The 56652-nt window shown below is 74.7% G+C and carries 55 protein-coding genes and 1 riboswitch (1 of these 56 only partly in view); of the genes, 8 read left to right on the top strand and 47 right to left on the bottom strand.

All coding sequences use genetic code 11. The features are described from left to right. A partial coding sequence (locus AC1WTP_RS06310) for an LLM class flavin-dependent oxidoreductase (protein WP_481648281.1) occupies positions 1-321 on the bottom strand: 321 nt, incomplete at its 3' end. A 181-nt stretch (positions 322-502) separates the two neighbouring features. Here AC1WTP_RS06310 and AC1WTP_RS06315 point away from each other — a divergent pair. Continuing rightward, positions 503-904: a DUF3224 domain-containing protein gene (locus AC1WTP_RS06315; RefSeq protein WP_481648282.1), complete on the top strand. Its 402-nt coding sequence runs from the start codon at positions 503-505 to the stop codon at positions 902-904. Between the two features lie 123 nt (positions 905-1027). Here AC1WTP_RS06315 and AC1WTP_RS06320 read toward each other — a convergent pair whose 3' ends face one another. The 3 genes from AC1WTP_RS06320 to AC1WTP_RS06330 form a co-directional block, all read right to left on the bottom strand. Further along, complete coding sequence (locus AC1WTP_RS06320) at positions 1028-1303, bottom strand: MoaD/ThiS family protein (protein ID WP_447137921.1); 276 nt, start codon at positions 1301-1303, stop codon at positions 1028-1030. Position 1304: 1 nt separating this feature from the next. Continuing rightward, positions 1305-2390, bottom strand: coding sequence for a WD40/YVTN/BNR-like repeat-containing protein (locus tag AC1WTP_RS06325; RefSeq protein WP_481648283.1), 1086 nt, complete (start codon positions 2388-2390; stop codon positions 1305-1307). A 103-nt stretch (positions 2391-2493) separates the two neighbouring features. Beyond that, on the bottom strand, positions 2494-3108 hold the full coding sequence (locus AC1WTP_RS06330) for a DNA-3-methyladenine glycosylase (RefSeq protein WP_481648462.1): 615 nt from the start codon (positions 3106-3108) through the stop codon (positions 2494-2496). Between the two features lie 115 nt (positions 3109-3223). Between AC1WTP_RS06330 and AC1WTP_RS06335 the strand changes: the two genes are divergently transcribed. The 3 genes from AC1WTP_RS06335 to AC1WTP_RS06345 all read left to right on the top strand — a co-directional run bounded on the left by AC1WTP_RS06335 (position 3224) and on the right by AC1WTP_RS06345 (position 6760). Next, a complete protein-coding gene (locus AC1WTP_RS06335; protein ID WP_481648284.1) occupies positions 3224-5764 on the top strand; it encodes an AMP-binding protein in 2541 nt (846 codons plus the stop codon). A gap of 17 nt (positions 5765-5781) precedes the next feature. Further along, positions 5782-6201 (top strand): DNA-binding protein, encoded by a 420-nt coding sequence (locus AC1WTP_RS06340; RefSeq protein WP_481648285.1) that lies wholly within the window; start codon positions 5782-5784, stop codon positions 6199-6201. Between the two features lie 205 nt (positions 6202-6406). Then, positions 6407-6760 carry an MmcQ/YjbR family DNA-binding protein gene (locus AC1WTP_RS06345; protein ID WP_481648286.1) on the top strand — a complete coding sequence of 118 codons (354 nt, stop codon included), beginning with the start codon at positions 6407-6409 and terminating at the stop codon, positions 6758-6760. Between the two features lie 37 nt (positions 6761-6797). Here AC1WTP_RS06345 and argH read toward each other — a convergent pair whose 3' ends face one another. Genes argH through argC form a run of 8 tightly spaced genes read right to left on the bottom strand, consistent with a single transcriptional unit; the run spans position 6798 to position 15366 of the window. After that, on the bottom strand, positions 6798-8261 hold the full coding sequence (gene argH / locus AC1WTP_RS06350; protein ID WP_481648463.1) for an argininosuccinate lyase: 1464 nt from the start codon (positions 8259-8261) through the stop codon (positions 6798-6800). A gap of 8 nt (positions 8262-8269) precedes the next feature. Further along, the gene (locus tag AC1WTP_RS06355; RefSeq protein ID WP_481648287.1) at positions 8270-9481 is read right to left on the bottom strand and encodes an argininosuccinate synthase; all 1212 of its coding nucleotides are present in this window, start codon (positions 9479-9481) and stop codon (positions 8270-8272) included. After that, the gene (locus AC1WTP_RS06360) at positions 9478-9993 is read right to left on the bottom strand and encodes an arginine repressor (RefSeq protein ID WP_481648288.1); all 516 of its coding nucleotides are present in this window, start codon (positions 9991-9993) and stop codon (positions 9478-9480) included. Before AC1WTP_RS06360 ends, AC1WTP_RS06355 begins: the two co-directional genes overlap by 4 nt. After that, entirely contained in the window at positions 9990-10967 is a 978-nt protein-coding gene (gene argF / locus AC1WTP_RS06365) for an ornithine carbamoyltransferase (RefSeq protein ID WP_481648289.1), read from the bottom strand. The genes AC1WTP_RS06360 and argF overlap by 4 nt, the downstream gene beginning before the upstream one ends. Beyond that, on the bottom strand, positions 10964-12256 hold the full coding sequence (locus tag AC1WTP_RS06370) for an acetylornithine transaminase (protein WP_481648290.1): 1293 nt from the start codon (positions 12254-12256) through the stop codon (positions 10964-10966). The genes argF and AC1WTP_RS06370 overlap by 4 nt, the downstream gene beginning before the upstream one ends. Beyond that, positions 12253-13140 carry an acetylglutamate kinase gene (argB, locus tag AC1WTP_RS06375; protein WP_481648291.1) on the bottom strand — a complete coding sequence of 296 codons (888 nt, stop codon included), beginning with the start codon at positions 13138-13140 and terminating at the stop codon, positions 12253-12255. The genes AC1WTP_RS06370 and argB overlap by 4 nt, the downstream gene beginning before the upstream one ends. Next, entirely contained in the window at positions 13137-14309 is a 1173-nt protein-coding gene (argJ, locus tag AC1WTP_RS06380; RefSeq protein ID WP_481648292.1) for a bifunctional glutamate N-acetyltransferase/amino-acid acetyltransferase ArgJ, read from the bottom strand. Before argJ ends, argB begins: the two co-directional genes overlap by 4 nt. A gap of 55 nt (positions 14310-14364) precedes the next feature. Continuing rightward, positions 14365-15366 (bottom strand): N-acetyl-gamma-glutamyl-phosphate reductase, encoded by a 1002-nt coding sequence (gene argC, locus AC1WTP_RS06385; RefSeq protein ID WP_481648293.1) that lies wholly within the window; start codon positions 15364-15366, stop codon positions 14365-14367. Positions 15367-15535: 169 nt separating this feature from the next. Here argC and AC1WTP_RS06390 point away from each other — a divergent pair, with 169 nt between their 5' ends. Further along, positions 15536-15778, top strand: coding sequence for a hypothetical protein (locus tag AC1WTP_RS06390; protein ID WP_481648294.1), 243 nt, complete (start codon positions 15536-15538; stop codon positions 15776-15778). A gap of 127 nt (positions 15779-15905) precedes the next feature. Further along, positions 15906-17636 (top strand): DivIVA domain-containing protein, encoded by a 1731-nt coding sequence (locus tag AC1WTP_RS06395; RefSeq protein WP_481648295.1) that lies wholly within the window; start codon positions 15906-15908, stop codon positions 17634-17636. A 24-nt stretch (positions 17637-17660) separates the two neighbouring features. Here AC1WTP_RS06395 and AC1WTP_RS06400 read toward each other — a convergent pair whose 3' ends face one another. The 20 genes from AC1WTP_RS06400 to rpe form a co-directional block, all read right to left on the bottom strand. Beyond that, positions 17661-18686: an NAD-dependent epimerase/dehydratase family protein gene (locus AC1WTP_RS06400; protein WP_481648296.1), complete on the bottom strand. Its 1026-nt coding sequence runs from the start codon at positions 18684-18686 to the stop codon at positions 17661-17663. 8 nt (positions 18687-18694) lie between these two features. Next, the gene (locus AC1WTP_RS06405; protein WP_481648297.1) at positions 18695-19486 is read right to left on the bottom strand and encodes a glycosyltransferase family 2 protein; all 792 of its coding nucleotides are present in this window, start codon (positions 19484-19486) and stop codon (positions 18695-18697) included. Further along, positions 19483-20688 carry a nucleotide sugar dehydrogenase gene (locus tag AC1WTP_RS06410; RefSeq protein ID WP_481648298.1) on the bottom strand — a complete coding sequence of 402 codons (1206 nt, stop codon included), beginning with the start codon at positions 20686-20688 and terminating at the stop codon, positions 19483-19485. The genes AC1WTP_RS06405 and AC1WTP_RS06410 overlap by 4 nt, the downstream gene beginning before the upstream one ends. A 229-nt stretch (positions 20689-20917) precedes the next feature. Beyond that, positions 20918-23464 (bottom strand): phenylalanine--tRNA ligase subunit beta, encoded by a 2547-nt coding sequence (pheT, locus tag AC1WTP_RS06415; RefSeq protein WP_481648299.1) that lies wholly within the window; start codon positions 23462-23464, stop codon positions 20918-20920. Positions 23465-23504: 40 nt separating this feature from the next. Beyond that, positions 23505-24593, bottom strand: coding sequence for a phenylalanine--tRNA ligase subunit alpha (pheS, locus tag AC1WTP_RS06420; protein ID WP_481648300.1), 1089 nt, complete (start codon positions 24591-24593; stop codon positions 23505-23507). Positions 24594-24809: 216 nt separating this feature from the next. Continuing rightward, on the bottom strand, positions 24810-25628 hold the full coding sequence (locus AC1WTP_RS06425; RefSeq protein ID WP_481648301.1) for a TrmH family RNA methyltransferase: 819 nt from the start codon (positions 25626-25628) through the stop codon (positions 24810-24812). A 50-nt stretch (positions 25629-25678) separates the two neighbouring features. Further along, on the bottom strand, positions 25679-26071 hold the full coding sequence (gene rplT / locus AC1WTP_RS06430) for a 50S ribosomal protein L20 (RefSeq protein ID WP_481648302.1): 393 nt from the start codon (positions 26069-26071) through the stop codon (positions 25679-25681). Positions 26072-26102: 31 nt separating this feature from the next. After that, a complete protein-coding gene (gene rpmI, locus AC1WTP_RS06435) occupies positions 26103-26297 on the bottom strand; it encodes a 50S ribosomal protein L35 (protein ID WP_441158206.1) in 195 nt (64 codons plus the stop codon). A 20-nt stretch (positions 26298-26317) separates the two neighbouring features. Next, positions 26318-26929 (bottom strand): translation initiation factor IF-3, encoded by a 612-nt coding sequence (gene infC / locus AC1WTP_RS06440; protein ID WP_481648303.1) that lies wholly within the window; start codon positions 26927-26929, stop codon positions 26318-26320. A 349-nt stretch (positions 26930-27278) separates the two neighbouring features. Beyond that, positions 27279-27752, bottom strand: a complete 474-nt coding sequence (locus tag AC1WTP_RS06445) for a PH domain-containing protein (RefSeq protein WP_481648304.1) — start codon at positions 27750-27752, stop codon at positions 27279-27281. Then, complete coding sequence (locus tag AC1WTP_RS06450) at positions 27749-28861, bottom strand: DMT family transporter (protein WP_481648305.1); 1113 nt, start codon at positions 28859-28861, stop codon at positions 27749-27751. Before AC1WTP_RS06450 ends, AC1WTP_RS06445 begins: the two co-directional genes overlap by 4 nt. After that, complete coding sequence (hisG, locus tag AC1WTP_RS06455) at positions 28858-29703, bottom strand: ATP phosphoribosyltransferase (protein ID WP_481648306.1); 846 nt, start codon at positions 29701-29703, stop codon at positions 28858-28860. The genes AC1WTP_RS06450 and hisG overlap by 4 nt, the downstream gene beginning before the upstream one ends. A 46-nt stretch (positions 29704-29749) precedes the next feature. Then, entirely contained in the window at positions 29750-30013 is a 264-nt protein-coding gene (locus tag AC1WTP_RS06460) for a phosphoribosyl-ATP diphosphatase (protein WP_120331238.1), read from the bottom strand. 344 nt (positions 30014-30357) lie between these two features. Continuing rightward, a complete protein-coding gene (ribH, locus tag AC1WTP_RS06465) occupies positions 30358-30858 on the bottom strand; it encodes a 6,7-dimethyl-8-ribityllumazine synthase (RefSeq protein WP_481648307.1) in 501 nt (166 codons plus the stop codon). Positions 30859-30860: 2 nt separating this feature from the next. After that, on the bottom strand, positions 30861-32129 hold the full coding sequence (locus AC1WTP_RS06470; protein WP_481648308.1) for a bifunctional 3,4-dihydroxy-2-butanone-4-phosphate synthase/GTP cyclohydrolase II: 1269 nt from the start codon (positions 32127-32129) through the stop codon (positions 30861-30863). Further along, positions 32126-32824 carry a nicotinamide riboside transporter PnuC gene (gene pnuC / locus AC1WTP_RS06475; protein WP_481648309.1) on the bottom strand — a complete coding sequence of 233 codons (699 nt, stop codon included), beginning with the start codon at positions 32822-32824 and terminating at the stop codon, positions 32126-32128. The genes AC1WTP_RS06470 and pnuC overlap by 4 nt, the downstream gene beginning before the upstream one ends. Continuing rightward, positions 32824-33522, bottom strand: a complete 699-nt coding sequence (locus AC1WTP_RS06480) for a riboflavin synthase (RefSeq protein ID WP_481648310.1) — start codon at positions 33520-33522, stop codon at positions 32824-32826. The genes pnuC and AC1WTP_RS06480 overlap by 1 nt, the downstream gene beginning before the upstream one ends. A gap of 1 nt (position 33523) precedes the next feature. Beyond that, positions 33524-34585, bottom strand: a complete 1062-nt coding sequence (ribD, locus tag AC1WTP_RS06485) for a bifunctional diaminohydroxyphosphoribosylaminopyrimidine deaminase/5-amino-6-(5-phosphoribosylamino)uracil reductase RibD (protein ID WP_481648311.1) — start codon at positions 34583-34585, stop codon at positions 33524-33526. Between the two features lie 165 nt (positions 34586-34750). Beyond that, positions 34751-34921: riboswitch (FMN riboswitch) on the bottom strand. A gap of 56 nt (positions 34922-34977) precedes the next feature. Beyond that, the gene (locus tag AC1WTP_RS06490) at positions 34978-35955 is read right to left on the bottom strand and encodes a GGDEF domain-containing response regulator (RefSeq protein WP_481648312.1); all 978 of its coding nucleotides are present in this window, start codon (positions 35953-35955) and stop codon (positions 34978-34980) included. A 1-nt stretch (position 35956) separates the two neighbouring features. Beyond that, positions 35957-36637 (bottom strand): ribulose-phosphate 3-epimerase, encoded by a 681-nt coding sequence (gene rpe / locus AC1WTP_RS06495; RefSeq protein ID WP_481648313.1) that lies wholly within the window; start codon positions 36635-36637, stop codon positions 35957-35959. Between the two features lie 253 nt (positions 36638-36890). Here rpe and AC1WTP_RS06500 point away from each other — a divergent pair, with 253 nt between their 5' ends. Continuing rightward, positions 36891-37778 (top strand): septum formation family protein, encoded by an 888-nt coding sequence (locus AC1WTP_RS06500; RefSeq protein ID WP_481648314.1) that lies wholly within the window; start codon positions 36891-36893, stop codon positions 37776-37778. A gap of 87 nt (positions 37779-37865) precedes the next feature. Beyond that, positions 37866-38756: a septum formation family protein gene (locus AC1WTP_RS06505; protein ID WP_481648315.1), complete on the top strand. Its 891-nt coding sequence runs from the start codon at positions 37866-37868 to the stop codon at positions 38754-38756. Positions 38757-38806: 50 nt separating this feature from the next. Here the strand turns inward: AC1WTP_RS06505 and AC1WTP_RS06510 are convergent, their stop codons facing one another. The 15 genes from AC1WTP_RS06510 to carB form a co-directional block, all read right to left on the bottom strand. Beyond that, positions 38807-40360 carry an RsmB/NOP family class I SAM-dependent RNA methyltransferase gene (locus AC1WTP_RS06510; RefSeq protein WP_481648316.1) on the bottom strand — a complete coding sequence of 518 codons (1554 nt, stop codon included), beginning with the start codon at positions 40358-40360 and terminating at the stop codon, positions 38807-38809. Beyond that, on the bottom strand, positions 40357-41283 hold the full coding sequence (gene fmt / locus AC1WTP_RS06515; protein WP_481648317.1) for a methionyl-tRNA formyltransferase: 927 nt from the start codon (positions 41281-41283) through the stop codon (positions 40357-40359). Before fmt ends, AC1WTP_RS06510 begins: the two co-directional genes overlap by 4 nt. 7 nt (positions 41284-41290) lie before the next feature. Continuing rightward, positions 41291-41854, bottom strand: a complete 564-nt coding sequence (def, locus tag AC1WTP_RS06520; protein ID WP_481648318.1) for a peptide deformylase — start codon at positions 41852-41854, stop codon at positions 41291-41293. Between the two features lie 45 nt (positions 41855-41899). Next, positions 41900-43171, bottom strand: coding sequence for a cytochrome P450 (locus tag AC1WTP_RS06525; protein WP_481648319.1), 1272 nt, complete (start codon positions 43169-43171; stop codon positions 41900-41902). 82 nt (positions 43172-43253) lie between these two features. Then, the gene (locus tag AC1WTP_RS06530) at positions 43254-44237 is read right to left on the bottom strand and encodes an AAA family ATPase (RefSeq protein WP_481648320.1); all 984 of its coding nucleotides are present in this window, start codon (positions 44235-44237) and stop codon (positions 43254-43256) included. A 262-nt stretch (positions 44238-44499) separates the two neighbouring features. Continuing rightward, positions 44500-46470, bottom strand: a complete 1971-nt coding sequence (locus tag AC1WTP_RS06535; RefSeq protein WP_481648321.1) for a primosomal protein N' — start codon at positions 46468-46470, stop codon at positions 44500-44502. A 59-nt stretch (positions 46471-46529) separates the two neighbouring features. After that, complete coding sequence (metK, locus tag AC1WTP_RS06540; protein WP_447137962.1) at positions 46530-47723, bottom strand: methionine adenosyltransferase; 1194 nt, start codon at positions 47721-47723, stop codon at positions 46530-46532. Positions 47724-47813: 90 nt separating this feature from the next. Beyond that, positions 47814-49022: a bifunctional phosphopantothenoylcysteine decarboxylase/phosphopantothenate--cysteine ligase CoaBC gene (gene coaBC, locus AC1WTP_RS06545; protein WP_481648322.1), complete on the bottom strand. Its 1209-nt coding sequence runs from the start codon at positions 49020-49022 to the stop codon at positions 47814-47816. A gap of 14 nt (positions 49023-49036) precedes the next feature. After that, positions 49037-49300: a DNA-directed RNA polymerase subunit omega gene (rpoZ, locus tag AC1WTP_RS06550; RefSeq protein ID WP_007075826.1), complete on the bottom strand. Its 264-nt coding sequence runs from the start codon at positions 49298-49300 to the stop codon at positions 49037-49039. Positions 49301-49338: 38 nt separating this feature from the next. Next, on the bottom strand, positions 49339-49881 hold the full coding sequence (locus tag AC1WTP_RS06555; RefSeq protein WP_481648323.1) for a nucleoside/nucleotide kinase family protein: 543 nt from the start codon (positions 49879-49881) through the stop codon (positions 49339-49341). Between the two features lie 25 nt (positions 49882-49906). Beyond that, positions 49907-50224, bottom strand: a complete 318-nt coding sequence (mihF, locus tag AC1WTP_RS06560; protein WP_088994797.1) for an integration host factor, actinobacterial type — start codon at positions 50222-50224, stop codon at positions 49907-49909. A 177-nt stretch (positions 50225-50401) separates the two neighbouring features. Then, a complete protein-coding gene (pyrF, locus tag AC1WTP_RS06565; protein ID WP_481648324.1) occupies positions 50402-51238 on the bottom strand; it encodes an orotidine-5'-phosphate decarboxylase in 837 nt (278 codons plus the stop codon). 77 nt (positions 51239-51315) lie between these two features. Next, the gene (locus tag AC1WTP_RS06570) at positions 51316-52590 is read right to left on the bottom strand and encodes an adenosylmethionine--8-amino-7-oxononanoate transaminase (RefSeq protein ID WP_481648325.1); all 1275 of its coding nucleotides are present in this window, start codon (positions 52588-52590) and stop codon (positions 51316-51318) included. Positions 52591-52821: 231 nt separating this feature from the next. Then, positions 52822-53865: a quinone-dependent dihydroorotate dehydrogenase gene (locus AC1WTP_RS06575; protein WP_481648326.1), complete on the bottom strand. Its 1044-nt coding sequence runs from the start codon at positions 53863-53865 to the stop codon at positions 52822-52824. After that, positions 53862-56652: the 3' portion of a carbamoyl-phosphate synthase large subunit gene (gene carB / locus AC1WTP_RS06580; protein WP_481648327.1), read on the bottom strand. The gene runs 584 nt beyond the window's last position; 2791 of the gene's 3375 nt are visible here — the last part of the coding sequence; the start codon falls outside the window, past its right edge — the gene reads right to left on this strand; the stop codon is at positions 53862-53864. Before carB ends, AC1WTP_RS06575 begins: the two co-directional genes overlap by 4 nt.

Consider the following 56652-nt stretch of genomic DNA (forward strand, 5'->3'; position numbering starts at 1 on the left):
GTCCACCCGGCCGTCGGCCAGGTGCTGCAGCATCGCGTAGTCCTCGGCGATCTTCACCGGATCGTTCGTGGTGATCAGGGTGGTGGAGGTGGAGAGCAGCAGCCGCTGCGTCCGGGCCGCGATGTAGCCCAGCATGGTGGTGGGCGACGACGGCACGAACGGCGGGTTGTGGTGCTCGCCGGTGGCGAAGACGTCGAGGCCGACCTCCTCGGCCTTGAGCGCGATGGTCACCATCGCCTTGATCCGCTCATGCTCGGTCGGTTCGCGACCGTTGGTCGGGTCGACCGTGACGTCGCCGACGGTGAAGACTCCGAACTGCATGACCAGCTCCTCGCGTTGTCCACCGGGGCCCGCGTGGCGCCCGGACGCACCGCACAACATATTTGACAGATCAAAATTCCCGGCCGCAGCGTCGGCCGGTGACGGCGGTCACGCGAATACCGCCCGAGCCGGCGCCGCGTACCTGACGGGAGATGTCAGCCTTGCCGGGCAGGATGACCGCATGACCGAACGCGCCGAGGGCGGCTTCAGCCTGGACAGTTGGGACGAGGAACCGTACGACGAGGCCGGGGGCGGCACGCTCGCCGGGGCCCGGATCACCAAGTCCTTCACCGGCGACCTGGTCGGCACGAGCGTCACCCGGATCCTGATGTGCCGCACCCCGGTGGAGTCGTCCGCCGCGTACGTGGGGTTCGAGCGGTTCACCGGCACGCTGGCCGGGCGCCGGGGCAGCTTCGTGCTGCACCACACGGCCGGCAGCGACACCGAGACCGGATCGCGGCTGTCCTGGACGGTGGTGCCCGACTCGGCCACCGACGAACTGCGCGGGCTGCGCGGTGGCGGGCAGATCCTGGTCGGGCCGGACGGCGGCCACGCCTACCGGCTGGACTACCGGCTGGACTGACGCCGCCCGCCCGGCCTTGGCCCGGCCGGGAGCGGCGGTCGCCGCCAGCCGGGGCCGGAGCAGTGGTGGCCGTCAGCCAGCCCGGGCCGGCCCGGACCGCCCCGACGATCCGGCCGACGGTGGTCAGCCGCCGGCGACCGAGGGCAGCACCTGCACCTCGGCGGCCTCCGGCACCGGCGCGTCCAGCCCGCCGAGGTGCCGGCAGTCCTCCCCGTCGACGTAGACGTTGACGTAGCGGCGCAGCTCGCCCCGCTCGTCGCGGATCCGCCGGGCCAGCCGGGGCCAGGAGCCGGCCAGCTCGTCGAGGACGGCGCGCAGGGTGCCCGAGGTGGCGACGGTCAGCCGGCTCGCGCCCCCGGCCTCGCCGCGCAGCGGGCCGGGCACCAGCACGGTGACCACGTCACACCTCCGCGGCTCGGACGCAGAGCACGTCGGGCAGGTGCGCGGCCACCCGGGACCAGGACTCGCCCTCGTCACGGCTGGCGTAGACCTCGCCGGAGCGGGTGCCGAGGTAGACGCCGCCGGGGGTAGCGTCGTCGGCGCACATCGCGTCGCGCAGCACCGCCGGATAGAACGGCCCCGCCGGCAGGCCGGCGCTCATCGGCTGCCAACTGTCGCCGGCGTCGGACGAGCGGAAGACCCGGCAGCGCCGGTCGACCGGGAAGCGCTCGCTGTCGGCGGTGAGCGGGAAGGTGAAGACGGAGTCGGGGCGGCCGGGCAGGCTGACGATCGGGAAGCCGAAGTCGCTGGGCAGGCCGCCGGCGATGGAGGACCAGGTGCGCCCGTCGTCGTCGGAGCGGTAGACGCCGTGGTGGTTCTGCGCGTAGAGCCGGTCGGGGTGGCCGGCGTCCCGGGCGACCTTGTGCACGCACTGCCCGAACTCGGGCCACTCGTCGGGCAGGAAGTAGGCCCGGATGCCGGTGTTGCCCGGCGCCCAGCTGGCGCCGCCGTCGGTCGACCGGTAGACGCCGCCGGTGGACATCGCCACCAGCAGCCGGTCGGCGTCGGCGGGGTGCGGCAGCACGGTGTGCACCGCCTGGCCGCCGAAGCCGGCGCCCCACTGCTCGCGGTGCGGGTGCTCCCAGAGCGCCCGGACCAGCTGGTAGGTGATCCCGCCGTCCTCGGAGCGGAACAGCGCGGACGGCTCGGTGCCGGCCCAGACGACGTCGGGCTGGTCGGGCCCGGCCGGGGCGAGCTGCCACACCCGGCCCAGGGTGGCCCCGGTGTCGGCCGGGAAGGCGACCGGCGCGTCCTCCGGCTCGTGCCAGGACGCGCCGAGGTCGTCGCTGGTGGCCACGCTGGGGCCGAAGTGGGAACTGGTGGTGCCGGCCAGCAGCCGGGGCGTGGCGCGCCGGGTGTCGATGGCGACCGCGTAGACACCGGTCATCGGAAAGTGCGGGCCGCTCACCTCCCAGCCGCGCCGGCCGTCCGTGCTGGTGGCGAGGAAGAGCCCTTTCGCCGTCCCGATCGCGAGCAGTGTGGCCATCGCCGCTGTCCTCCGTCTCCTCGGTGAGCGCGTGCGGCGTGATTATGACCACACCCACCGACAGAATCGCCAGCGTGGACCGCCGATCGGACCCGCCGGACCGTCAGCGGCGGCTGCGTGGCACGTGCCGGCGGTAGGCGCTCACCGTCGGGTCGCCGGCGATCCAGAACCGCCAGGGCACGTCGTGCGCGCCGGTCACCCCGACCCGGGGCCCGGCGGCCACCGCGTCGGCCGGCACCGGGGCGTCGGCCGGGCGCAGCCGGACCGGCCCGTCGCCGAGCAGGTCGGTGCCGTAGGCCGAGCGGTCGATACCGAGCGCCGCGCAGAGCCGGGCCGGCCCGCGGGCGAGGTCGACCTCCCGGCGTACGGCGGGGCGCCGGGCCCGGGCCGCGGCCAGCCCGTCGACCACCTCCCCGGCGCGCAGCAGCACCGCCGCGGCCTCCCCCGCCGGCCCGGTGACCACGTTCACGCACCAGTGCATGCCGTAGGTGAAGTAGACGTAGGCGTGCCCGGCCGGGCCGAACATCACCGCGTTGCGCGGGGTACGGCCGCGGTACGCGTGCGAGGCGGGGTCGCCGGCGGTTCCCGCGTACGCCTCGACCTCGGTGATCCGGACGGTCACCCCGCCGGCGGTCAGCCGGCAGCCGAGCAGGCCACGCGCCGCCGGCAGCACCGGACCGGCGAGCAGCCGAGCCAGCTCGGCCAACTCGGCCGGCACGGTGAGGTCGGCCGGCGGTCGGTCGGAGTGCGCCACCACGGGTCCGACCATATCCGGCCGTGACGCGGGTCGCCGGAGACTACTACTTAGGTCAGGCTCACCTTAGAGTGTCCGCGTGACACCCCTGTCTCCCCTGCTCCCGGCCGTGCGGGCGGTGCCGTTCGTCCGCGAGCTGGCCACCCACGGCGGCCGCCCCGCCATCCTCACCGCGGATGGGGAGCTCTCCTACGCCGACCTCGCCGACCGGGTCGCCCGGACCGCCCGGCAGCTCGGGGCCGAGCGGCGGTTGGTGCTCGTGGTCGGCGCCAACACCGTCGACTCGCTGGTGGCGTACCTGGCCGCGCTGCACGCCGGGCACCCGGTGCTGCTGGTCCCCGGCGGCAACGACGCCGCGCTGGCCGCGCTGGTGGCGGCGTACGACCCGGACGTGGTGGTCGGCCCGGCCGACGGCGGGTGGCGGGTCGACGAACGGCGGGCGGGCAGCGCGCACCGCCTGCACCCCGACCTGGCGCTGCTGCTGAGCACCTCCGGCTCGACCGGCTCGCCGAAGCTGGTCCGGCTGTCGCACACGAACCTGCAGGCCAACGCCGAGTCGATCGCGCGGTACCTGGGCATCCGGGACACCGACCGGGCGGCCACCACCCTGCCGCTGCACTACTGCTACGGGCTGTCCGTGGTGAACAGCCACCTGGCCCGCGGCGCGGCCCTGGTGCTGACCGACCTCTCGGTCGCCGACGCCTGCTTCTGGGAGCTGTTCCGGGCCGCCCGGGGCGCCACCTTCGCCGGCGTGCCGTACACCTTCGAGCTGCTCGACCGGGTCGGGTTCGCCGCGATGGACCTGCCGCACCTGCGCTACGTCACCGCCGCCGGCGGCCGGCTGGCGCCGGAGCGGGTGCTCCGCTACGCCGAGCTGGGCCGGCGGGCCGGCTGGGACCTGTTCGTCATGTACGGCCAGACCGAGGCGACCGCGCGGATGGCGTACCTCCCGCCCGACCTGGCGATCGACCACCCGACGGCGATCGGCGTGCCGGTGCCCGGCGGAGCGTTCCGGCTGGCCCCGGTAGCCGACCAGCCCGACCCGGAGGTGGGCGAGCTGGTCTACGCGGGGCCGAACGTCATGCTCGGCTACGCCCGCTCCCCGGCCGACCTGGCGCTCGGCCGGACCGTCGACGAGCTGCCCACCGGCGACCTGGCCCGGCGCACCCCGGACGGGCTCTACGAGATCGTCGGCCGGCGCAGCGGCTTCGCCAAGATCCTCGGGCTGCGGATCGACCCGCAGCGGGTCGAGGCACTGCTGGCCGGGCACGGGGTGACCGCCACCTGCGTGGGCGCCGACGACGAGCTGGTCGTGGCCGTGCTGGGCGAGGGTGACGCCCTGAGGATCCGGCGGCTGGTCGCCGGCGAGCTGGGGCTGCCGCCGCGCGCGGTCCGGGTGCTGCTCCTGGCCGAGCTGCCCCGGCTGGCCAGCGGCAAGCCGGACCTGGCCGCACTGCGCACGCTCGCCGGCGCCGCCGCGGCGCCGGCCCCGCCGCCGACCCCCGCGCCCGCCGGCGACCTGTGCCGGCTGTACGCGGAGGTGCTCGACCGCACCGACGTCACCCCGGAGTCGAGCTTCGTCGACCTCGGCGGGGACTCGCTGTCCTACGTGGAGATGTCGGTCCGGCTGGAGCAGGAACTCGGTCACCTGCCGCCGAACTGGCACACCCTGCCGATCGCCGAGCTGCGCCGGCCGGCCCGCCGGTCCGGGCGGCGCCGGTCGCTGGAGACCAGCGTGGCGCTGCGCGCGGTGGCGATCGTGCTGATCGTCGGCTCGCACATCCCGCTGTTCACGGTGACCGGCGGCGCGCACCTGCTGCTCGGCGTGGCCGGCTTCAACTTCGCCCGGTTCCAGCTCACCGCAGCCGGCCGGCGGGACCGGTTGCGGCAGATCAGGGCGGGCCTGCTGCGCATCGTGCTGCCCACGACGGCCTGGATCGGCGCGGTGATGCTGGTCGGCGACGACTACCAGCTGAGCACCCTGCTGCTGGTCAACAGCGTCGTCGGGCCGCCCGACGGCGAGACGCAGTGGCACTTCTGGTTCATCGAGGCGGTGGTCTACCTGCTGGTCGGGCTGGCCGCCCTGCTCGGGCTGCGCCGGGTGGACCGGTGGGAGCGACGCTTCCCGTTCGCCTTCCCGCTCGGCCTCACCGCGGTCGCGCTGCTCGGGCGGTACGACGTGTTCGGCCTCGACGCCCGCTACGACCTGCCCTCGGCGGCGGTGGCCGGGTGGCTGTTCACGCTGGGCTGGGCCGCCGCCCGGGCCGACGACGTCCGGCAGCGGCTGCTGGTCACCGCCGCCGCGGCGGCCACCGTGCCGGGCTTCTTCGGCCAGCCGCAGCGCGAGGCGCTGATCGTGGCCGGCCTGGCCCTGCTCGTCTGGCTGCCCACCGTGCCCAGCCTGGCCGCGGTGAACCGGGTGGCCGGGGTGCTGGCGGGCAGCTCGCTCTACATCTACCTCACCCACTGGCAGGTCTACCCGCACCTGCGCCACCTGCCGCTGGTCGCGCTCGCCGCCAGCCTCGCGCTCGGCATCGGCTACGCGGCGCTGGTGAACCGGGCCTGGCGGTGGGCCTCGACCCGGCCAACTTTCAATAGGTTGTTGAAAACGGTCCGTTGATGTGATGGGGTCGGGGCATGACCGAGGACCCCTTCACCGCACCCGACGCCGGCCGGGCCCGGGCGCACCGCACGTACGCCGCGCTCGCCCGGATCGCCGAGCGGCACGCCGACACCGACGCCCGCCGCCGGCGGCACACCAACCCGTACCTGCCGGACCCGTACGAGGCGGTCGCGCTGGTGACCGCGCTGGCCGCCGGGGGCGCCGAGCCGGAGCCCGGGGAGGAGCCGGTCGACGACGGCGACCTCACCGCGGCGCTCACCCTGATCCCGCACCTGCGCGCCGAGGTCGACGCGCTGGAGGCCGGACTACTGACGCTGGCCCGCGGGCGCGGACTGACCTGGCAGGCGATCGCCTACGGGCTCGGGCTGGGCAGCGCCCAGGCGGCGAAGCAGCGCTTCGAGCGCGTCTCCGCCCGCACCGCCGCCACCGACTGACCGCCCGCTCCCCCGCCGCCCGACGGCTCTGGCACGCCACCCGACGATGGTTGATCGTCCACTGCGCGGCAGGGCCGGCGGCCCGCGCGCCCCCGGTCGGGGGCAGCGTCCGACCGGGGGCGCGTGACGGGCGGGTGAGCCGGTGCCGGACCCGTGGGGGCGAGTTGGGGCAAACTGTGGCGAGGGTCGATCGGGAGGAGGGCCGATGGAGCGCGAGCAGATGCGGGCGTACTGCCTGGCGAAGCCGGGCGCCTGGCTGGACCAGCCGTGGGAGGGCGACGAGGTGGTCAAGGTGGGCAGCCGGATCTTCGCGTTCCTCGGTTCGCCGGCCAACGCGCCGACGATCGGGGTGAAGTGCGGCCCGAGCCGGGAGGTGGCCGACGAGTGGCTGCACCGGCACCCGGGCGACGCCCGGGTGATGCCCTACATCGGCCGGTCGGGCTGGAACACGCTGCGGCTCGACGGCGGGATCGACGACGAGGAACTGATCGAGGCGGTCGACGCCTCGTACGACGCGGTGGTGGCGAAGCTGCCGAAGCGGGAGCGGCCGACGGCCTGAACCCCGCGCGGCGCCGGGGCGCCGCGCGGGGGCGGACTCAGCGGGGGACGACCCGCTCGGCGGCCCACTCGCGCCAGCCGGCGAGCTTGTCGGCGGCGGTGGCGAGCTGGTCGGCGACCGGGCCCGGGCCGGTCGAGCCGGGCGTGATCCGGGCGGCGAGCGCCGAACGGACGGAGAGCACGTCGCGCACCGACGGGTCGAGGTGCTCGCTGACCGTGGCCAGGTCGGCGTCGGAGACCTCGTCCAGCGCGCAGTCCCGGGCCACGCAGAGCGCCACCAGCTTGCCGGTGATCTCGTGCGCGTCGCGGAACGGCACGCCCCGCCGGACCAGCCAGTCGGCCACCTCGGTGGCGAGGGAGAAGCCGACCGGCGCGGCGGCGACCAGCCGGTCGGCGCGCACGGTCATCGTGGAGACCATCCCGGCGAGGGCCGGCAGCAGCAGCTCCAGGGTGTCGACCGCGTCGAAGGCCGGCTCCTTGTCCTCCTGCATGTCCCGGTCGTAGGTCATCGGCAGGCCCTTGAGCATGGTGAGCACGCTCATCAACCCGCCGACGAGGCGGCCGGACTTACCCCGGGCCAGCTCGGCGATGTCCGCGTTCTTCTTCTGCGGCATGATCGACGAGCCGGTGGCGAACGCGTCGTCCAGCTCCACCCAGCCGAACTCCTGCGACGTCCAGAGCACCACCTCCTCGCCGAGGCGGGACAGGTGCACCCCGATCATCGCGGTGACGAAGAGGAACTCGGCGACGAAGTCCCGGTCGGCGACGGCGTCCATCGAGTTGGCGAAGGACGTGCGGAAGCCCAGTTCCTTGGCGACGGCCAGCGGGTCCAGCGGCAGGCCGGAGCCGGCGAGCGCGCCCGCGCCGAGCGGGCTGATCGCCGTCCGGTCGTCCCAGTCGCGCAGCCGTTCCAGGTCGCGCAGCAGCGGCTGCACGTGGGCCAGCAGCCAGTGCCCGAAGGTGACCGGCTGGGCGTGCTGGAGGTGGGTCATGCCGGGGGCGGCGGTCGCCACGTGCCGCTCGGCCTGTTCGACCAGGGCCTCGGCCAGCTCGACCAGCCGGCCGGCCACGCCCCGGGCGTGATCACGCAGGTAGAGCCGCAGGTCGGTGGCGACCTGGTCGTTGCGGGACCGGCCGGCGCGCAGCTTGCCGCCGAGGCTGCCGAGGCGTTCCAGCAGGCCGCGTTCCAGCGCGGTGTGCACGTCCTCGTCGTCCACGGTGGGGCGGAACTGCCCGGAGGCGCAGGCGGCCTCCAGGTCGTCCAGGGCGGCGAGGATCCGGCCCAGTTCCTCCGGGTCGAGCAGCCCGGCACCGGCGAGCACCCGGGCGTGCGCCCGGGACGCCGCGATGTCGTACGGGGCCAGCCGCCAGTCGAACTGCACGCTCACCGACAGCCGGGCCAGGGCCTCGGAGGGGCCGCCGGCGAACCGGCCGCCCCACAGGCTCGTCCGGTTGGTGGCGGCGCTGTTCTCGGTCAGGCTCTTGTCGTCCACGCCGCCCATTCTGGAGGTCAAGAGGACGTCCCGCCGAACCGGGCGTCCCGCGCGGCGGCCATCTTGCTGGGCAGGCCCCACAGCTGCACGAAGCCCTTCGCCAGGGACTGGTCGAAGGTGTCACCGGTGTCGTAGGTGGCCATGCCGAAGTCGTAGAGGCTGGCCTCGGAGCGCCGGCCGGTGACGGTGGCCCGGCCGCCGTGCAGGGTGAGCCGCACCTCGCCGGTGACGTGCCGCTGCGCGTCGTCGATGAACGCGTCCAGCGACCGCTTCAGCGGCGAGAACCAGAGGCCGTCGTAGACCAGCTCGCCCCAGCGCTGGTCGACGCCGCGCTTGAACCGGGCCAGGTCCCGCTCGACGGTGACCGCCTCCAGCTCCTGGTGGGCGGTGATCAGCGCGATCGCGCCGGGCGCCTCGTACACCTCGCGGCTCTTGATGCCGACCAGGCGGTCCTCGACCATGTCGAGCCGGCCGACGCCGTGGGCGCCGGCGCGCCGGTTGAGCTCCAGGATCGCCTGGTACGGGGTGACCGTCTCGCCGTCGATCGCGACCGGCACGCCGGCGTCGAAGGTGATCACGACCTCGTCGGCGTCGCGCTCCTGCGCCGGGTCCGAGGTGTACGAGTAGAGGTCCTCGATCGGGCCGTTCCAGATGTCCTCCAGGAAGCCGGTCTCCACCGCGCGGCCCCACAGGTTCTGGTCGATCGAGTACGGCGACTTGGCCGACACGTCGATCGGCAGGCCCTTCTCCTCGGCGAACGCGATCGCCTTGTCCCGGGTCCAGGCGAAGTCCCGGGCCGGCGCGATGATCTTCAGCTCGGGGGCGAGCGCGCCCAGGCCGACCTCGAAGCGGACCTGGTCGTTGCCCTTGCCGGTGCAGCCGTGCGACACGATGGTGCCGCCGTGCTTCTTCGCGGCCGCCACCAGGTGCTTGACGATCAGCGGCCGGGACAGCGCGGAGACCAGCGGGTAGCGGTCCATGTAGAGGGCGTTGGCCCGGATCGCCGGCAGGCAGTACTCGGCGGCGAACTCGTCGCGCGCGTCGACCACCTCGGACTCCACGGCGCCGCAGTCGAGCGCGCGCTGCCGGATGGCGTCGAGGTCCTCGCCGCCCTGCCCGACGTCGACCGCCACCGCGATCACCTCGGCGCCGGTCTGCTCGGCCAGGTAGGGAATGGCGACGGAGGTGTCCAGCCCTCCGGAGTACGCCAGGACGACCCGCTCGGTCATGGTGTGGTGCTCCCTTCAACGTTCTCTTCGCGGCGGGCCCAGCCGGCGAGCTTCTCGCCGAGCGCGGCCCCGCCGTCGGCCTCGCGGGCCACGACGAGGATGGTGTCGTCGCCGGCGATGGTGCCGACGACCTCGGACAGGCCCGCCCGGTCGACCGCGCTGGCCAGGTACTGGGCTGCGCCCGGCGGGGTGCGCAGCACGGCGATGTTGCCGCTGGAGTCGACCCCGTTGAGCAGCTCACGCAGCAGCCGCACCAGCCGGGCCGGGGCCGCCTCGGCGTCGCGCAGCGGCCGCTGGCCGTCCTCGGGGATCAGGTAGACCGCCCGCCCGTCGCCGCCGCGGACGGTCACCGCCCCCAGCTCCTTCAGGTCCCGGGAGAGGGTGGCCTGGGTGACCTGGATGCCGTCGCCGGCGAGCAGGTCGGCCAGTTCGGTCTGCGAGTGGATCGCCTTGTCGCGGATCAGCTCGACGATGCGGCCGTGCCGGGCGGCACGGGTCAGCGGGGCGGTCATCGGGTCTCCCTGGTCGCGGTGGCTCCCGGCGCCGCCGCGTCGCTGGCCGCGGTCGCGGCCTCGAGGAGGAACGTGAGCAGCGCCTTCTGGGCGTGCAGCCGATTCTCCGCCTGGTCGAAGACGGCGCTCTGCGGGCCGTCGAGCACCTCGGCGGTGATCTCCTCGCCGCGGTGCGCGGGCAGGCAGTGCAGCACGATCGCGCCCGGCGCGGCGTGGCCGAGCAGCTCGGCGTTGATCTGGTACGCCCGGAACGGGGTGATCCGGTCCAGCCCGTCGTCCTCCTGGCCCATCGAGGTCCAGGTGTCGGTGGCGAGCACGTCGGCGCCGGCGACCGCCTCGACCGGGTCGACGAGCACGCGCACCGACCCGCCGGTGCCCGCGGCGATCTTCTCGGCGCGGGCCACCACGTCCGGGTGGGGCTGGAATCCGGCCGGCCCGCCGATCCGGACGTGCATCCCGGCGATCGCCCCGGCCAGCAGGTACGAGTGCGCCATGTTGTTCGCCGCGTCCCCGACGTACGCCAGGGTGCGCCCGGCGGTGGCGCCGAAGCGCTCCCGGACGGTGAGCAGGTCCGCCAGCACCTGGCACGGGTGGTAGTCGTCGGTGAGCGCGTTGACCACCGGCACGGTGGCGGCCTCGGCGACCTCGGCGATCCGGTCGTCGCCGTGGGTGCGCAGCACGATCGCCGCGACGTAGCGGGAGAGCACCCGCCCGGCGTCGGCCAGGGTCTCGCCCCGGCCGAAGTGGGTGACCTGGGTGTCCACCACCAGGGGGTGCCCACCCAGCTCGGCGATGCCGACGTCGAAGGAGAACCGGGTGCGCAGGCTCTGCTTGTCGAAGAGCACCGCCACCGACCGCGGCCCGGCCAGCGGCCGGTACCCGAACCGGTCCGCCTTCATCCGCGCGGCCAGCTCCAGCACCGCCGACTGCTCGGCGGGGCTCAGGTCGTCGTCGCGCAGGAAGTGCCGGGTCATGCGTTCGTCTCCGTCGCCGCCGTGGTCGTGGTGGTGGTCGTCGTCGCGATCCTGGTACTTTCCGGCCCCGCCGCGGGCCGTTTCCCGCCAGGATCCGAAGCCGGGGTGGCGCCGGCGGCGGCAGGCGCCGTCGCGTCGAGCGCGGCGGGCAGCGCGGCGAGGAAGGCGTCGGCCTGGGCGGCGGTGAGGATCAGCGGCGGAGCGAGCCGGACCACGCCGGGCTGCACCGCGTTGACCAGGAACCCGGTCTCCCGCAGCGCCTCGGCGAGCACCGCCGCGACCGGGGCGGTGAGCACCACGCCGAGCAGCAGCCCGGCCCCGCGTACCTCGTCGACCAGCGGGTGGCCGAGCGCCTCGACGCCCCGGCGCAGCCGCTCGCCGACCCGCTTGACGTGGTCGAGCAGCCCCTCGTTGGCGATGGTCGCCACCACGGCGAGGGCGGCCGCGCAGCTGACCGGGTTGCCGCCGAAGGTGGTGCCGTGCGAGCCGGGGCCGAGCAGCTCGGCGGCCCGGCCGAAGGCCAGGCAGGCACCGAGCGGCAACCCGCCGCCGAGCCCCTTGGCCAGGGTCACCACGTCGGGCTCGACCCCCTCGGCCTGGTGGGCGAACCAGTGCCCGGTGCGCCCGACGCCGGTCTGCACCTCGTCCAGCACCAGCAGCGCGCCGTGCCGGGCGGTGATCCGCCGGGCGGCGGCCAGGTAGCCGGCCGGGGGGACGACCACGCCGTTCTCGCCCTGGATCGGCTCCAGGATGACCATCGCGGTGGCGTCGGTGACCGCCGCCTCCAGCGCGGCGACGTCGCCGTAGTCGACGTGGGTCACGTCGCCGGGCAGCGGCCGGAACGGGTCCGCCTTGGCCGGCTGGCCGGTGAGCGCGAGCGCGCCCATGGTGCGGCCGTGGAAGCCGCCCCGGGTGGCGACCACGTGGCCGCGGCCGGTCCGCCGGGAGAGCTTGAACGCCGCCTCGTTCGCCTCCGCGCCGGAGTTGGCGAAGAAGACCCGGCCGGGCCGGCCGGCGAGCGCCAGCAGCAGCTCCGCCAGGGCCACCGGCGGCTCGGCGACGTAGAGGTTGGAGACGTGCCCGAGCGTCGCGACCTGCTTCGACACGGCGGCCACCACGGCGGGGTGGGCGTGGCCCAGGGCGTTGACCGCGATCCCGCCGACCAGGTCGACGTACTCCCGGCCGGCGTCGTCGACCACGACCGCGCCGGAGCCGGCGACCAGCGCCAGCGGCGGCGTGCCGTAGTTGTCCATCATGGACTGCGACCAGCGCTCGACGAGGGTGCTCACGAGGGGATCACCATTGTTCCGAACCCTTCCGAGGTGAAGACCTCGAGCAGCGTGGAATGGGCGACCCGGCCGTCGACGACGTGCGCGGCGGGCACTCCCTGCCGCACCGCCCGCAGGCAGGCCTCCATCTTGGGCACCATGCCCGACTCCAGTGCCGGCAGCAGCTTCGCCAGGTCGTCGGTGGTGATCTCGGAGATCAGGCTGTCGGTGTCCGGCCAGTCCGCGTAGAGGCCGGGCACGTCGGTGAGGACGACCAGCTTGCGCGCCGCCAGGGCGACCGCGAGCGCGGCGGCGGCGGTGTCGGCGTTGAGGTTGTGCAGCACCCCGTCGGCGTCCGGGGCGACCGTGGAGATCACCGGGATCCGGCCGGCCGCGATCAGGTCGGTGACCGCCGAGACGTCGACCGACTCCACGTCGCCGACCTGCCCCACGTCCACCGGCCGGCCGTCGACGTACGCGGGCCGGCGCACCGCGGTGAACAGCCCGGCGTCCTCGCCGGAGAGGCCGACCGCGAACGGGCCGTGCGCGTTGATCAGCCCGACCAGCTCCCGGCCGACCTGCCCGACCAGCACCATCCGGACCACGTCCATCGCCTCCGGGGTGGTGACCCGCAGGCCGCCGCGGAACTCGCTGTCGATGCCGAGCCGGCCGAGCATGGCGGAGATCTGCGGCCCGCCGCCGTGCACCACGACCGGCCTGAGACCGGCGTAGCGGAGGAAGACCATGTCCGCGGCGAAGGCGCGCCGCAGCTCCGGGTCGACCATCGCGTTGCCGCCGTACTTGACCACGACGGTCGAGCCGGAGAAGCGGGCCAGCCAGGGCAGCGCCTCGATCAGCGTGGCGGCCTTGGCCTGGGCCCGGGTGAGGTCGGTGGTGAGGCTCATGTCGAGTACGCCGAGTTCTCGTGCACGTACGCGTGCGAGAGGTCGTTGGTCCAGATGGTGGCCGCGGCGGCGCCGGCGTGCAGGTCGATCCGGATGGTGACGTCCCGCCCGGTGAGGTCGACCTTCGACCGGTCCTCGGCGGCGGCGCCGGAGCGGCACACCCAGATCCCGTTGACCGCGACGTCGACCCCGTCCGGCTCGAACGTGGCGGCGGTGGTGCCGACGGCGGCGAGGATCCGGCCCCAGTTCGGGTCGTTGCCGAACAGCGCGGTCTTGACCAGGTTGTTGCGGGCCACCGCGCGCCCGACCTCGACCGCGTCGTCCTCGCTGGCCGCGCCGACCACGTCGACGGCGATCTGCTTGGTGGCGCCCTCGGCGTCGGCGACGAGCTGCTGGGCCAGGTCGTGGGCGGCGGCGGTGACCGCGGCGGTCAACTCGGCCACGCCGGGGGCGATGCCACTGGCGCCACTGGCCAGCAGCAGCACCGTGTCGTTGGTGGACATGCAGCCGTCGGAGTCGATCCGGTCGAAGGTGACCCGGCACGCCTCGCGCAACGCGGCGTCGAGGACATCCGGGCCGGCGACCGCGTCGGTGGTCAGCACGCAGAGCATGGTGGCCATCGCCGGGGCCAGCATGCCGGCGCCCTTGGCCATCCCGCCGACGGTCCAGCCGCTGCCCCGGGCCACCGTGGTCTTCGGCCGGGTGTCCGTGGTCATGATGGCCTCGGCCGCCGGGGCACCGCCCTCCCGGGACAGTTCGCGCACCGCCTTGCCCACCCCGGAGAGCAGTGCCGGCATGGGCAGCCGCTCGCCGATCAGGCCGGTGGAGCAGACCGCGACCTCGCCGGCGCCCAGCATCAGCCGGGAACTGGCCGAGGTGAGCGCGGCGGCGGCGTGCTCGGCGGTGGCGTGGGTGTCCTGGAAGCCGGCCGGGCCGGTGCAGGCGTTGGCGCCACCGGAGTTGAGCACCACGGCGCGGACCACCCCGCCGCGGACGACCTGCTGGCTCCAGAGCACCGGCGCGGCCTTGACCCGGTTGGCGGTGAACACCCCGGCCACGCCGGCGTCGGGGCCGTCGTTGACCACCAGCGCCACGTCGGCGGCGCCGCTGGCCTTCAGCCCGGCCGCGACCCCGGCCGCCCGGAACCCCCGGGGAACGGTGACGCTCACGGTGCCATCCCTTCGTCCGCGTCCGCGGGGCTCCGCCGCGCCGCACTCCTCGCGCTCACGGTGCGACCCCCCAGACGGACAGGCCGGTGGTCTCGGGCAGGCCGAGCATCAGGTTGGCGCACTGCACGGCCTGGCCGGCGGCGCCCTTGCCCAGGTTGTCCAGCGCGCTGAGCACCACCATCCGGCGGGAGTCGACGTCGACGGTGGCCTGCAGGTGGCAGGAGTTGGAGCCGAGCGTCGCGGCGGTGTGCGGCCAGCGCCCCTCGGGCAGCACGTGCACGAACGGCGCGTCCGCGTACGCCTCGGCGAGCACCGCCTGCGGGTCGACGCCGCGGGCCGGCACGGCGGTGACGGTGGCCAGGATGCCGCGCGGCATCGGCGCGAGGACCGGGGTGAGGGAGAGGCTGGTCGCCCCGGTGGCCTGCTTGATCTCCGGCACGTGCTGGTGGGTGCCGACCCGGTAGGGCGAGAGGTCGCCCATCACCTCGCTGCCGAGCAGGTGCGGCTTGGCCGCCTTGCCGGCGCCGGAGGTGCCGGACGCCGCGACGACCACCACGTCCGCCGGCTCGGCGGCGCCGGCCGCGATCAGCGGGGCGAGCGCCAGGGTGATCGCGGCGGCGTAGCAGCCGGTGTTGGCCACCCGGGTGGAGCCGGCGATCGCCGCCCGCTGCCCGGGCAGCTCCGGCAGGCCGTAGGTCCACTGCCCGGCATGGGTGCCGCCGTAGTACTGGGCCCACTCGTAGGGGTTGGCCAACCGGTGGTCGGCGCCGAGGTCGACCACCCGCAGCCCGGCCGGCAGCTGGGCGGCCAGCGCCGCCGACTGGCCGTGCGGGAGGGCCAGGAAGACCAGGTCCGCGTCGGCCAGGGTGGCCGGGTCGGTCTCGGTGAGGACCAGGTCGAGCCCGTTGAGCTGCGGGTGGACCGCGTCGACCCGGTGCCCGGCCTGGCTGTGCGCGGTGGCGGCGACCAGGTCGAACTCCGGGTGCCCGGCCACCAGGCGGAGCAGCTCGCCGCCGGCGTAGCCGCTGGCCCCGGCGACCGCGACTCGGATGCCCATACTCACCTCCGCATGACTATGCAATTGAGGCTAGCAACGATGATCGCCTCCTGCAAGTTCATGCAGTCCATTGCATGAGAATCGGGTGTGTCGCCGGTCACCTCCTCGTGCTCCCCGCCGCAGCCGGTCATGATCGAACCCGGCTACCGTGTGTCCGCCGCGGATGGGCGTGGGACACGCTCGGACCGGGATCCTGTCCGCCGACGAGCTCAGCTGGAGCTACCGGAGTCCGAGCGACGGGCGCGACGGCGGGTACGACGTTCGGCTGGTGACGGCGAACGTCTTCGTCTACCTGACCGTGACGTCGTACCCGAACAACCCGGCCCCGGTGGTGGACGCCACGCTGGCTCCGGCCGTCAGGGAGTTCCTCGCCGCCCTGCTCGACGAGATCCGGTCCGCATCCACGAGGTGACGGCCGGTGCGGTGGGTGGGGTGGGACGGCGCCCGGCCCGGCGCGGCGGTAGCGTTGCGCGACATCGTCGCCGGTGGGCGGTTCGGCACGTCGGCGGGACGCTCGGGAATCGTACGGAGGATGGCCCATGTCCAACGGCGAAGAGCCGCACCCGGTGCGCGACGACTCGGCCGGGCGGCCGGGGTTCGAGACCGCGCTGCGCGGCTACGACAAGCGGCAGGTCGACCGCTACGTCGAGCAGCTCGACGGCCGGCTCGCGGCGGTGACCGCCGAACGGGAACAGGCGACCGCCGAGATCCGGGCACTCGATGCCCAGGTGCAGCGGCTCCGCGCCGAGCTGACCGAGCTGCGCCAACGCCCGGCACAGGTGGAGCGGGCCTCCTTCAGCGACCTCGGGCCGATGGTCGAGCAGATCATCGGGCTGGCCGAGAAGCAGGCCGAGGCGATCACCGGCGCGGCCGAGCAGCGCGCCGCGGAGCTGCACAGCGAGGCCGAGGCGGTGCTGGCCGCGGCCCGGGAGCGCGTCACCCAGGCCCTGCAGTCCCTGGAGGAGGAGACCGCGGCGCGCCGCGCCGAGCAGGAGCAGGCGTACGCGGAACGGCAGGCGGCGGCCGAGGCGGAGCTGGCCGAGACGCGCGCGGCGGCCGAGCAGGCGCGGGCCGAGGGCGAGGCCGCCCACCAGCGGGCGGTGCAGGAGGCGCAGCGGCTCAGCGAGCAGAGCGCGCAGCAGGTCGAGCAGGCCCGCAACGCCGCCGAGGCGCTCACCAAGGCCGCCCGTACCCAGATCCAGCAGGAGGTGCAGGCGGCCCGCGCCCGCGGACAGCAGGAGCTGACCCAGTGGCGGGCGGGCGTGGAGCGGGAGCTCACCGAGCGGCGCGCCGCGGTCGAGCAGGAGCTGGCCGACCAGCGCGCGGCGGTCGAGGAGGAACTCGCGTCGCTCGTCGCCGAGTCGCAGCGGTACGCCACCGAGCTGCGCGAGCACGCCGACGAGCAGGACGCCGCGCACCGGGAACAGCTTGCCGTCGTCCAGCAGGAGATCACCGAGCGGCGGCAGGCGCTGGCCCAGGTGGGCGCGGAGCTGGAGACCGCCCAGCAGCAGCTCGCCCAGGCCCGCCAGGACTGCGCGGGCGCGGAGCGGGAGCTGGTGCAGCTGCAGCGGCGGCTCGGCGATGTCCACCGGGACCTGGCCGACGAGGCGGCCCGGCTGGACGCGGCCCGGCAGGCGGCCGAGGCGGCCGAACAGCACGCCCGGGAGGTCCGCGCCCGGGTGCGCCGCGAGGCGAAGCGGGTGGCCGACCTGGCCGCGGCGGCGGTGATGGCGGCGGCCGCGGGCGGCAGCGAGACCGCGGAGTACCCGATGGTGGCCGCCCGCCACGGCAACGGCGCCGCGGAGCCGGCCGACTTGGAGAGCGGCCGGGCGGCGGCCGGTGCCGCGGGGCCGGCCGATCCGGAGAGTGGCCGGGCCACGCCGGCGGGCACCGCCGACGCCGACCCGGACGCCCCGGAGGACCACCGGGCCACTCCGGACGCCGGACGGGCGATCAGCGCCGCCGACCCGGCCGCGCCGGAGGCGGGAGCCATGCCGGACGCCGGGCGGACGACCACGGCGGAGGCCGACGAGGCTCCGGTGGACGCCGGGCCGGTCACCCGGGCGGCGGGCCGGACCGACGCCGGGGTGTGGGCGGCGGGCACCGACCGGCAGCCCGCCGCGGACGGCGGCCAGGACGCCCCCGACGGCCGGTCGGCCGCAGAGTGGTTTCCCCGGCCCGCGCACCCGGCGGCGGTCGACGGGCTCGACCGGCGCCCGGGCGACGGTGCCGACCAGCGACGTGACGGCGAGGCGGTGGTCACCGGCTGAGCCGCCGGCGGGGTGGCGCCTCGGTCAGAGGCGCCCCTCGTCGACCGCGCGGGTCACCCAGGGGATGACCTCGTCGAGCATCTCGTCCAGCGAGGTGGTGGCGGTGAAGCCGAGCACCTCCCGGGACTTCGTCACGTCCGGCACCCGCTTCTGCACGTCGTACCGGTAGGGCTCGTCGGAGACGTGCCGGAACGGCGCGTCCGGACCCTTGATCTTGTGCCAGATCAGCTCGGCCAGGTCGAGGACGGTGGTCGACTCCGCGGTGGAGAGGTTGAAGTCCTCGTTGCGGGCCGCCGGGTGCTCGATCGCGGTGGCGATGCCGCGGGCCAGGTCACCGCCGTAGGTGTAGTGCCGCACCTGATTGCCCTCGCCGAGGATGTGCAGCGGGTCCTGCCCCTTGACGATCTTCTGCACCAGGTCGGGCACCACGTGGGACATGGCCAGCTTGACGTTGCCGGAGAGCACCTCGGCCTGGCCCAGGGCCCGCCCCTCACCGACACCGACGCAGTTGAAGGGCCGGACGATGGTGTAGGGCAGCTGGTACTGCTCCCAGGCGGCCCGCGCGTAGTACTCCACGGCGAGCTTCTGGAAGCCGTACGACGACAGCGGCGGCGGGATGCGCCGCTCGTCCCCCTCGCGGCTGGGCCAGCGGTCGGTGGACTCGAACACCATCGAGGACGAGAGGTAGGTGACCTTGGCCAGCCGGCCCTCCCGGTGCGCCCGGATCGCCGCGTCACAGGTGGCCGCCATGATCCGCTCGTTGGTGGCGAGCAGGTCGTAGGCGTACGCGTGGAAGTAGGAGATGCCGCCGATCATCGCCGCGCCGGCGACCAGGTGGTCGCAGCCGTCGAGCAGCTCGGTGAGCAGGTCGACGTCGCGGGCATCGCCCTCGACGAAGCGGAACCGGGGGTGGTCGTCGTAGCTGTGGGTGACCGGGCCGTACTTGGAGAAGTTGTCGACCCCGACCACCTCGTGGCCCCGTTGCAGCAGTTCCTCGACCAGGTAACCGCCGATGAACCCGGCCGAACCCGTCACCAGGACCTTCGCCACGTGCACTCCTATCCAGTCTTCTCGTACTCGCTGCTGTGCCGCGGGTCCGGTTGGCGCGGCACGGCGACGGCGCCCGTCCGCGCGGCCAGCTTCTCCCGGCTCAGTCGTCGACCGTAGGCGAAGAAGTACCACCGCAGGTAGCCGGGGAGGAAGCGGCCCAGATCGAAGTGCGACTCGCCCAGCGGGCGGTCCAGCCAGATCGTCGGGATCTCGGCCACCGGCAACCGCAACCGGTTGGCCTTGGCGGTCAGCTCCAGGCCGATCTCGAAGCCGGTGCGGGACTCGATCCCCACCTCCCGGACGAATGCCGCGTCGTACGCCTTGAAGCTGTTGGTGGCGTCGCGGGTGCCGACCCGCGCGAACGTGTAGAGGCTGCGGCCGGCCCAGCGCGACAGCATGCGCTTGAGCCGGGGGCCGCCGACCTGCTGCCCGCCCGGCATGTAGCGGGACGCCGCCGCGACGACCACCCCCCGGTCGACCAGCCGGGCCAGCTCGTCGATCTGGCGCGGGTCGTCGCAGCCGTCGGCCATGGTCACCACCACGACCGGGGCCCGGGCGGCGTCGATGCCGAACCGGATCGCGTTGGCCGGCCCCCGGCCGTAGGTGTTAAGCACGGTCCGCACCCGGGGATCGCTTCGGGCCACCTCCTCGGCGTACGGGACGGTGGTGTCGTCGGGCATGTCGTGCACGATGAGCACCTCGGCGGGGAGCAGCACCTCCCGCAGCATCCGCTCCAGGCAGCGCCGGATCGCCGCGCCCTCGTTGTAGACCGGGACGATCACCGAGACCCGCGGCTTCACACCCGCACCCCCTGCCCGGTCAGCCCCCACATGTCGATCACCGGTTTGTCGGTCGCCAGGCGGGCGTACTGCTCGTGCGGGGCCGCGATGACCAGCAGGTCGGCGCGGCGCAGCACCTCGTCGAGGTCGACCAGCCGCTCGTCGGCCACGTACGGGTCGGTGCAGAGCGTCTCGCGGGTCTTCAGCGCCAGGATCTTGCGCAGCTTGTACGCCAGGCTCTCCCGCGGGTCGTCGCTGCCGCCCTTGAACGCCATGCCGAGGATGCCCACGGTGAGTTCGGACAGGTCGAACCGGTCCTCCAACCGGGACACCAGGTACAGCGGCAGCCCCTCGTTGATCAACATCGCTGAGTGGCCGAGCACGAAGTTGTTGCGGTTGAAGGCGGCCAGCTGCATGGTGTCCTTGAACAGGCACGGCCCGGCGGCGAAGCCGGGCATCGGCAGGTCCGCCGCGCGCGGGTAGTCGAACGCCACCGCGTGCCGGATCCGGGCGAAGTCCAGCCCGAAGTCGTTGGCCATCATCCAGAACTGGTTGGCGGTGGCGAACTTGATGTACCGCCAGGTGTTGGTGAACAACTTCGCCAGCTCGGCCTCCTCCGGCTCGAGCGGCACGATCTGGTCGGTCAGGTGCCGGAACAGCTTCTCCGCCCGGGCCAGCGCTTCCGGCGTACGCGCCGCGACGATCTGCGGCAGCGCGAAGAGCTCGGTCATCGCCCGGCCCTCGGCGATCCGCTCCGGGCAGAACGCCACGTCGACGCGGATGCCCTTGCCGGCCAGCAGCTTCTCGGTCAGCGCGGTGACGCCCGGGTAGACGGTGCTGCGCAGCACGATGAGCTGGCCTTCGCGCAGGTGCTCGGCGCACCGCTCCAACGCCCGCGGCACGGCGGAGAGATCCGGGTTGAGGTGCTCGTCGACCGGGGTGCCGACCACCACGACGAGGTGCTCGGAGACGCCGACGCTGGCCGGGTCGGTGGTCGCCCGCAGCCGACCGGCGGCCACCGCCTCGGCGAGCGCCTCGGCCGCACCCGGCTCGGCGAAGGGCAGGGTGGCCGCGTTGACCGTGGCGACCGCGTCCGCGTTGATGTCGTACAGCACCACCGAGAGCCCGCGCGCGGCGAACGCGATGCCGAGCGGCAGGCCGACCCGGCCACAGCCGCCCACGATGCAGACGTCGACCATGCTGACCGGCGGATCCTCGGACATGTCTCGACTCCCGTGGGGGTGGCGGGGGGTGTGGTTCCGGCGTCAGTCGGAATCCAAGCAGGTTATCCGCTGCGATGTGACTCGCGGGTAACCGAACATCCCATCGCCGTTGGCCTTTCGGCCGATGTCTCACTGTCCGTGGTGACGTGCTCGCCGGAGCGGCACGGGCGGTGCAGGAGGTGCCGGAGGCCCCTCCCCTCGGCACAGCGAGAGGGGCCTCCGTCGCCGGTCAGGAGCCGCGCAGGGTGGCGCCGACCAGTTCCGCGGCGCGGGCGACCGCCGCGTCCCGGGCGGCCACCGCCTCCTCCACCGTCAGCGTCCGGTCCGGGGCGCGGAAGGTGAGCTTGTACGCCAGCGACTTGCGGCCCGCGCCGAGCTGCTCGGAGGCGTACACGTCGAACAACCGCACCGCCTCCAGCAGCTCGCCGGCGCCCTCGACCAGCGCCCGCTGCACCCGCGCCGCGGGCACCGACTCGTCGACCACCAGCGCCACGTCGATCAGCGCCGGCGGGAAGGTGGAGACGGTCGGCCCGGGCGCGGCCGGCGCCGCCGGCACCGCGTCCAGGTCCAGCTCCATGGCGCAGGTACGCCGGGGCAGCTCCAGCGCCGCCACGACCGTCGGGTGCAGCTCACCGGCGTGCCCGACCACCTCGCCGTCGACCAGCAGCTCGGCGCAGCGGCCCGGGTGCCACGGCGCGTACTCGGCGGCCCGGACCTCGATCCGGTGCCCGGGGATGTCGGCGGCGGCGAGCACCCCCCGGCCGGCCTCGACCGCGTCCGCCCAGCCGGCCGCCCGGCCGGCGCCCCACCAGCCGGCCGGCTCGATGTCGCCGGTGAGCACCACCGCGACGTGCCGGGGCTGGTGCGGCAGCACCGCGTCGGCGGCGGCGAACTCGGCCTCGGTGGGCCGGTGCGCCACACCCATCGCGGGCGGGCGGCCGGCGCCCGGACGCGGCTGGAAGACCGCGCCGATCTCGTAGAGCGCGAGGTCCCGCAGGCCCCGGCCGAGGTTGCGCTTGGCGATGCCGAGCAGCGGGCCGAGCAGCGTGGTGCGCAGCAGCGGCTCCTCCTCGGACAGCGGGTTGGCCAGCCGCACCGCGCGCCGCCGCGGGTCGTCCTCGGGCAGGCCGAGCAGGTCGGCCAGCTCCGGGGCGACGAACGGGTGCGCGAGCACCTCGACGTACCCCCGCTCGGCCAGCGACCGGGAGACCGCGCGGCGGCGCCGCTGCTGCCAGGTCAGCCCGCGGCCGGCGGGCGCCAGCGGCAGCACCGACGGCACCCGGTCGTACCCGTCGAGGCGGACCACCTCCTCGACCAGGTCGGCCGGGTGCAGCAGGTCCGGCCGCCAGCTCGGCGGGGTGACGGTCAGCACTGCCCCGTCGCCGGCGGCGACGCCGACCTCGCCCGGGTCCTCGGCCAGCCGGTCGGTGCCCTGGACCACCGTGCAGCCGACCTGCTCGAGCAGGGCGGCCACCCGCGCCGGCGGGTACGTGACGCCGACCCGCCGGCTGGGCAGGTCGACCGGCAGCACCACCGGGGTACGCGGCCGGACGTGGTCGATGTCCAGGATCTCCGCGCCGGCGGCGCCGCCGCCGTGCTCGGTGAGCAGCCGGACCGCCCGCTCCAGGGCGACCAGCGGCAGCGCCGGGTCGACGCCCCGCTCCCAGCGCTTGGCGGCCTCGCTGAACAGCTTGTGCCGGCGCGCGGTGCGCCCGACCATCACCGGGTCCCAGTGGGCGGCCTCGAGGAGCACGTTCGTGGTGCTCGCCACCACCTCGCTGGTCTCCCCGCCCATCACCGCCGCGAGCGAGACCGGTCCGGTGCCGTCGCAGATCACCATGTCCTCGGCGGCGAGCACGCGGGTCACGCCGTCCAGGGTGGTCAGCTTCTCGCCCCGCTCGGCGCGGCGCACCACCAGCGGACCGGTGATCCGGTCGGCGTCGAAGGCGTGCATCGGCTGGCCGAGTTCGAGCATCACGTAGTTGGTGATGTCGACCGCCAGCGAGATGGCGCGCACGCCGGCCTGGGTGAGCCGCCGCTGCATCCACGCCGGGCTCTGCGCGGTCGGGTCGACGCCGCGCACCATCCGGGCGGCGAACCGGTCGCAGCCGACGGTGTCGCGCACCTCCACCGGGTACGCCGGCGCCCCGGTGCCGGCCGGCGCGGGCGTCAGGCCCGGGTCGCGGAACGGCACGCCGAGCGCGTGCGACAGCTCCCGGGCCAGGCCGCGCACGCTCAACGCGTACCCGCGGTCCGGGGTGATCTCCACCTCGACCACGACGTCGTCGAGCCCCACCACGGGCCGCGCGTCGTCGCCCGGCTTGGCCGGGCTGTCCGGCGGCAGCACCAGGATGCCGGCGTGGTCGTCGCCCAGCCCCAGTTCCTTCGCGGAGCAGATCATGCCGTTGGAGTTGCGGCCGTAGGTCCTGCGCGCGCCGATGGCGAAGCCACCGGGCAGCACGCCACCCGGGAGGATCACCACGACCCGGTCGCCGGGGGCGAAGTTGGTCGCCCCGCAGACGATCTCCTGCGGCTCACCGGTGCCGTTGGCGTCCCCGACGTCGACCCGGCAGAACCGGATCGGCTTCTTGAAGCCGGTCAGCTCCTCGATCTCGCGCACCTCGCCGACCACCAGCCGGCCGGTGACGGTCTCCCGCAGGTCCACCACGGACTCGACCTCGATGCCGAGGTCGACCAGGGCCTGCTCCAGGTCGCCGGTGGGCAGGTCGGCGGGGAGGTCGACGTACTCCCGCAGCCAACTGACAGAAACTCGCATGACTCAGACCACCGTCTCCGTAACTCGTACCCGCATCGCCCTACGCCTCGACCCCGAACGCGCGGGTGAACCGCGCGTCCCCCTCGGCCAGGTCCCGCATGTCGCTGACCCCGTGCCGGACCATCACCGTCCGGTCGATGCCCATGCCGAAGGCGAATCCGGAGTAGACCTCCGGGTCGATGCCGCAGGCGCGCAGCACCCGCGGGTTGACCATGCCGCAACCGCCCCACTCGACCCACTGCGGGCCGTCCCGGTGCTCGGGGAACCAGACGTCGAACTCGGCGGACGGCTCGGTGAACGGGAAGTAGTGCGGCCGCCACCGGGTCTTCGCGCCCTCGCCGAACATGGCCCGGGCGAAGTGGTCGAGCGTGCCGCGCAGGTGCGCCATCGTGATGCCCTTGTCCACCACCAGCCCCTCCACCTGGTGGAAGACCGGGGCGTGGGTGGCGTCCAGTTCGTCGGTGCGGTAGACCCGGCCGGGCACCACCACGTAGATCGGCGGCTGGCGGGTCAGCATGGTGCGCGCCTGCACCGGCGAGGTGTGCGTACGCAGGACCAGACCGGAGCCCGGCGAGTCGCCGGGCTCCCCGGCGGGTGCGATGTGGAACGTGTCCATCAGGCCGCGGGCCGGGTGGTCGGCCGGGATGTTGAGGGCGTCGAAGTTGGTCCACTCCAGCTCGACCTCGGGGCCCTCGGCCACCTCGTAGCCCATCCCGATGAACAGGTCGCTGATCTGCTCCATCAGCGTGCTGATCGGGTGCCGGGCGCCGCGCGGACGGCGGTCGTAGGGCAGCGTCACGTCGACCCGCTCCTCGACCAGCACCCGCTCGGCCTGCTCCCGTTCCAGGATCTCCTGGCGGGCGGCGTACGCGGTCTCGATGGCGCGGCGGGCCTCGTTGACCCGCTTGCCGGCGTCGGCCTTCGCGGCCGGCGGCAGCGCGCCGATCTCTCGGCGGGCCAGCGAGACCGGGGCCCGGTCACCGAGGTGCGCCGGGCGCAGCGCGGTGAGCGCGTCCGGGTCACCGGCCGCGGCGAAGGCCTTCTCGGCGGCGGCGACGGCCTCGGCCAGGGCGGCCGGATCGAGCAGGGCGACCTGCTTCGGGTCGTACGGATCGTTGCGGTAGCTCATGGCGTACGGGCACTCCCTCACGGCGGCGCCAAGCCCTCACGGGCCGGCGAAGCGAGTCTACGGACGCGCGGCTGTGCCGCAGCCCGCCGGTGGGAGTTGCGCGGAAAGCAGGTCAGGCCCGCCGCCCGCCGACACCGGCGGGCTGGCTAAACGAACGCCGTGGCGCGTTCATGGACGGACGCTCTCCCCTGCGGTCGGTGCCTCGGGCGGCCGGGGTCACGGCCGCCGCTGTGCTCTCGCTGAAGCGTACAGGCAGACCGCCGCGGCCGCAGCCAGGTTGAGGCTCTCCGCGCGCCCGTGCAGCGGCACCCGGACCCGGGCGTCGGCGGCGGCGGTGAGCGGCTCGGACAGCCCGTGCGCCTCGGAGCCGAAGAGCCAGGCGGTGGGGGCGGCCAGCCGGCCGGCGTCGGCGAGGTCGTCCAGGTCGTCCTCGCCGTATCCGGTGGTGGCGAGGACGGTGAGCCCGGCGGCGCGCAGCGCGGCGACCACGGCCACCGGGTCCGCCGCGCGGACCACGTCGACGTGGAACAGGCTGCCGGCCGAGGCCCGCACGCACTTGCCGTTGTACGGGTCGACGGCGTCGCCGGCGAAGACCACCGCGCCGGCCCCGGCGGCGTCGGCGGTGCGCAGCACCGTGCCGGCGTTGCCCGGGTCGCGGATCTCGGCGAGCACGGCGACCAGCCGGGGCGCCGCGGTCAACGCCCGCTCCAGCGGCACGTCGAGGTGCCGGCAGACCGCCACGAGCCCCTGCGGGGCGACGGTCTCGGCCAGCGCGGTGAGCGCGTCCTCGGTCACCGGGGAGACCGGCACGCCCCCGCCGGCGGCGCGGGCGGCCAGGTCGGCGTACCGGTCCAGCGCGGCCGGGGTGCCGAACAGTTCGGTGACCACCCCGGGCCGGGCCAGCGCCTCGCGGACCGCCTGCGGCCCCTCGGCCAGGAACCGGCCGGTGGCCTCGCGGTCCCGGCGGCGGTGCAGTCGGCGGGCGGCCACGATCCGGGGCGTACGCGGCGTGAAGAGCATGGTCTCCTCCGGCATGGACGAGGCGCCCCCTGGTGACAAGGGGCGCCTCGCTCAGTTGCCGGTGATCAGGCGGCCTGGGCCGCCGCGCCGCCGGTGCCCTCGGCCGCGACCGCGGCCCGGGCGATCTCGACGATCCCCGCGAACGCGGTGGCGTCGTTGACGGCCAGGTCGGCGAGGATCTTGCGGTCGACCTCGACGCCGGCCAGCTTCAGGCCCTGGATCAGGCGGTTGTAGGTCATCCCGTTGGCCCGGGCACCCGCGTTGATCCGCTGGATCCACAGCTGCCGGAAGTCGCCCTTGCGGTCGCGGCGGTCCCGGTAGGCGTACTGCATCGAGTGCAGCACCTGCTCCTTGGCCTTGCGGTACAGCCGGGAGCGCTGACCGCGGTAGCCGCTCGCGGTCTCCAGCAGGGTACGGCGCTTCTTCTGGGCGTTCACAGCCCGCTTGACGCGTGCCATCTCAACTCCTTCTTACGTCAGGTGGCGCGCGTCAGCGGCCGAGCAGCTTCTTGATGCGCTTCACGTCGGCCTTGGCCAGCTCGACGGTGCCGGTCAGCCGGCGGGTCCGGGTGGAGGACTTCTTCTCCAGGTTGTGCCGGAGGCCGGCCTGCTGGGCAACGATCTTGCCCTTGCCGGTCACCTTGACCCGCTTGCCCATCCCCGTGTGGCTCTTCATCTTCGGCATGTGGAACGTCTTCTCCCCTGTTACTCGCCGGTGGTCCCGGCGGGTCCGGCCGCCTCGGCCGTCGGCGCCTCAGCGGCGCCGGATTCCCGCTCGCCCCGCGGTAGTACGCCGCCACGGGCGGCCGTGGCGGCGGCCTTGGTGGCGCGGTGCGGCGCGAGCACCATGATCATGTTTCGGCCGTCCTGCTTCGGCGCGGCCTCGACGTACCCCAGCTCCGAGATCTCCGACTCGAGCCGGCGCAGGAGCCGGTAGCCCAGCTCCGGGCGGCTCTGCTCGCGACCGCGGAACATGATCGTCACCTTGACCTTGTCGCCGGCCTTGAGGAACCGCACCACGTGACCCTTCTTGGTCTCGTAGTCGTGCGGGTCGATCTTCGGCCGGAGCTTCATCTCCTTGATGACGGTCTGCTGCTGGTTACGCCGCGCTTCGCGCGCCTTGAGTGCGCTCTCGTACTTGAACTTGCCGAAGTCCATGAGCTTGCACACCGGCGGGCGCGCCATCGGCGCAACCTCGACCAGGTCCAGGTCGACGTCCGCGGCCAGCTGAAGGGCGCGCTCCAGCGGGACGATGCCCACCTGCTCACCCTCAGGGCCGACCAGTCGGACCTCACGTGCCCGGATCTGCTCGTTCACGCGTGGTTCGACGCTGATGGGGCCTCCTCGAGTCGAGTTTCTGCTGCGTGCCGACCCCGCGGTCCCCGGGTGGGAACCGACCCGGAAAGCAGAAGGCCCCGGCGCATGCCAGGGCCCGCTCGACCGGTCGGCACGATCACATGATCGCGCATCCGGCGCCGGGGTGTGCCCGGAACCGGGGACCGGACCCGGCCACCGTGGCGGCGACTCGGGTGGGAGCAGGCGCTCCACTTTCATCGCTGTCTGCTCGCACGCGGAGCCAGCTTGGTCGACTCGACAACACTACACCCTCCCCCCACCACCCCCCAAACCGACACCCCAACGGTCGGCGGGCGGTTCCGGGGGCGGGTCAGCGGGGGGTGGGGGGCTGGGCCAGGTGGGCCTGGTGGGACTGGTGCAGCCGGCGCAGGGCGCGGACCCCCTCGACGGCCAGTTCCTTGTCGGCCGCCTGCAGGGCGACCATCGGGACCAGATCGTCGTCGTGCAGCTCCAGGCTGGCCCACGGGGCGCCCCGGTCGAACCGGACACCCCGGACGACCTCCCACGGCAGGTCGTACGAGCCGATGACGTTGCGTACCCGCACGCCGCGCGCGTCCGCCTCCACCCGGGGGCGGGTGAAGAGCAGGAAGCCGAGCGCGCCGAACACCCCGAGACCGACCATGGCGATCTGGTCGCCGCGCTGGAAGGTGCCGTAGCCGTCGCCGGTCGGGCCGCTCAGCGAGGTGGCCACCAGACTGAAGACGATCAGCAGCAGGGCCGCCGAGGTCCAGCAGACCAGCCGGATGCGGCGGGGCCGGAGACGGATCAGCTCGGTGTCGCTCACCCCACCAGTCTGCCACCCGCCCCCGGCGCGGGTTCCGCCGCCACACGGGGCCGACCGGGCCCGCGGCCGGCGACCACGACCGCCAGCAGGGTCAGCGCCGCGCCGGCCAACACCGCCGGCCGGGCACCGGGGCCGCCCGGCAGCAGCGTGTCCAGCAGCAGCGCCCCGCCGAGCTGACCGGCGACCAGGGCCAGCCCGGTGCGCAGCACCCCCGCCGCGCGGACCCCGACCACCAGGCCGGCCACGATGGCCACCCCGAGCAGCCCGCCGGTGTAGAGGTACCAGTCGGCGGGCCAGCGGGGAGCCGGCCCGGTGAGGGCGCCGGCGAGCGCGGCGACCAGCAGGACCGCCGGGGTGCTGACCGCGAAGTTGACCGCCACGCCGGCGGCGGCCGAACTGGCCGCGGAGACCCGGCCGTTCAGCGCGGACTGGAGGGCGACCGCGACCCCGCCGGCGACGGCGAGCAGGACCAGGCCGACCGCCAGCTCCCCGACCGGCTGGCCGAGCTGGGCCAGCGCCACCGCCGCCACGCCGAGCAGCCCACCGGCGACCCGGGGGCCGGTGAGGGCGAGCCGGCCGACCGGGGCGAGCCCGGCCCGGTCCACCGCCAGGCCGCCGAGGCTGCCCCCGGCGACCTGGGCGATGGTGAAGACCGCGACCCCGAGCGCCGGCACCACGTACGCGCCGAGCACCACGATCGCCGCCCCGCCCAGCCCGCCCAGGTAGGACCACCAGGGCAGCCGCTGGTGGCGCAGCGCGGCCAGCCCGGTCCGCATGGACGGCAGGGCGGCGAGCCCGAGGACGACCAGCAGGGTGCCGCCGAGGTTGTTGACCACCGCGGCCAGCGTGGCGTGCCCGACCCGGGTGCCCAGCTCCCCGTTCGCCGCCCCCTGGGCCGCGGAGGCGACACCGGCGAGGGTGACCAGGGCGAGCGCCACCCACGAGGGCAGCGGTCCGCGCGCCGCCCGCGGGCGGGCCGGCCCGGCCGTACGGCGCGGCGGCGGGGCGGCCGGCCCGGCCGGCCGCGCCACCCCGGGCGCCGGCCGGGTCGCCGCCGGCGTCTCGGGACGGGCCGGACGGTGCCCGGGCGGCGGCGCCGGCCGGGTCACAGCCGGCAGGCGTGGATGTTGGTGACCAGGATGGCGCGCGCGCCGAGCTCGTACAGCTCGTCCATGATCCGGTGCACGTCGTCGCGGAGCACCATCGCCTGCACCGCGACCCAGCCCTCCCGGTGCAGCGGGGAGACCGTCGGCGACTCGATGCCCGGGGTCAGCGAGCTGGCCCGGTCGAGCAGCCCGGCCGGCACGTCGTACGCCAGCATCACGTAGCGGCGGGCGACCAGCACCCCGTGCAGCCGGCGCAGCAGCTGCTCGGCCTGCGGGTGGGTGGCGGCGCCGGCGCGGCGCACCAGCACCGCCGAGGAGCGCAGCAGCGGCTCGCCGAAGACCACCAGCCCGGCCTGGCGGAGCGTGGCGCCGGTCTCCACCACGTCGGCCACCACGTCGGCGACACCGAGCCGGACGGCGTTCTCCACCGCCCCGTCCAGCCGGATCACGTCGGCCTTGACGCCCAGGTCGGCGAGGTGCCGCTCGACCAGCCCGGGGTACGCGGTGGCGATCCGGTGCCCGCCCAGCTCCTGCACCGAGTCGATGTCGTCGGGTCGGGCGGCGAACCGGAAGGTGGCCCGGCCGAAGGCGAGGTCGACCACCTCCTCGGCCGGCGCCCCGGAGTCGATCAGCAGGTCCCGGCCGGTGATGCCGAGGTCGAGGTCACCGGAGCCGACGTAGGTGGCGATGTCCTTCGGGCGCAGGTAGAAGAACTGGAGGTCGTTGGACTCGTCCCGGCAGACCAGGTCCTTCGGGTCGGTGCGCTGGCGGTAGCCCGCCTCGCGCAGCATCTGGGCGGCCGGCTCGGCCAGGGTGCCCTTGTTGGGTACGGCGACACGCAGCATGACGGAGTGCTCCTTCGATCGTGACGGATCAACGGCGGGGGCGCACTCACAGATGTCGGTAGACGTCCTTCAGTTCGAGACCGGTGGCGAGCATCAGCACCTGGGTCTGGTAGAGCAGCTGCGAGATCTCCTCGGCGGCCCGCTCCCGGCCCTCGTGCTCGGCGGCCATCCACGACTCGGCCGCCTCCTCGACGACCTTCTTGCCGATGAAGTGCACGCCCCGCTCGAGCGCGGCGACCGTGCCCGAGCCCGGGGTGCCGGCGGCGGCCTTGGCCTGCAGCTCGGCGAACAACTCCTCGAACGTCTTCACGCCGCGATTCTTCCAGCCGCCCCACCAGGGCGTGCGCCGGGTCAGCTTCCGCTCACCGACCGGGACCGTCCCGGAACACGGCGGAGGATCGCCCGACCAGGACCGGCCGCGCCAGCACCGCGTCGCTGGTCGAGTTCGCGCGACTCGCGCTGTCGCCGGAGCCTGCTGCCGAGCGGGGTGACCAGTCGGGTTCGACATCCCGGCATGGTGGGCCACGGCCGAACGAGCGCGATACCTCAGAGTCATTTTGATGACTCTGAGGTATCGCGCTCGCGGGGCGATGTGGCGAGCTGTGGCGACACGCCGCCGGCCGTGCGGACCCGCGCGTCGGACGGCCGACCGGGTCAGCCGGCGAAGCCGACCCGGTGCCCGTTGCCGGCGGCCAGGCCCCGGATGGCCAGCGCGGCGTCGAGCGCGGCGACGGTGGCCGCCCAGCCCTTGTCCTCGGCCGAGCCGGGCAGTCCGGCCCGGTCCCGGGCCTGCTCGATGGTGTTCACGGTGAGCACCCCGTGCGCCACCGGCTTCCCCTCGTCCAGCGCCACCCGGGTCAGCCCGTCGGTGACCGACCGGCAGACGTAGTCGAAGTGCGCGGTCGTGCCCCGCACCACCACGCCGAGCGCGACCACCACGTCGCAGCGGCGGGCGAGCGCCTGGGCCACCACCGGCAGCTCCACCGAGCCGGCCACCCGGGCCACCACGGCCCGCGCCCCGCACGCCTCGGCGGCGGCCACCGCCCGGTCGAGCATGTGGTCGGTCAGCTCGCCGTGCCAGCGAGCGGCGACCACGCCGACCGTCATCCCGGCGGCGTCCACCACGCCCACCCCGGGTTCGCCGAATCCCGCCATGTCTACGCTCCGATCTCGTCGCCCGTGGCCAGCCGGCTCGCCGGCGCCTCGGCCACCTCGTCCAACTCGTCCAGCAGGTGCCCCATCCGGTCCCGCTTCGTCCGCAGGTAGCGCACGTTCTCCGGGTGCGGCCGGACCGGCAGCCCTTCGCGACCGGTGATGGTCAGGCCGTATCCCTCCAGCCCGGCGCGCTTGGCCGGGTTGTTGGTGAGCAGGCGCATCGACCGCACGCCGAGGTCGTAGAGGATCTGCGCGCCGGTGCCGTAGTCGCGGGCGTCGGCGGGCAGGCCGAGGTCGAGGTTCGCGTCCACGGTGTCGCGGCCCAGGTCCTGCAACTGGTACGCCTGCAGCTTGTGCAGCAGGCCGATGCCCCGCCCCTCGTGCCCGCGCACGTAGAGCACCACCCCCCGGCCCTCCGCCGCCACCCGGGCCAGCGCGGCGTTCAACTGCGGGCCGCAGTCGCAGCGCAGCGAGCCGAACACGTCCCCGGTGAGGCACTCGGAGTGCACCCGGACCAGCACGTCCTGGCCGTCGCCGAGGTCGCCGTAGACCATCGCGACGTGTTCCGCCGGGTCGTGCTCGCTGCGGTAGCCGAGCGCCCGGAACACCCCGTGCTCGGTGGGCATCCGCGCCTCGGCGACCAGCTCGACCTGCTTCTCGGTACGCCGCCGGTAGGCGATCAGGTCGGCGATGGTGATCATCGTCAGGGAGTGCTCGGCGCAGAACTTCTCCAGGTCCGGCACCCGCATCATGGTGCCGTCGTCGTTGACCAGTTCGCAGAGCACGCCCGCCGGGCGCAGGCCGGCCAGCCGGGTCAGGTCGACGGCGGCCTCGGTGTGCCCGGGTCGGCGCAGCACGCCGCCCTCGCGGGCGCGCAGCGGCACCACGTGCCCCGGGCGGGCCAGGTCGGTGGGGTCGGTGCCGGGGTCGGCGAGCAGCCGGATGGTGTGCGCCCGGTCGGCCGCGGAGATGCCGGTGCTCACCCCCTCCCGGGCGTCCACGGTCACCGTGTAGGCGGTGCCGCGCCGGTCCTGGTTGGTGTGGTGCATCGGCGGCAGGTCCAGCCGGTCGCACTCGCTCTCGGTCAGCGGCACGCAGATGTAGCCGGAGGTCCACCGGACCATGAACGCGACCAGTTCGGTGCTGGCCAGTTCGGCGGCGAAGATCAGGTCGCCCTCGTTCTCCCGGTCGGCGTCGTCGACCACGACGACGGGCCGTCCGGCGGCGATGTCCGCCACCGCCTGCTCGATGCTGGCGAAGGTGGTGGTCATGCGACTGCCTCCGAGTAGGTCGACGGGATTGCGGTGGTGGCCGGCCGGAGCGCCCGCGAGGTGCGCCACCAGCTGACCAGGCCCCAGGCGCAGAGGGCGCCGTAGACCAGGTACATGGCCGCCGACGGGTAGAAGCCGCCACGCAGCAGCAGCGGCACGCCGACCGCGTCGACGGCGATCCAGATCAGCCAGAAGTCCACCCAGCCGCGGGCCATGCCGTAGGTGGCGAGCAGGCTGCCGGTGAGGATCCAGGCGTCCGGCAGCGGCCCCCAGGAGCCGAGCGCGGCGAGCACCGGGTAGGCCGCCGCGGTGCCGAGGGCGGCGGCGGCCAGCAGGCCGAGCCGCTCCCGGGCGGTGGCCCAGCGGGGGGCCACCGCGGTCCGGTCCGGTGCGGCGCCGAGCCGGCGGGTCCGCGACCAGCGCCACCAGCCGTACAGGCTGACCGCGAAGAAGAAGACCTGCCGGCCGGCCTGCCCGTACAGGTCGTGCGCCTGCGGGGTGGCGAACACCCCGCCGAGGAAGACGGTGAACAGCAGCGCGTTGCCGATCATGCCGACCGGCCAGGCCCAGACCAGCCGGCGCAGGCCGAACAGCGCGGAGGCGAGCCCGAAGCCGTTGCCGACGATCTCCCGGACCAGCACCGGGGACCCGGCGATGCTCACCTGCGCGTCCAGCAGCCAGTGCAGCGGGCCCATCAGGCCACCCCGCCCATCGGCGCCGCGCCGTCCACCCCGCCGGCCTGCTCCGGGGCGGCGTCGGCCGGGGCGCCGCCGGGGCCGGTCGGCGGGCCGGCGACGGGGAGCCGGTCGCCGAGCAGCCGCTCGACGTACTTGGCCAGCACGTCCACCTCGAGGTTGACCGGGTCGCCGACGCCCCGGGCGCCGAGCGTGGTCAGCTTCAGGGTGGTCGGGATCAGCCCGACGGCGAACCAGTCCGCCCCGACGTCGGCGACGGTCAGCGAGACCCCGTCGACGGTGATCGAGCCCTTCTCCACCACGTACCGGGCGAGGGCGGCGGGGAGCCGGAACCGGACCGTCTCCCACTGCTCCGCCGGTTCCCGGGAGAGCACCTCGCCGACCCCGTCGACGTGGCCCTGCACCAGGTGCCCGCCGAGCCGGCTGCCGAGCGCGGCGGCCCGCTCCAGGTTGACCGGGTCGCCCGGGCGCAGCGCGCCGAGCGCGGAGCGGCGCAGCGTCTCGCCCATCACGTCGGCGGTGAAGGTCCCGTCGGCGACGTCGACCACGGTCAGGCAGACGCCGTTGACCGCGATCGAGTCCCCGTGCCGGGCGTCGGAGGTGACCAGCGGGCCGCGGACCGCGACCAGTGCCGAGTCCCCCGCCGTCCCGGTCACCCGGACGACCTCACCCAACTCCTCGACGATGCCGGTGAACATGTCAGCCCTCCCTCTTCCGGGGCAGCGCGGTGATCCGCAGATCGGGACCGATCTGGGTAACGTCGATGAACTCCAGGTCGATTGCCTCGGCGATGGTCGTCACACCGGCGTCGACCAACGCGGTCGGGCCCGCGCCGAGCAGCCGGGGCGCGACGTAGCCGACGATCTTGTCGACCAGGCCGGCGGCCAGGAACGCGCCGGCCAGCCGGGGGCCGCCCTCCAGCAGCACCGCGCGGACCCCGCGCCCGTGCAGCGCGGCGAGCAGCGCGGGCAGGTCGACCCGGCCGTCCGGGCCGGCTCCGACCTCCTCGGCGGTGGCGATCCAGGTCCGCGCGGCGCCGTCGCGGACGCGGGCGTCGGCCGGGGTACGCCTGGCGCTGTCCACCACCACCCGCAGCGGCTGCCGGATGGCCAGGGTGCCGTCGCGCAGGTTGCGGGCGGTGAGCCGGGGGTCGTCGGCGAGCACCGTGCCCACCCCGACCAGCACCGCGTCGACGGTGCCGCGCAGCGCGTGCACGTCGATCCGGGCCGCCTCGGAGGTGATCCACATGCTGGTGCCGTCGGCCGCGGCGGACCGGCCGTCCAGGGTCGCCGCGTACTTCCAGATCACGTACGGCCAGCCGCGGCGCATCGAGGTGAGCCAGGCGATGTTGCCGGCCTCCGCCTCGGCGGCGCGGACGCCCAGGTCGACCTGGATGCCGGCGGCGCGCAGGGTGGCCGCGCCGCCGGAGGCGACCGGGTTCGGGTCGGGCACCGCGATCACCACCCGGGCCACGCCCGCCTGGACCAGCGCGGTGCTGCAGGGGCCGGTGCGACCGGTGTGGTCGCAGGGTTCCAGGGTGACCACCGCGGTGCCGCCACGGGCGCGCTCCCCCGCCTGGGCGAGCGCGACGATCTCGGCGTGCGGCCCGCCGGCGTACGCGTGGAAGCCCTCCCCGACGACCTCGCCGCCGGCGTCGAGCAGCACGCAGCCCACCACCGGGTTGGGACTGGTCGTGCCGAGCCCGCGCGCGGCGAGTTCGATCGCGCGACGCATCGCCTCGTCGACGGAGACGCCGGTCATCGCCCTGCCCTGCCCTCTCACTCGCCGGTCCGTGCGCGGGCGGTCGGGGAGGCATCGGCCGACAGGCCGAGGGCAGGCGGCGGCGGAGATCCGGGTACGGCACAGCCGACCCGGGGGGCGGCACGGCACGCCGACATCGGCGGCCGGGCACGGCCCATCCGTCCCGCGCGCTGTCTCCCATCCGGACTGTCTGGGAGCGGGCGTGCCCGCACCCAACCGTCGGCCCCGGATTCTCACCAGGTCCACCGGGCGGCAGAGCCGTCCGGGTCGCGGGCTTACCACGGAAGGCCGTGGATCACCGCCGGTTCGGAATTACACCGAGTCCCGCCAGCGCGTGGTGGGTACACCGGCAGTCTTACACGCTCGACGGGGGGTGTCGCCACCGAGGCGAGCTACTTCACATGACGGTGGGGGTCGCTGACCCCGCGGCGCCGGTCGACAGCCACGTACGACCCCGGCTGGCTCTTCGCCACCGTCTTCATCTCCGAGGCGACCGCGATCGCCTCGAGCGGATCGGTGAAGCGCTTGCCGGCGTCGGAGACGGAGACGCCGATGGAGAGAGTGACCAGGGCGGCCCGGCGGATGTTGCCGCGCCGGTCCTTCAGCTCGACGTAGCCGCGGGCGGCGTCGTCCGGGTCGTAGAGCGCGTCGGCGGCCTGCTCGAAGTCGGTGGAGACCCGGGAGGTCAGCGGCAGGACCTGCTCCGGGGTGCAGACGATGACGAAGTCGTCGCCGCCGACGTGGCCGAGGAAGGCCGGGGGCAGGCCCACCGAGACCACCGCCCGGTGCAGGCAGCGGGCCAGGGCGGAGATGAAGTCGTCGCCGCGGACGAAGCCGTACCGGTCGTTGACGCTCTTGAACCGGTCGATGTCGATGTAGCCGACCGCGTAGTCGGTGCCGCTGCGGACCCGGTCGGCGATCTCCCGGCGGATCCGGCTGTTGCCGGGCAGCCCGGTCAGCGGCGAGACCTCGCGGAACTCCTTGTTGCGGCGCAGCGTGGAGCTGACCCGGGCCACCAGCTCGGCGGTGTCGAAGGGCTTGACCAGGTAGTCGTCGGCGCCCGCGCTGAGGCCGTTGACCTTGTCCGAGGTCATCCCCTTGGCGGTCAGCATGATCACCGGTAGGGCCGAGGTCATCGGGTCGGCGCGCAGCCGGCGGGTCAGCTCCAGACCGTCGATGCGGGGCATCATCAGGTCCACCACCGCCAGGTCGGGCCGCTGCCGCTCGATCACCTCGAGCGCCTCCTGGCCGTCGCTGGCGTGCAGCACCTCGAAGCCGTGCAGCCGGAGGTTGAACTCGACGAAGCGCGCGATGTCCTCGTCGTCGTCGACGACGAGGATGACGTCCGGGCGGTCGCCGTCGGGGTCCATGTCAGGCCCCGGTGGCCGCGCGTTCCGCGAGCGCCCGCAGGTGGCGTACCGCCTCGGCCGGATCGGCCGCGCCGTAGACCGCGGTGCCGGCGACGAAGGCGTCGGCGCCGGCGGCGGCGGCCTGCTCGATGGTGTCGGCGGCGATCCCGCCGTCGACCTCGATGCGCAGCTCCAGGTGGCCACCGGCGACGTGCCGGCGGGCGGTGCGGACCTTGTCCAGCAGTTGCGGGATGAACCGCTGGCCGCCGAAGCCGGCCTTGATCGTCATGATCAGCAGGGTGTCGAAGCTGGGCAGCAGCTCCAGGTACGGCTCGATCGGGGTGTCCCGGTCGATGGCCAGCCCGGCCTTGGCGCCGGCCGAGCGCAGGTCCTTGGCCAGCGCCACCGGGTCGTCGCACGCCTCGGCGTGGAAGGTGACGTTGTACGCCCCGGCGTCGGCGTAGCCGGGGGCCCAGCGCCGCGGATCCTCGATCATCAGGTGCACGTCGAACGGCAGCTGGGTGGCGGCGCGCAGGCTCTGCACCACGGGCAGCCCGATGGTCAGGTTCGGCACGAAGTGGTTGTCCATCACGTCGACGTGCAACCAGTCCGCGGCGTTCTCGACGGCGCGGACCTCTTCGGCGAGGCGGGCGAAATCGGCGGCCAGGATGCTCGGCGCGACGATCGGCGGCGGTACGGTCACCGGGCCAGTGTACGAACGCGGCCATCCGCCGCCCGCAGCGCGGCACCATGCGGGACACCCCGTGACCCGGCGGTGACCAATGGTGCAGAATTGGCCGTCTCGGGCCGGGAAACCGGACGAAGAGCCATCGGCGACTGGCCGAACGACGGAAACGCGGCAAGACTCCATCAGGGACGGTGACGGGAACCGCCCGTCCGCCGGCGCCGCGCCGGCGGGCGCGGTGACGGCCGTCGGCTCCCGGAAAGGGCGGACGATGCGACGGTGGCTCCTGGCGCTGACGCTGGCCGGCACGGCGACGGCGCTGCTGGCCGGGTGTGTCCGGCCGGGCGGGTCGGACGGCGACCTCACCGACGACTGGCCGGCCCTGCGCGCCCCGCAGCTGTTCGTCCCGGCCAGCGGCGCCTGCCTGCCCCGGATCACCGCGATCGTGCAGGCCAGCACCTACGAGACGGTCGACTGCGCGCGCAACCACCTGGCCGAGGCGATCCACGTCGGCACCTTCACCGGGGCGGCCGCCGAGGGTGACCGGCCCGAGCCGGGCTCACCGGCGCTGCGCACCGCCCGCCGGGAGTGCGACGAGCGGGCCCGCGAGGTGCTCGGCGGCGACTGGCACTCCGCCCGGCTGACGTTGAACATCGCGCTGCCGTCCGCCCCGGCCTGGCGCGGCGGCGCCCGCTGGTTCCGCTGCGACCTGAGCGAGACCGACAGCATCGACAACACCCGGCCGGTCAACCGCACCGGCAGCCTGCGCGGCACGATGATCGGCGACTCCCCGCTGGTGCACCGCTGCTTCGACCCCAAGCTGATCGGCGAGAACCTCAACTACATGGCCCCGGTGCTGTGCACCGAGCCGCACCGCGCCGAGTTCGTCGGGGTGTACGTGGAGCGGGACATGACCTGGGCGGAGTTCAGCCGCGCCGCACCGCAGGCGCACCGGCGCTGCATGGCGCTGATCGCCGCGTTCGCCGACGTGCCCAACAACAGCGACCTGCCGTACCGGGCCGGCTCGATCTTCTACCCCCCGTCGCAGCGGGAATGGGAGGAGGGCGACCGGGGCGTGCGCTGTTTCCTGTGGAGCGACGACCGGAAGCTCACCCGGTCGATGCGGGGCGTCGGGCCGAAGGGACTGCCCGCGATCTGAGCGGCGTGCCGTATGCTGCCGCACCGTGGCGCAACGGCCGGCCGGCGAGCCGGCGGGCGGACCACGATCGGCGGGGGAGGTCGGGCGATGCGACGGTGGTGGACGGCGGTCGCGCTGGGCGCGGTGACGGCGCTGGCGCTGGCCGGCTGCGGGGCACCGGCGGGAGTGGACGCGAACCTCACCGACGACTGGCCGGCCCCGGTCGCCCCGCAGCCGTTCGTCCCCGCCGCCGACGTCTGCCACGTCGCCTTCCAGGAGGTCGGCTACCTCAGCGGCTACAACCCGGTGGAGTGCGGCACGTCGCACCGGGTGGAGACCCTGTTCGTGGGCACCCTCTCCGGCCCGGACGCCGAGCGCGGCACGCCCCCGAAGGCCGGCTCCGCCGGCATGCGGGCGGCCCACGCCGAGTGCGAGAAGGCGGTCAACGAGGCGGTCGGCGGCGACTGGCGCTCCGGCAAGCTCGGCCTCGCCGTGGTCTTCCCGTCCCCGCCCGGCTGGGCCGGCGGAGCGCGCTGGTTCCGCTGCGACGTCAGTGAGATCCACGGCCTCGACGACACCTCCGTCGGCCTGCGCACCGGCAGCCTGCGCGGGGCGCTGACCGGCGACTCCCAGCTGGCCTACCGCTGCTTCACCCCGAAGCTGGTCAAGGACGACATCCGGGAGATGGTGCCGGCGTCCTGCTCGGGCAAGCACCGCGCCGAGTTCGTCGGCGTCTGGCACGCCCCCGACATCAGCTACGCCGAGTTCCGGCGCACCAGCAAGCGGGTGCACCGGGCCTGCCGCACCCTGATCGCCAGGTACGCGAAGGTGCCGGACAACGGCGACCTGCAGTACCGGGCCGGCACGATCTTCTACCACCCGTTCGAGCAGGACTGGAAGAACGGCAACCGCGGGGTGCAGTGCTTCCTCTGGGTCAGCGACCGCAACCTCACCCGGTCGGTGAAGGGCGCCGGCAGCAAGGGCCTGCCGATCACCTGACCCGCGTCCGGCGGCGGGGCGGCCGGCCGGCCGCCCCGCCGAGCCGCCGCTCAGGTGCGGCGCAGCACCGCCAGAAACATCGCGTCGGTGCCGTGCCGGTGCGGCCAGAGCTGCACGGTCGGGCCGTCGCCCAGCCCGGGCATGCCGGCCGGCAGCAGCGGCCGCGCGTCGACGAAGTCCACCGGCACGCCGGCCCGGCGGGCCGACTCGGTGACCGTCACGTGCGTCTCCACGATGTGCGGCGAGCAGGTCACGTAGGCGACCAGGCCGCCGGGCCGGACCGCGCGCAGCGCCGCGGCGAGCAGCTCGCGCTGCAACCGGGTCAACGGCGGCAGGTCGGACGGCTGCCGCCGCCAGCGCGACTCCGGCCGGCGGCGCAGCGCGCCGAGCCCGGTGCACGGCGCGTCGACCAGCACCCGGTCGAAGTGCTCCTCCGGCAGCTTCGGGTCGGCGCCGACCGTGCGCCCGTCGGTGTTCAGCACGGTGACGGGCAGCCCCCGGGTGGCCTGGGACACCAGCCGGGCCCGGTGCTCGGCCACCTCGACCGCGGTGAGCCGCCCGCCGCGCTGCGCGACCAGCGCGCCGAGCAGCCCGGACTTGCCGCCCGGGCCGGCGCAGAGGTCCAGCCAGCGCCCGTCCGGCCCGTCCAGCGGGGCCGTCGCCAGCGCGTTCGCCACCAGCTGGGAACCCTCGTCCTGCACGTGCGCCCGCCCCTGCGCCAGCGCCGGCAGGTCACCGGGCGCCCCGCCGGAGAGGTAGACGGCGTACGGCGAGAAGGCGCCCGGGGCGCCGCCGACCTCGTCGGCCAGCTCCACCGGGTCGGCCAGCCCCGGCCGCGCGCACAGGTGCACCGGCGGGCGCTCGTTGTCCTCGATCAGCAGCCGGGTGGTCTCGCCGAGGTCGCCGCCGAGCGCCTCGGCGAAGGCCCGCACGATCCACTGCGGGTGGCTGTACGCCAGCGCGAGGTGCCCGATCGGGTCGCTCTCCAGCGGTGGGGCGAGCCGCTGCACCCAGGCGTCGGCGTCCCGGCCGGCCACCTCGCGCAGCACCGCGTTGGCGAACCCGGTGGCGCCGGGCCCCACCGCGCGGACCAGGTCGACCGTCGAGGAGACCGCCGCGTGCGCGGGCACCCGGGTGTGCAGCAGCTGATAGGCGCCGAGCCGCAGGGCGTCGCGTACCGGCGGGTCGATCCGCTGCACGTCGCGGCCGGCGGCGTCGGTGAGGATCGCGTCCAGGGTGCCGAGGTGGCGCAGCGTGCCGTAGGTCAGCTCGGTGGCGAAAGCGGCGTCCCGGCCGGTCAGCCCCGCGTCGCGCAGGATCGTCGGCAGCACCAGGTTGGCGTACGCGTCGTCGCGGTGCACCGCCGCGACCGCCTGGTAGGCCGCGTACCGGGGCAGGTCCACCGCGGGCCGCGGCGCCCGGCCGCCGGCCCGCCGGTCGGCGCCGTACGGCCGCTCGGCACGGCGGCCACCCGAGGGGCGCTCACCGCGCTCGTCCCGACCGGGCCGGCCCCCGCCGGGCCGCCCCTCGCGTCGCTCGGGAAAGGTGTCGCGTCGCTCGGTGGGCGAACGGTCGCCCGAGGGCCGCTCGACCGGGCCGGTCACGCGAGCACCTCGCCGGCGGCGACCCGGGCGCCGCGCGCCCAGTCGCTCGCCGGCATCGCCCGCTTGCCCGCCGCGCGCACCTCGCCGAGGGCCACCGGCACGGTGGCCGTGCCGGCGAGCACCCGGGACTTCTCCACCAGCAGCTCGCCGGGCTTCAGCTCCGGCCCGTTGGCCACCGGCGTGACCGGGCCGAGCTTGACCCGCTCGCCGCGGAACGTCGTCCACGGGCCCGGGGCCGGGGTGCAGGCGCGGATCCGCCGGTCCACCGCGAAGGCCGGCTCCGACCAGCGCACCCGGGCGTCCTCCACGGTGAGCTTCGGTGCCAGCGACACGCCGTCGGCGGGCTGCGGCTCGGCCCGGGCGGTGCCGTCGGAGATCGCGTCGAGCACCGCCACCAGCAACCCCGCCCCGGAGTGGGCGAGCCGCTCCAGCAGGTCGCCCGAGGTGTCCGTGGGGCGGATCTCGTCGGTCAGCGTGCCGTAGACCGGGCCGGTGTCCAGCCCCTCCTCCAGCTGGAAGACGCTGGCGCCGGTGATCTCGTCGCCGTGCAGCACGGCGTGCTGCACGGGCGCCGCGCCGCGCCAGGCGGGCAGCAGCGAGAAGTGCAGGTTGACCCAGCCGTGGCGGGGGATCTCCAGGGCGGCCGGCGGCACCAGCGCGCCGTAGGCGACCACCGGGACGCAGTCCGGGGCCAGTTCGCGCAGCTGGTCCAGGAACTCCGGCTCGCGCGGGCGGGCCGGGGTGAGCACCGGCACGCCGTGCTCGTCGGCCCACGCGCCGACCGGGGACCGGGACAGGCCACGGCCCCGCCCGGCGGGCGCGTCCGGCCGGGTGACCACGGCGACCAGCTCGTGGCGGGAGGCCGCCACGGCGGCCAGGGCCGGGACGGCGACGGCCGGGGTGCCGGCGAAGATCACACGCACCGGCCGGTCACCGACCCAGGCCGAACGGGCTGCTGCCGGCGGCGTGCGGGCTCAGCTTGACCGTGGGCGGGGCGGCCGGGTCGTACCACTCGGCCTGGCGGATCGCCTTCATCGCCTCCTTGCGCCCGGCGGGGTCGAGCCGGTCGACGAAGAGCACGCCGTCGAGGTGGTCGGTCTCGTGCTGCACGCAGCGGGCCATCAGGCCGGTGCCGACGATCTGCACCGGGTCGCCGTAGCCGTTGAAGCCCTTGGCGATCACGTTCTGCCGGCGCTTGGTGTCGAAGTAGAGCCCGGGGATGGACAGGCAGCCCTCCGGGCCGTCCTGCTCCTCGGTGTCGGGGAACTCGAGCACCGGGTTGACCAGGTGGCCGAGCACGTCGTCGACGTCGAAGGTGAACACCCGCAGCCCCACGCCGAGCTGCGGCGCGGCGAGGCCGGCGCCGTTCTGCTCGCGCATGGTGTCGGTCAGGTCGGCGATGAGCTTGCGCAGCTCGGCGTCGAAGTCGACCACCGGATCGGCCGGCGTGCGCAGCACCGGGTCGCCGAACAGACGGATGGGCTGGACGGTCACGCGGGGTGGCTCCTTCACGGGTGGGACGAACTGTGCCGTACCAGTCTACGGAGTGCCGGGACGGCTCCCGGCCGGCGTACCGCGATCGGTGCCCGGCGCCACCGCCGCGACGCGCACCGGCAGCGTGTCGTAGCCGCGCAGGGTCAGCCGGGTGCGGTGCCGCGGCTCGCCGGCCAGGGCCAGGCCGGGCAGCCGGCGCAGCAGCAGCGGGAAGGCGACCTGGGCCTCCAGCCGGGCCAGCCCGGCGCCGAGGCAGTAGTGCGGGCCGGCCCCGAAGGAGAGGGGCTGCTGCTGCGCCCGCCCGGGCTCGAAGCGCGCCGGCCCGGGGTAGCGCCGGGGGTCCCGGTTGGCCGCGCCGAGCAGCAGCAGGGCCCAGCTCCCGGTCGGCAGCGCGACGCCGCCGACGGTCGCCGGGGCGGTGCCGAGCCGGCTGGTCAGCTGCACCGGCGAGTCGTAGCGCAGCATCTCCTCGACGTAGCCGGGCGCGAGCTCGGGGTCCGCGCGCAGCGCGTCGGCCCGGTGCGGGTGGCGCAGCAGCGCCACCAGGCCGTTGCCGAGCAGGTTGGTGGTGGTCTCGAAGCCGGCGACGAGCAGCACCACCAGGTTGGCCAGCAGTTCGTCGCCGGAGAGCCGGCCGCCGTCGGCGTCGTGTGCCTGCACCAGCGCGGTGGTCAGGTCGTCGGCCGGGGCGCGGCGGCGGGCCGCGACCAGCTCCGCGAAGTAGGCGCTGAGTTCGCGGGCGCCCTGGTCGGCGACGGCCAGCTCGGCCGGGGTGATCTCCGGCTCCAGCACCCCGGTCAGGTCCGCTGCCCAGCGCCGGAACAGCGGCCGGTCGGCGGCGGGCACGCCGAGCAGCGCGCAGATCACGCCGACCGGCAGCGGGTAGGCGAACTCGGTCATGAAGTCGACCGGCGCGCCGTCGCGGCCCCGCTCGCGCAGCGCGTCGACCAGGTCGTCGGCCTGGCCGGCGACCACCTCGCGCAGGGCCGCGATCCGGCGCGGGGTGAACGCGCCGGAGGCGAGCCGGCGCATCCGGCTGTGGGCCGGCGGGTTGGTGCGCAGCATCGACCGGGAGATCGACACCACCGCCGGGCTGTCCCGCCAGCCGGGCCAGTACGCGTCGCGCAGGGCGTCGTCGAGCACCCCGAACCGGGGGTCGCGGAGGATCTCGTCGGCCTCCTGGTAGCCGGTCACCACGTAGTACGCCGGGGCCGCCTCGACCACCGGCCCGTACCCACGCAGCCGCTCGTAGGTCGGGTACGGGTCGACGCGGCCCTGCGGCGACATCAGCAGCGTCAGCGCCTCGGCAGCGTCCATGACCGGCCTCCCCGTCGTCGGGCCCGAGGCTCCATCATGCCCCCGCCGGGCGACGGGCGCGCCCCGCCGCCGGGGCGGTGGGTCAGGCGCCGGCGCCCGGGTCCCCGGCCAGCACCGCGTCGCCGGCGTGCCGGGCCTGCTCCGGCAGCGGCAGCTCGATCTTGTGGGCGGCCTCCCAGTCGTAGACCGTGCCCGGCCGGACCTGAGCGGTGAAGTACTCCACCGCGCTCATCCCGCCGACCACCGGCTCGTCCACCTCGGCGACCAGCTGGGCCGGCACCAGGTGGAAGCCGTTCTGCAGGGCGGCGCTGAGCCGGCGGTGGCCGTCGACGACGAAGAAGTACTCGCCGGTGTAGCCGATCTTCAGCGGCTCCAGCGCCTCGTCCCCGGCGGAGGCGACCTCGCCGACGAACTCGGAGTCCCAGAGCCCCCGCAGGGTGGCGATGTCCTCGGTCGGGTAGACCCGGGCCGGGTCGAGCAGCAGCAGCGGCGGCGCGTCGTGCAGCACGTCCGCGCCGAGCCGGCCCTCGTACGCGTCGATGATGTGCTCGACCACCTCGGCGGCCGAGGCCCGGGTGGTGTCGCAGATCAGGTCGTAGTTGCGCAGCCGGGCCTTGTCCACCCCGTAGCGGACCAGGAACCGGTTCCGCTCGCTCTCGCTGCGCTCCCTGAGCTTGGCCCGGGCCTCCTCCAGCGAGGTGTAGCTCTCGGCCGGGCCGGACGGGCGGGCCAGCACCCGGCGGGCCGCCTCGGTCGGCTCGGTGATCATGTGCACCTTGACCGCGTCGGTGAAGAAGTGCCAGGCCAGCCGGGAGTCCATGACGAGGCGCTCGCCCGAGGCGGCGATGTCCCGCTGGAGCTGGTCGACGTAGCCGTCGACCGCCTGGTCCAGCTCGGCGTGCAGGTTGAGCTGCAACGCGGTCATCTGCCGCTGCTGCGCCATCTCGCGGTAGAGGTCGCCGACGCTGACCCGGCGCAGCCCCAGCCGCTTGGCGATCTCCACCGACACCGTGCTCTTGCCGCTGCCGAGGTCACCGTTGAAGACGATCGACTGACGAACGGTCACGACTGGTCCACCCCTGATCACCGGCTGTGAGATCCTCGACACCGCGTCCGACCGACGCGTTCCCGCCATCGTCGCCATCCTGCGACAGCTCCAGCTCGGCGCGTCCGACGCCGTGCGGCGACCTGGAGCCGTCGTACGCCCGGGCATGACGGGCGATGCTACCACCTCGCGGCCAGCGGTTTCCCGGACACCGGGTGCGACCAGGGCGGGTGCCGGCCCGGATCCGCGGCCCGGTGACCCGGTGGCCGGGCGGGCGGCGCGCTCAGAAGAGGGTCAGCGGGTCGACCTGGAGGCGGACCGGGTCGGCGGCCTTGCGGGCGGTGCGCACCCCGGCGGCGGAGTGCAGCGCCTCCGCCAGCGCGGCGGCCCGGGCCCGGGGCACCCGGACCAGCATCCGCTCCCGCTCCCCGTCGGCCGGCACCGGCCCGAGCAGCTCGGCGCCCGCCGGCAGCCGGGCCTCGGCCAGCAGGTCGGCGACCGCGGCCGGCGGGCCGGTCACGCTGGCCATCCGCACCGCCGGCGGGAAGCCCAGCTCGCGCCGCTCGGCCAGCTCCCGGCCGGCGAACCAGGCGGCGTCCCAGCGCAGCAGCGCCTGCACCGGGGCGAGCGCGCCGTCGGCGACCACCACCACCCGGCCGCCGCCCGCGGCGGGGCGGGCCAGCGCCGCGGCGGCCAGCCAGCGGCGCAGCGCCTCCTCGCCGGCGCGCAGGTCGGCCCGGGTGAGCAGGGCCCACGAGTCGAGCAGCAGCACCGCGCCGTAGCCCCCCTCGACCACCGGCTCGGCGCCCGGGGTGGCGATCGCCAGGCCGGCGCCGCCGGGCACGGCGGCGAGCACCTCCTCCCGCCCGGAGGTGCGGACCGGTACGCCGGGGAACGCCCGCCCCAGCTCCTCGGCGGTGCGCCGGGCGCCGGTGACCGAGGCGCGCAGCCGCCGCCCGCCGCACTGCGGGCAGGCGTACGCGGCGGCGACCCGGCCGCACCAGCGGCAGGCCGGGGTGCCGGCGGCCGACGGCAGGGCGAGCGGGCCGGCGCAGTGCGGGCAGCGCGCCGGGGTCCGGCAGTCGGCGCAGGCCACCGCGGGCAGGTAGCCGCGGCGGGGCACCTGGACCAGCACCGGCTGGTCGGCCCGGAGTGCGTCCCGGGCGGTGGTCCAGGCGAGGCTGGGCAGCCGCGCGGTGGCGGCCTGGGAGTCGCGGGCCAACTGAGGATCGTCGCCGGTCGGCGCTATCGCCGGCATCCGCGTCCGGACGGTGGCCCGGTCGGCCACCACCTCCCGGGCCCAGCCGGTCTCGACCAGCAGCTGCGCCTCGGCGGTGCGGGCGTAGCCGCCGACCAGCGCGGCCGCCTCGGCGAGCTGGGCGCGGGTGAGCAGCACCTCCCGGGCGTGCGGGTAGGGGGCCCGCGGCTCGGCGTGCAGGTCGTCGCCGTCGTCCCAGATGGCGACCAGGCCGAGCCGGTCGACCGGGGCGAACATCGCCGCCCGGGTGCCGATCACCACCGGCACGTCGCCGCGCCGGGCGGCGAGGAACGCCCGGTAGCGCCGGGCGGGACCGAGCGCGGCGGAGAGGCAGACGTGCCGCCCGGGGCCCAGGGTGGTGGTCAGGGCGGCGTCGAGGCGGTCCAGGTCGCGGTTGTCGGCGACCACCACCACCGCGCCCCGGCCACCGGCCACGGTCGCGGCGACCACCTCGGCGTAGCGGGCGGGCCAGTCCTCCCCCGGCAGCGCCGAGAAGACCGCCCGGGGCGCACGGCCGTCGGCCAGCGCCCGGAGCAGGGCCGGCCCGGCCGGGTAGTCCCGCCAGCCGTCCGGGTCGGGCGGGGTGGCCCGGCCGCCGGGTTCCGGCGTGGTGTCCGGGCCGGCGCCGTCCGGCGCGGCGGGCTCGCCGTCGGGCGCGAGGCCGGCCCGGGCGCGGACGTCCTTCTCCACCCGGGCGTGCCGGGGCGGCACGGCCAGGCGCAGCACGTCGGCGAGGCTGCCGGCGTACCGGTCGGCGACCGCGCGGGCCAGCCGGGCGACCTCCGGAGCCAGCACCGGCTCCGGCGAGACCACCTTCTCCAGGTAGGCCAGCCGCCCGGTGTGCCCGGAGTCGTCGCCCCGGGACAGCAGCCAGCCGTCGACCAGCTGGCCGGCGAAGCGGACCTTCACCCGCACCCCGGGGGCCGCGTCGGCGTCCAGCTCGGCCGGCACCAGGTAGTCGAAGGGCCGGTCCAGGTGGGCCAGCGGCACGTCCACGCAGACGCGAGCGACCGGCGACCCGTCCGCGGGTCGCCGGTCGCTGCGCCTGGTGCCGGTCAGGCTCCCGCGGCCGACTTGAGGTCGGCGGCCCGGTCGGTGCTCTCCCAGGTCAGGTCGGGCAGTTCCCGGCCGAAGTGGCCGTACGCCGCGGTCTGCCGGTAGATCGGGCGGAGCAGGTTGAGGTCCCGGATGATGGCGGCCGGGCGGAGGTCGAACACCTCGGTCACGGCCTTCTCGATCGAGGAGACCGGCACCGTCTCGGTGCCGAACGTCTCGATGAAGAGGCTGACCGGGTGCGCCTTGCCGATCGCGTACGCGACCTGCGCCTCGCACCGCTCGGCCAGGCCGGCGGCGACCACGTTCTTGGCCACCCAGCGCATCGCGTACGCCGCCGAGCGGTCCACCTTCGACGGGTCCTTGCCGGAGAAGGCGCCGCCGCCGTGCCGGGCGTAGCCGCCGTAGGTGTCCACGATGATCTTGCGGCCGGTCAGGCCGGCGTCACCCATCGGGCCACCGATCTCGAACCGGCCGGTCGGGTTGACCAGCAGCCGGTAGCCCTCGGTGTCCAGCCCGAGGCTCTCCAGCTCCGGGGCGATGACGTGCTCGCGCACGTCCGGGGTGAGCAGCGACTCCAGGGAGATGTCCGCGGCGTGCTGGCTGGACACGACCACCGTGTTGAGCCGCACCGGGCGCAGACCGTCGTACTCGATGGTGACCTGGGTCTTGCCGTCCGGACGCAGGTACGGGATGGTGCCGTCCTTGCGCACGGCGGAGAGGCGGCGGGCCAGCCGGTGCGCGAGCGCGATCGGCAGCGGCATCAGTTCGGGCGTCTCCGAGCAGGCGAAGCCGAACATCATGCCCTGGTCACCGGCGCCCTGCGCGTCCAGGGCACTCTCCGAGGCGCCGGTGCGCAGCTCGAAGGCGTTGTCGACGCCCTGGGCGATGTCCGGGGACTGGTTGCCGATGGAGACGCTCACGCCGCACGAGGCCCCGTCGAAGCCCTTCTTCGACGAGTCGTAGCCGATCCCGAGGATGGTCTCCCGGACGATGGTCGGGATGTCGGCGTACGCCTTGGTGGTGACCTCGCCGGCGACGTGCACCTGGCCGGTGGTGATGAGGGTCTCCACCGCGACCCGGCTGTGCGGGTCCTGACTGAGCAGCGCGTCCAGGATCCCGTCACTGATCTGGTCGGCGATCTTGTCCGGGTGGCCTTCCGTGACCGATTCGGACGTGAAGAGGCGGCGTGTCACGGCACTCCTAAGTTAAGGAAAAGTCGTTCCGCGGCAGTGTAGTCACCACCGTCCGCGGAGCGCGCGCTGGTCAGCGTTCGATACCACCCGTCAGGAAGGACCCGCCAGCCGGGTAACCACGAGGTCCCAGACGCCGTCGGCGAGATCCTCCTTGGACTGCTCGGGCATCCGGCTGACCGAGCCGTCCGCGCCGATGACGGTCGCCGCGTTCGTCTCGGCGCCGAAGACCTTGTCCGGTCCGACCTCGTTGATCACGATGAGGTCGGCCCGCTTGCGGGCGAGCTTGGCCCGGCCGTTGGCCTCGGCGTCGCCGGTCTCGGCGGCGAACACCACCAGCACCTGCTCCGGCCGACGGCGCTGCCCCAGCTCGGCGGCGATGTCCGGGTTGGTGATGAGCTCGATGGTGGGCGCGCTGCCGTCGTCCGACTTCTTGATTTTGCCAGTCGCGTAGGTCGCCGGCCGGAAATCGGCCGGAGCGGCCGCCATCACCACCGCGTCGGCCGCGTCGGCCGCGGCGAGGGTGGCCTTGCGCAACTCCTCGGTGGTGCCGACCCGGACCAGGTCCACGCCGGCCGGATCCGGCAGCGCGACGTTGGCCGAGATCAGGGTGACCCGGGCCCCCCGGGCGACGGCGGTGCGGGCGAACGCGTAGCCCTGCTTGCCGGAGGAGCGGTTGCCCAGGAAGCGGACCGGGTCCAGCGGCTCGCGGGTGCCGCCGGCGGTGACCACCACCCGGCGGCCGGCCAGGTCGGCCGGGGCGGCGACGCCCCGGGCGAGGGCCCGGCGGGCGACCGCGAAGATCTCGGCCGGATCGGGCAGCCGGCCCTTGCCGGTGTCCGCCCCGGTGAGCCGGCCGACGGCGGGCTCGATGACCCGCACGCCCCGCGCGCGCAGGGTGGCGACGTTGGCGACGGTGGCCGGGTGCTCCCACATCTCGGTGTGCATGGCGGGCGCCAGCACCACCGGGCAGCGGGCGGTGAGCAGGGTGTTGGTGAGCAGGTCGTCGGCGAGGCCGTGGGCGGCCTTGGCGAGCAGGTCGGCGGTGGCCGGCGCGACCACCACCAGGTCGGCCTGCTGGCCGAGGCGCACGTGCGGCACCTCGTGCACGTCCGACCAGACCTCGTCGGCGACCGGCTGCCCGCTCAGCGCCGCCCAGGTCGGCGCCCCGACGAAACGGAGCGCCGACGCGGTCGGCACGACCCGGACCCGGTGGCCGGACTCGGTGAACAGCCGGAGCAGCTCGCACGCCTTGTAGGCGGCGATGCCGCCACCGACCCCGAGGACGATCCGGTCGGACATCGACGCGGGGCGGGTTACGGCTGGTCGGTCGGCTCGGCGGTGAGCAGACCCGCGTTGATCTCGCGCATGGCGATGGAGAGCGGCTTCTCCTGGGGGGTGGTCTCGACCAGCGGGCCGACGTACTCCAGCAGGCCCTCACCGAGCTGGCTGTAGTAGGCGTTGACCTGACGCGCGCGCTTGGCCGCGAAGATGACCAGCGCGTACTTCGACGTGGTCTTCTCGAGGAGCTCGTCGATCGGCGGGTTGGTGATGCCTTCGGGGTTGGCGATGGATCCCACGAATTAACCTCTGCGTCTGGAGAACCGCATGGACGCGGCTACGTCACCCGACCGCTCAGCGGCGAACGGGCCGGAGCCGGTAAGGAAGAACCGAGCAAGCCTACCAGCTCGGTGACCACCCGCTCGGTCAGGTCGTGCACCACGACGGCGTCGGTCTCCGCCAGGGTGGCCGGCGTCGGCCGGAAACCGGGCGGGACGAGCAGCACCAGGCGGGCGTCGGGGACCACGGCCCGGACGCCGATCGCGCCGGGCAGGTCGAGCGGGAGCAGCACCGGCTGCCCGGCGGCCAGCCGGCCGCGCACCGGCGCCGCGGGGGTGCCGCGCGCGTACGGCCCGACCCGGCTCCACTCCAGCAGCTCGCCGGCCGCGGCCATCCGGTCGAACTCGGCCGGGTCGCAGAAGAGCCGGTCGGTGCCGGGGCGCTCGCCCGCGCGGGGCTGGCGGGTGGTGGCCGGCACCGGGGTCCACACGGCGGGAGAACGCGCCCGGACCAGCTCGACGACACTCTCCCGGCCGGTGCCCGAAGGTCCGGCCAGGACAGTGAGCCGAGCCGCCGGGCGCGCCTCGCCTTCCGTGCTCACTGCTTGTTTCTACACGCCGCCAGGCTCAGTTGGCGGAGAACTCTCCAAGCAGTGCCTTGCGCTGCTGCTCGCCGAGACCACGCAGGCGACGGCTGTCGGCGATCTTGAGCTTCTCCATGATCTGGGTGGCCCGGATCTTGCCGATACCCGGCATCGCCTGCAGGACGGCGGACACCTTGAGCTTGCCGACGACGTCGTCGGACTCGGCCCGCTCGAGGACGGCTCCGAGGGTGGTCTTGCCCTGCTTGAGCTGCTCCTTCAGCTCAGCGCGGGCCTTGCGGATCTCCGCAGCCTTCTCCAGCGCGGCTGCGCGCTGCTCGGGGGTCAGTGACGGGAGCGGCACCAGTTCTCCTCAGGTCCCTATCGCGACGGGCGGGACGCACCGCCGCATCTGTGAAACGTGGTGTCGCTGTGAACCAAGGGGTCCGTGGTTCCCAGCGCGGGGAAAACTAGCGGTCAACGGAGCTTTCGGCAACGTGGGCGCGCCATGATCACCAAAAGTGACCGAGCCGTCAGTCAGTCAACGGGCAGCCAGGACGGCCCGGCAGTCGGCCAGCGCGCGCTCCGCGGCGGCCCGCAGCGCGGCCACGTCCGGGCCCGCGCCCAGCACCTCCCGGGAGTACGAGGGCAGCACCGCGGGCAGGCTGGAGCCGAAGACCACGCGCAGGTCCGCGGCGGTGGCGCCCTGCGCGCCGAGGCCCGGGGCGAGCAGCGGACCGTTCACCGCGGAGAGGTCGTGGCCGGTGTCGCCGATCGTCGCCCCGACCACCAGACCGAAGCTGCCGAGCGGTTCCGCACCCGCGTTGAGCTGGGAAATCTCGTCGATCACGGTCTGCGCCACGGTCCGCCCGTCGGCCGCTCGGGCCCGCTGCACGGCGGCGCCCTCCGGATTCGAGGTGAGCGCCAGCACGAACACCCCGCCACCGTGCGCGGCGGCCAGCTCGAACATCGGGGCGAGCGAACCGACCCCGAGGTACGGGCTCGCGGTGACCGCGTCGACATACAAGGGACTGGATGGATCAAGGTACGCGGCGGCGTACGCGGCGACCGTCGAGCCGATGTCGCCACGCTTGACATCGAGCAGAACGAGCGCGCCGGAATCCCGTAACTGTCGGATAGTTGACTCAAGAATCTCGACACCCCGGGAGCCGAACCGCTCGAAGAAGGCCGACTGGGGCTTGACCACCGCAACCCGGTCACCGAGGGCCTCCACGACTGTCCGGGCGAACCGGTCGAGTCCGGTCACGTCGTCGGGCAGCCCCCAACGGGCCAGCAGCCCCGGGTGCGGGTCGATGCCCACGCAGAGCGGGCCCCGTTCGGTGACGGCCCGGTGCAGGCGGGCGCCGAAGCTCTCCACGTCTCTTCCTCTCCTCGCTCCTCACGCGGGCCGCGTCGGCCGCCCGCGTACCCGGCCCGGGTTCCCGGACCGGGCGGTCAGCCGGCCTTCACCGCGGCCGCCACGCCGGTCGTGATCCGGGCCAGGTCGGCGTCGTCGGTGACGTACGGCGGCATGGTGTAGACCAGGTCGCGGAACGGGCGCAGCCAGACGCCCTGCGCCGCCGCGGCGGCCGTGGCGGCGGCCAGGTCCACCTCGTGGTCCAGCTGGACCACCCCGATCCCGCCCAGCACCCGCACGTCGGCCACCCCCGGCGCGCCGCGCAGCGGCTCCAGGCCGGCCCGCAGCCCCGCCTGGAGCCTCGCCACCTCCCCCGCCCAGTCGCCGGCCCGCAGCAGGCCGATGGAGGCGTTGGCGACCGCACAGGCCAGCGGGTTGCCCATGAACGTCGGGCCGTGCGCCAGCACGCCGGCCGCGGAGATGCCACGGGCGATCTCCGGGGTGCACAGCGCCGCGGCCAGGGTGAGGTAGCCGCCGGTGAGCGCCTTGCCCACACACATCACGTCCGGCGTCACGCCGGCGTGCTCGGCGGCGAACATGGTGCCGGTCCGGCCGAAGCCGGTGGCGATCTCGTCGAAGATCAGCAGCACCCCGTGCTCGCGGGTCACCTCGCGCAGCACCCGCAGGTAGTGCGGGTGGTGGAAGCGCATCCCGCCGGCGCCCTGGACCACCGGCTCGACGATCACCGCGGCCAGTTCGTGGGCGTGCCGCTGCACCGCGTCGACCAGCGCCGCCTCGTACGCCGGGTCCGGCGGCGTGTCGAAGCCGCCCGGCGGGATCGGGGCGAAGACCTGCCGGGGCAGCACGTCGCCCCAGAGGTGGTGCATGCCGCCCTCCGGGTCGCAGACGCTCATCGGGTGGAACGTGTCGCCGTGGTAGCCGCCCCGCCAGGTGCCCAGCCGGCGGCGCTCCGGCCGGCCGGTGGCCCGTTGGTACTGCAGGCACATCTTGACCGCGACCTCGACGCCGACCGAGCCCGAGTCGCACAGGAAGACGTGCTCCAGCCCGTCCGGGGCCAGCTCCACCAGCGTCTGCGCCAGCCGCACCGCCGGTTCGTGGGTGAGCCCGCCGAACATCACGTGGCTCATCCGGCCGAGCTGGTCGGTCACCGCCGCGTCCAGCACCGGGTGCCGGTAGCCGTGGATCGCCGCCCACCACGACGACATCCCGTCGACCAGTTCCCGGCCGTCGGCCAGCCGCAGCCGTACGCCCTGCGCGCCATCGACCACGTACGGCGGACCGGCCGGCGGCAGCGCCGCGTACGGATGCCAGACGTGCGCCCGGTCCGCGGCCAGGATCTCCTCGGGTGTCACGCGTGCTCCCTCGTAGCCTCGTCGAATGCGCTGCCGGCGGTCGCGACCTGCCACCCGAGCCCTTTGCTCTGCTTCAACGGACGCACAGGTCGCTGCCGCGAAGTGTTGCGTGGAGTGAAGCAGAGCAAAGGGCGCCGGCGGGGGTTCCTCCCGGTCGCTGTCGTCCCACGTCGCGCCGGGCGCGGCCGGCGGATGCCGCCGCCGCGGGTCGGACGCCGCCGGGACGGCGGCTCACCGGCTCGCGGTCCCGGCCGGCGCCGCAGCGGCGGCCGACGCCCGGGCCACCGCCCGGACCAGGGCCGGGCCGCGGTAGATGAAGCCGGTGTAGAGCTGCACCAGGGCGGCGCCGGCGTCGAACATCCGGGCCGCGTCGTCCGGGTCCACGATGCCGCCGACGCCGACGATCGGCAGCCGGCCCCCGGTCTCCCGGTGCACGAAGGCGACCACCTCCCGGGCCCGGCCGGCGAGCGGCCGCCCGGAGAGCCCGCCGGCCTCCGCGCCGCGCGGCCGGTCCGCCGGGGCCAACCCGTCCCGGGCGAGCGTGGTGTTGGTGGCGATCACCCCGGCCGCGCCCCGGGCCAGGCAGACCTCCAGCAGCTCGGCGATGGCCGGCTCGGTCAGGTCCGGGGCGATCTTCACCAGCACCGGCTTCTCCCCCACCAGCGCGGCGAGCAGCGCGTCCAGGTGCCCCCGGTCCTGCAACGCCCGCAGCCCCGGAGTGTTCGGCGAGGAGACGTTGACCGCGAAGTAGTCGCCGTGCCCGCGCAGCGCCCGGTAGGAGGCCTGGTAGTCCGCGACCGCCTCGTCCAGCGGGGTCACCTTGGACTTGCCCAGCGAGATGCCCAGCGGCACCCCCAGCGGGCGGGGCAGCGCCGCCAGCCGGGCCGCGAGGGCCGCCGCCCCGGCGTTGTTGAAGCCCAACCGGTTGACCACGGCCTCGCTGTCGCGCAGCCGGAACAGCCGGGGCCGGGGGTTGCCCGGCTGCGGGTGCGCGGTGACCGTGCCGACCTCCACGAAGCCGAAGCCCAGCGCCGGCCAGGCGGGCAGCGCGGCGCCGTCCTTGTCCATCCCGGCGGCGAGCCCGACCGGGTTGGGGAACTCGACCCCGAACACCGTGCGCGGCGCCCGGACGGCGTACCGGGCGCGCAGGGCGGCCAGCGCCGCCGGCCGGCGGGAGAGCGCCGCCAGCCGGCGCAGCGTCCACTCGTGCGCCGCCTCGGCGTCCCCGCCCCCGATCCGGAACAGCCCCGGCCGCACCGCCCACTCGAAGATCACTGCTCGGCCCGCAGCGCGGCGTGCAACTCCTGAAGGGGGCGGACCTGCATGTCGCCGCGGATGCGCGCCTCGATGCCCATCACCGCCGCCGCCGCGCCGGGCACCGTGGTGATGCACGGGATGTCGGCGGTGACGGCGGCGCTGCGGATCTCGTAGCCGTCCGAACGGGCGCTGGCCCCCGAGCCCTGCGGCGTGTTGATCACCAGCGCCACGTCGCCGCCGAGGATCAGCGAGACGGCGTCCTCGCCCTCGCCCGCCTCGTAGTGCTTGCGGATCTGCTCGCAGGCGATGCCGTGCCGGCGCAGCACCTCGGCCGTGCCGGTGGTGGCGACGATCTCGAAGCCGAGGTCGGCCAGGCGCTTGACCGGGAAGATCATGCCGCGCTTGTCCCGGTTGGCGACCGAGACGAAGATCTTGCCGCCGGTCGGCAGCGAGCCGTACGCCGCCGACTGGCTCTTCGCGAAGGCGTGCCCGAAGGCGGTGTCGATGCCCATCACCTCGCCGGTCGACTTCATCTCCGGGCCGAGCAGCGAGTCCACGCCCTTGCCGGTGGGGGTGCGGAACCGCTTGAACGGCAGCACCGCCTCCTTCACCGCGATCGGGGCGTCCGCCGGCAGCGAGCCGCCGTCCCCGCCGGCCGGGAGCAACCCCTCGGCGCGCAGCTCGGCGATCGTGGCGCCGAGCGCGATCCGGGCCGCCGCCTTGGCCAGCGGCACCGCGGTGGCCTTCGAGACGAACGGCACCGTCCGGGACGCGCGCGGGTTCGCCTCCAGCACGTAGAGCACGTCGTCCTTGAGCGCGTACTGCACGTTGAGCAGGCCGCGCACGCCGATCCCCCGGGCGATCGCCTCGGTGTACCGGCGGACCTCGGCCAGGTGCGAGCCGGCCAGGGTGATCGGCGGCAGCGCGCAGGACGAGTCGCCGGAGTGGATGCCGGCCTCCTCGATGTGCTCCATCACCCCGCCGAGGTAGACCTCGCCGTCGGCGTCGCAGAGCGCGTCCACGTCGATCTCGATCGCGTCGTCGAGGAAGCGGTCCACCAGCACCGGGTGGTCCGGCGAGATCTCTGTGGCCCGGCCGATGTAGTCGCGCAGCGTCGGGTCGTCGTAGACGATCTCCATGCCCCGGCCGCCCAGCACGTACGAGGGCCGCACCAGCACCGGGTAGCCGATCTCCTCGGCGATCGCCTTCGCCTCGTCGTACGAGGTGGCCATCCCGTGCGCCGGCGCGCGCAGCCCGGCCCGGGCCAGCAGCGCGCCGAAGGCGCCCCGCTCCTCGGCCAGGTGGATCGACTCCGGCGAGGTGCCGACCACCGGCACCCCGGCGTTCTTCAGCCGCTGGGCCAGGCCGAGCGGGGTCTGCCCGCCGAGCTGCACGATCACCCCGATCACGCCGGGGCCGCCGGCGGCCCTGCCGGAGGTGTCCTCGGCGTGCCAGACCTCCAGCACGTCCTCGAAGGTGAGCGGCTCGAAGTAGAGCCGGTCGGCGGTGTCGTAGTCGGTGGAGACCGTCTCCGGGTTGCAGTTGACCATGACGGTCTCGTAGCCGGCGGCCCCGGATCCGGCGGCGACCGGCGCGGTGCGCAGCGCCATCACCGCGTGCACGCAGGAGTAGTCGAACTCGATGCCCTGCCCGATCCGGTTCGGCCCGGAGCCGAGGATAAGCACCTTGGGCCGGGCCGAGCCGACCACCTCGGTCTCCTGGTCGTACGAGGAGTAGTGGTAGGGCGTGACCGCGGAGAACTCGGCCGCGCAGGTGTCCACCGTCTTGTAGACCGGGCGGATGTCCAGGCGGTGCCGCAGGGTGCGTACCCCGTCCTCGGCCGCCAGCTCCGGACGCAGCGCCGCCAGCTGCCGGTCGGACAGGCCCGCCCGCTTCGCCCGGCGCAGCAGGTCGGCGTCGAGCACCGGGGCGGCGACGATCTCGGCGCGCAGCTCGACGAGGGCGGCGATCTGGTCCAGGAACCACGGGTCGATCCCGCCGGAGGCCGCGGTGACCTCGGCGATCGACGCGCCCAGCCGCAGCGCCCGCTCCACCGTGTAGAGCCGGCCGTCGTGCGGCATCCGCAGCGCGGCGAGGGTGTTCTCCTTCGTCGCGCCGGCCGGGTCGGGCTGGGTCCAGAACCCGGCCGCCTTGGTCTCCATCGAGCGCATCGCCTTGTTCAGCGCCTCGGTGAAGTTGCGCCCCAGGCTCATCGCCTCGCCGACCGACTTCATCGTGGTGGTCAGCTCCGGGTCGGCGCCGGGGAACTTCTCGAACGCGAACCGCGGGATCTTCACCACCACGTAGTCCAGCGCCGGCTCGAACGCGGCCGGGGTCTTCAGGGTGATGTCGTTGGGAATCTCGTCGAGGGTGTAGCCGATGGCCAGCTTCGCGGCGATCTTCGCGATCGGGAAGCCGGTCGCCTTCGACGCCAGCGCCGAGGAGCGGGACACCCGCGGGTTCATCTCGATCACCACGATCCGGCCGTCGGCCGGGTTGACCGCGAACTGGATGTTGCAGCCGCCGGTGTCCACCCCGACCTCGCGCAGCACCGCGATGCCCAGGTCGCGCAGGCGCTGGTACTCCCGGTCGGTCAGCGTCATGGCCGGGGCGACGGTGACGCTGTCGCCGGTGTGCACGCCCATGGGGTCCAGGTTCTCGATGGAGCAGACCACCACCACGTTGTCGTGGCGGTCGCGCATGAGTTCGAGCTCGTACTCCTTCCAGCCGAGCACGCTCTCCTCGATGAGCACCTCGTGCACCGGGCTGGCGGCCAGCCCGGCGCCGGCGATCCGGGTCAGCTCC

The sequence above is a fragment of the Micromonospora sp. R311 genome (assembly GCF_056780015.1).

Coding starts and splice junctions, on each gene's coding strand:
- AC1WTP_RS06315 (WP_481648282.1), top strand. CDS start 503: ATGACCGAACGCGCCGAGGGCGGCTTCAGCCTGGACAGTTGGGACGAG.
- AC1WTP_RS06325 (WP_481648283.1), bottom strand. CDS start 2,390: ATGGCCACACTGCTCGCGATCGGGACGGCGAAAGGGCTCTTCCTCGCC.
- AC1WTP_RS06340 (WP_481648285.1), top strand. CDS start 5,782: ATGACCGAGGACCCCTTCACCGCACCCGACGCCGGCCGGGCCCGGGCG.
- AC1WTP_RS06345 (WP_481648286.1), top strand. CDS start 6,407: ATGGAGCGCGAGCAGATGCGGGCGTACTGCCTGGCGAAGCCGGGCGCC.
- argH (WP_481648463.1), bottom strand. CDS start 8,261: ATGGGCGGCGTGGACGACAAGAGCCTGACCGAGAACAGCGCCGCCACC.
- AC1WTP_RS06355 (WP_481648287.1), bottom strand. CDS start 9,481: ATGACCGAGCGGGTCGTCCTGGCGTACTCCGGAGGGCTGGACACCTCC.
- AC1WTP_RS06360 (WP_481648288.1), bottom strand. CDS start 9,993: ATGACCGCCCCGCTGACCCGTGCCGCCCGGCACGGCCGCATCGTCGAG.
- argF (WP_481648289.1), bottom strand. CDS start 10,967: ATGACCCGGCACTTCCTGCGCGACGACGACCTGAGCCCCGCCGAGCAG.
- argB (WP_481648291.1), bottom strand. CDS start 13,140: ATGAGCCTCACCACCGACCTCACCCGGGCCCAGGCCAAGGCCGCCACG.
- argC (WP_481648293.1), bottom strand. CDS start 15,366: ATGGGCATCCGAGTCGCGGTCGCCGGGGCCAGCGGCTACGCCGGCGGC.
- AC1WTP_RS06395 (WP_481648295.1), top strand. CDS start 15,906: ATGTCCAACGGCGAAGAGCCGCACCCGGTGCGCGACGACTCGGCCGGG.
- AC1WTP_RS06410 (WP_481648298.1), bottom strand. CDS start 20,688: ATGTCCGAGGATCCGCCGGTCAGCATGGTCGACGTCTGCATCGTGGGC.
- pheT (WP_481648299.1), bottom strand. CDS start 23,464: ATGCGAGTTTCTGTCAGTTGGCTGCGGGAGTACGTCGACCTCCCCGCC.
- pheS (WP_481648300.1), bottom strand. CDS start 24,593: ATGAGCTACCGCAACGATCCGTACGACCCGAAGCAGGTCGCCCTGCTC.
- AC1WTP_RS06425 (WP_481648301.1), bottom strand. CDS start 25,628: ATGCCGGAGGAGACCATGCTCTTCACGCCGCGTACGCCCCGGATCGTG.
- rplT (WP_481648302.1), bottom strand. CDS start 26,071: ATGGCACGCGTCAAGCGGGCTGTGAACGCCCAGAAGAAGCGCCGTACC.
- rpmI (WP_441158206.1), bottom strand. CDS start 26,297: ATGCCGAAGATGAAGAGCCACACGGGGATGGGCAAGCGGGTCAAGGTG.
- hisG (WP_481648306.1), bottom strand. CDS start 29,703: ATGCTGCGTGTCGCCGTACCCAACAAGGGCACCCTGGCCGAGCCGGCC.
- ribH (WP_481648307.1), bottom strand. CDS start 30,858: ATGGCGGGATTCGGCGAACCCGGGGTGGGCGTGGTGGACGCCGCCGGG.
- AC1WTP_RS06470 (WP_481648308.1), bottom strand. CDS start 32,129: ATGACCACCACCTTCGCCAGCATCGAGCAGGCGGTGGCGGACATCGCC.
- pnuC (WP_481648309.1), bottom strand. CDS start 32,824: ATGGGCCCGCTGCACTGGCTGCTGGACGCGCAGGTGAGCATCGCCGGG.
- AC1WTP_RS06480 (WP_481648310.1), bottom strand. CDS start 33,522: ATGTTCACCGGCATCGTCGAGGAGTTGGGTGAGGTCGTCCGGGTGACC.
- ribD (WP_481648311.1), bottom strand. CDS start 34,585: ATGACCGGCGTCTCCGTCGACGAGGCGATGCGTCGCGCGATCGAACTC.
- AC1WTP_RS06490 (WP_481648312.1), bottom strand. CDS start 35,955: ATGGACCCCGACGGCGACCGCCCGGACGTCATCCTCGTCGTCGACGAC.
- AC1WTP_RS06500 (WP_481648314.1), top strand. CDS start 36,891: ATGCGACGGTGGCTCCTGGCGCTGACGCTGGCCGGCACGGCGACGGCG.
- AC1WTP_RS06505 (WP_481648315.1), top strand. CDS start 37,866: ATGCGACGGTGGTGGACGGCGGTCGCGCTGGGCGCGGTGACGGCGCTG.
- AC1WTP_RS06525 (WP_481648319.1), bottom strand. CDS start 43,171: ATGGACGCTGCCGAGGCGCTGACGCTGCTGATGTCGCCGCAGGGCCGC.
- coaBC (WP_481648322.1), bottom strand. CDS start 49,022: ATGTCCGACCGGATCGTCCTCGGGGTCGGTGGCGGCATCGCCGCCTAC.